Source organism: Pseudarthrobacter sp. rb (assembly GCF_056389225.1).
In genome coordinates, this window is sequence record NZ_JBWJAR010000004.1 from 263,995 (window position 1) to 311,118 (window position 47,124).

Here is a 47,124-nt window from a genome sequence, read left to right on the forward strand (position 1 = left end):
CGCCTGGCAGGTGATCGGCCGGATCGAAGGCACAGGAGCGGACTTGCTCGAGGGCGCCATGTGGGTGACCTGGTGCGTCTTTGTCCTGGACTACGCGGCAAACCTGTGGCTGGCGGAGAACCGCAGGCAATGGTTCGTCCGGAACCTGCACGAGCTGGTGATCGTGGCCCTGCCGTTCTTCCGCCCCCTGCGGCTGCTGCGCCTGGTGACGTTGCTGTCCGTGCTGCACCGGACCGTGGGCGAAACGCTGCGCGGCCGGGTGGTCACCTACGTGGCGGCGTCCGCGGCGTTGCTGGTTTTCGTGGGGGCCTTGGCCGTGCTGGACGTGGAACAGTGGGCGCCCGATGCCAAGATCACCACGTTCGGTGACGCACTGTGGTGGGCCACCGCCACCATCACCACGGTGGGCTACGGGGACATGTACCCCGTCACGCCCATCGGCCGCCTGGTGGCCACAGCGCTCATGATGAGCGGGATCGCGGTACTCGGTGTGGTGACGGCGTCCGTCGCCTCGTGGCTCGTCCAAAGGGTGGAAGACACAGCCGAAACGGTGGCCGAGGCCGTGGAGGAACCGGTGCGGGCCGAGGTGGCCGAGCTGGTCAGCGAGATCGCCCTGCTGCGGCGGGAGATCGCGGAACTGCGGGAACACCGGCCCCTGTAACGGCAAGTATTCAAGGTTCCGGCGTCGAGTAGCGGCCCCCTTCCGGGCGAGTAGCGGGCCGGCAAAATCGGGTAACCCCTACTGGTGCCCCGGCCTTGCCCCGTTCCTAGACTCGGGATTCCTAGGACCAACACGCACTGGCAGGTCCCCCGGGTGGCTTCCGGGAGCTCCTGCCGTCACGCGGAGTTCCGCATTTTCTGGGTATGCGGACGCCTCCAACCTGCGCCGCTTTCGGTTCCGGCCCCCGCCGGGACCGGCGTCGCAATATCATCTCGCTCCGTCCAGCGTCCTGGTGTGCATGCAGCGCCCCGGCGGGACCGAACACTGATGGGCAACCCATGAACCAGCCTTCCCTCCCCTCCCCCGACGGCACCAGCAGAAGCTTCGCCACCGACGAACCCCGGACCGACCTCACCACCGGCCGGCCGGTCATCAGCAACAAGTTATGGGCCGGCATGGCCACGGCAGCGGTGGTGGCCGCGGTGGGCGTCGGTGCCATGGCGGCGCCGCCCGCGTCCCTCAACGGAAGCACGACGGCGGCGGCGCAGGTAGCAGAGGCCCCCGCGCCGCCGTCGGCAAGCAGCTCCGCCCCCACAGCTCCTGCAGCCGCTCCCGGGGCGGCGGAAGCGGTGGCAGCGCAGGTGGCCGCTCCGGCCGCCGAAGCGCCGGCCCCACCGGCCGACCCGGCTCCGGCTCCGCCGCCCGTGGCACCCGAGCCTGCACCCGCGCCGGTCCCCGAACCCGCCGGCGACCCCAACCTGTACACGGTGGTGCCGGGCGACACCGTCGGGGCAATCGCCGCCGGCCATGGCGTGGACATGAATGCCATGCTCGCGGCCAACGGACTGAGTGCGTACAGCATCATCTACCCGGGCGAAACGCTCCTGTTGACGGGCCCGCCTATCGCAGTTGCCGAGCCTGCTCCTGCTCCGGCTGCCGCGCCCGCCCCCGCCGCGGCACCGGTTGCTGCGCAGGCATCCGCTCCGGCCGCCGTTGCGCCGGCGGCCCCTGCCGTCCGGACCATCTACGTAGCCGGTTCGGGTGGCCAGTCCATGGTGGACGCCTGCATCGGGCCCATCCACTACACACCCAATGACGGCTACTCCCTGTTCATCACCGAACACGATTTCTGCGGTGGATGGGCCCGGTTCTCGGGAATCGGCGTGGGTGAGACCGTGAGCATCCCGGGTTACGGAACGTACACGGTGACCGGGCGCGGCACAGTGCCAAATCCCGGAACCACCAATGACGTCATCTCGGTGTTCGGCGGGTTTCCCCGGGCGATCCTGCAGACCTGCATCCCGGGAACCAGCACGATGCTCCTGATCGCGCTGAACTGAAATTGCGGAATTCGTAAGCTTGTCCGCGGGTCCTGGCCTCCAAGGGCTGGACCCGCGGACAAGTCAATGACGCGCCAACGGCGCGCTATACGCCGTGGCGTTCTGAAATGTGTTCCACCAGTTCGCCCACGCGCTGTTCGGAGTAGTTGCGGGCAATATCGCCCTGGCTGATGATGCCTACCAGCTTGTGGTCCGAGATCACCGGGAGCCTGCGGACCTGGTGCTGCTCCATCATGTCGATCGCTGCATCAACGTTGGCGTCGGCGTCGATGCAGTAGGGCTTGCCGGCAGCCAGCTCGCGGGCCATCATCTGGCCGGGGTCGCGGCCGGCGGCAACGCACTTGAGCACGATGTCGCGGTCAGTGATCATGCCCTTCAATTTGCCGTCGTCACCGCAGATGGGAAGCGCTCCGCAGTCAAGGTCCATCATCATGCGGGCCGCGTCCGTCAGTGACTCTGTTTCCCTGACGCACCTCGCATCAGTGGTCATGAATTCACGTACAGCACTCATTGAATCCTCCTTCATCGATGGATTATCGACGCAGGGCATCGGAGCACATGCGCCGATGCTGCCAGATTACGCCCGCACCCACACAGTGTCGACGGCGGAAGGAGGCCCGTTCTGAAGGGCTGGGAAAGGGCCCGGGGCAACGAAAGAGCCTCCGGAACCTGGTGGTTCCGGAGGCTCTTCCTTGGGTGGCAGATGAGGGATTCGAACCCCCGTAGGCGTTGCCAGCTGATTTACAGTCAGCCCCCTTTGGCCGCTCGGGTAATCTGCCGAACTTCAAAAGAAGTACCCGCCGATGCAGTGTTGGCAAGCATCCGTTTCCGGCGCTTTCCGCTTCAGTAACCGCGGGCAAGACAACTTTACAGAACTTCGGGCGAAGAATCGAATCGGGCCTTCCACGGCCCCTAAAGCCCTGAATCGGCGCCGAAAAATTGGTGCCTAAGCCTCCCCGAGGATGCGCCCGGCCAGCTTTGCTTCGAAGCTGAGTGCCTGCTCCTCGGTGATCTGGTTCAGCTGCACAGCCCGCTGGAGGTCGGCGCGGACCCCGTCCATCCTGGCGGAGGCATCCGCCACGGGACTGAAGACAATGGAGGCCGCCACTGCAGCCGCCGCCACCGACGACGCTGCTGCAGCCACCGCCCCCGCTGCTGTACTGGTGCTCCGGGTGACGTAATGGGCGGCTTTACGGTGCATGGTGTTCCCTTCAACTGCGGTACAACTGCTCCAACTCTCGCCACCCCTCCTTCGTTCCCCCGGTGGATCCGCTGAGAGGGAACTGTGAATCAGGCGCCCCCACCAGCCCGGGCATCCGTACTAGGCTGGATGCCAGTGATCCAGGCCCTGTACCCGCACGGGGCTCCCATCAACAAAGGAGAGTCATGGCAGGCGAGTCAACGTTCGACGTCGTAAGCAAAGTGGACAAGCAGGAAGTGGCCAACGCGCTCAACCAGGCGCAGAAGGAACTCGCCCAGCGCTACGACTTCAAGGGCGTCGGTGCCGAGGTGGACTTCAGCGGCGAAAAGATCCTCATGAAGGCCAACTCGGAAGAACGGGTCCTGGCCGTCCTGGACGTGCTGCAGTCCAAGCTGATCCGCCGCGGCATCTCACTGAAGTCGCTGGACACCGGCGAGCCCTACGCCTCCGGCAAGGAGTTCCGCCTGGAAGCCTCCATCAAGGAGGGCATCGCCCAGGACCTGGCCAAGAAGATCAACAAGCTCATCCGCGACGAAGCACCCAAGTCGGTCAAGTCGCAGATCCAGGGCGACGAACTGCGTGTTTCTTCCAAGTCGCGTGACGACCTGCAGGCCACTATGGCGCTGCTGAAGGACTTCGAGGAAGCTGACCTGCAGTTTGTGAATTTCCGCAGCTAGTCCCCCGCCGCCGTCGTTTTCGACGCGCAAAAAGTTACACGCCACGCATAAAGGCTGGCGCACCCCACATTCGGGGTGCGCCAGCCTTTTTGCGTGTCGCTGCCCGTTTTGCGCAGCGCGGAGCCGCCAGGGCGCGCGCCTCCCGGGAGACGAGGGACCCAGGAAGGTAACCTGGGGACAATTACGGCACGTTTGGTTTGCGTATTCGACGGCGCCGGGTAATCTCTTCCTTAGGCCTGCCTAAGTAAGGGTAGCCTGAGCGAAAGAACACTCCATGACTGCCAACTTCCTGATCGGCCTGCGCGAAGGACTCGAAGCCACCCTGGTGGTGGTCCTCCTCATGGCCTACCTGGCCAAAACGGACCGCCGCCACCTCATTCCCCGGTTGTGGGTGGGCGTGGCAGCAGCAGTTGCAGTGTCCGTTGCCTTCGGCGCCCTGCTGACCTTCGGCCCCAAAGGCCTCACCTTCGAGGCGCAGGAGGCCATCGGCGGCACCTTGTCCATCGCCGCCGTCGGCTTGGTGACGTGGATGGTCTTCTGGATGGCACGCACCGCACGGACCCTGGGAAGCGACCTGAAATCCCGCGTGGACAAGTCAGCGGGCGGAGAAGGTTGGGGCCTGGCCGTGGTGGCTGCGATCGCAGTCGGACGTGAGGGCCTGGAAACAGCCCTCTTCCTCTGGGCTGCGGCCAAGGCAACGGGTGAATCCACCCAGCCGCTCATCGGCGCCCTCCTGGGCCTGGCCGCCGCGGCCGGCTTCGGCTACCTGTTGCACCGGGGCGTCCTGAAAGTGAACCTCTCGCGTTTCTTCACCTGGACCGGGGCGGCCCTGATCATCATCGCCGGCGGCGTCCTGTCCTACGGCATCCATGACCTCCAGGAGGCCGGACTGCTCCCGGGCCTGCATTCCCTGGCCTTTGACATCAGCGGGGCCGTGCCGCCGTCGTCCTGGTATGGCACCCTGCTCAAGGGCACCCTCAACTTCTCCCCCGCAACCACCTGGCTGGAAGCCGGAGCCTGGCTGCTCTACGTGCTGCCCGTGCTGTTCCTGTACCTCCGCATCAACCGCAAAACACCACCCAGCCCCGCCGGCTCCCGCGACAACACTGCCGTCAAGGCCGTGGCCGCCGCCTGAATCCCCCTCACCCGCACCAAAGGAATCCCCCATGCCTGGCTTCACCCTGCCTAAAAACAACCTGCCCAAAACTGCCCCCTGCACCTTCCGCAGCAAGCGTGCCGCCCTGGCCGCCGCCGTCGTCGCCGTGCCCTTGATCCTCACGAGCTGCACGGACAACACCAAGGCCTCTGACACTGCCGGGGGCGCCATTGACGTCGTCAGCTCGAACAGCGAGTGCAAGGTTTCCGCCACCAGCGTGCCCAGCGGCAACCTTACGTTCTCGGTCAAGAATGAAGGCACCGAGGTCACGGAGTTCTACCTGCTGGCCGCGGACGGGCTGCGCATCCTTGGCGAGGTGGAGAACATCGGCCCGGGCCTGAGCCGCAACCTGGTGGTGACCGCACCCGCCGGCACCTACACCACCGCGTGCAAGCCCGGCATGGAAGGCGACGGGATCAGGGCTGCACTGGAGGTCACCCCGTCCGGCAACCAGCAGCCGGCGGACGCGGATTTCCAGCACCTCCTCGACACCGCCACCACGCAGCACGCGTCCTACGTCAAGGACCAGGGCGAACAGCTGCTCACCGGGACCGAGCAGTTCGCCGCGGCCTTCGCGGCCGGTGACGCGGCGAAGGCGCGCGAACTGTACGCCGCGACGCGCCAGCACTGGGAACGGATTGAGCCCGTCGCGGAGTCCTTCGGGGACCTGGACCCGCAGCTTGACGCCCGCGAGGCCGATCTTGAACCGGGCCAGGAGTGGACCGGGTGGCACCGCGCGGAGAAGGACCTGTTCCCGCCCGCCGGCTACACGGCCTTGACCGCTGCCGAGCGCTCAGCCATCGCCGACCGCATGGTGGCCGACACCAAGGACCTCGTGGAGCGCACGCGCACGCTGGAGATCTCCGCGGACATGCTGGGCAATGGCGCCAAGGAGCTCCTGGATGAAGTTGCCACCGGAAAAGTGACCGGTGAAGAGGAAATCTGGTCCCACACGGACCTCTGGGACTTCCAGGCGAACGTCGACGGTGCCCGCATTGCCTTCGAAAACCTGAAACCGGCCCTGCAGCAGAAGGACGCCGCACTGGCCACATCGCTGGACGAGAAGTTCGCCGCGCTTCAGGCCGAGCTCTCCACCCATGCCCAGGGGACCGCCTTCACGTCCTACGACAAGCTGACGCCGGAGCAGGTCCAGCGGCTGGCTTCCCTGGTGGACGCCCTTGGGGAGCCGCTGTCCCGGCTGACGGCGGCGGTGATCCTGTGACCGGCTGCCCGTTCAGCGGCCGGGCGCCGGAAGCTTCTGAGCCGAGCGCGGTCCCGGCTTCCGTCCAGGCACCGTTGGAGCCCCCCGAGCGGGCACGGCCGACGGCGGCCGCGCGCCTTAGCAGGCGCGGCCTGTTTGGCATCGCCGGACTGGGCGGGGCTGCGGCGGGACTTGCGGCCGGCTTCCTTGGCCACGACGCGGTGGCGGCCTCCGCGGCACCTCCCGCCGCCGACAGTCCGGTGGTCCCCTTCCACGGGGACCACCAGGCCGGCATCACCACCCCCGCCCAGGACCGCCTGCACATGGCCGCGTTCGACGTCACCACCACCAGGCGCGAAGAACTCATCCAGCTGCTCAAGGACTGGACACGCGCGGCCGAAGCCCTGACCGAAGGCCGCCCGGCCGGTGCGACCGGCGCGGTGGACGGCCCCTACGGCGCCCCGCCCGAGGACACCGGCGAGGCTTTGGACCTCAACGCGGGCAAGCTGACCCTGACGTTCGGCTTCGGCGCCGGCCTGTTCGAAAAGGACGGCGCGGCCCGGTTTGGGCTGGACGGCCGGCGGCCCGAGGCCCTGATCGACCTGCCGCACTTTCCCGGCGACGACCTGGACCCCGCCCGCAGCGGCGGCGACCTGGTGGTCCAGGCCTGCGCCGACGACCCCCAGGTGGCCGTCCATGCCATCCGGAACCTGGCCAGGATCGGGTTCGGAAAGGTCCGGGTGCGCTGGTCCCAGCTGGGATTCGGGCGAACCTCGTCCACCACCCGCGCCCAGCAGACCCCGCGGAACCTCTTCGGCTTCAAGGACGGCACCAACAACCTCAAGGTCGAGGACGACCAGCTGCTGGACCAGCACGTGTGGGCCACGGCCGGCCGGCCGGAGGATGCCTGGCTGGCGGGCGGCAGCTACCTGGTGGCGCGGCGGATCCGGATGCACATCGAGACCTGGGACCGGACGTCGCTGGGCGAGCAGGAGGGCCTGATCGGCAGGACCAAGGGCACGGGCGCACCCCTGTCCGGCGGCGAGGAGTTCACCGAGCCCGACTTCGCCCGGCAAGGCAGAGGCGGCAAACCCCTGATTCCGCTCGATTCGCACATGCGGATGGCCCACCCCAGCCGGAACAGCGGCGTGAGAATGCTGCGCCGGGGCTACAACTACACCGACGGTTCGGACGGCGTGGGCCATCTCGATGCGGGCCTGTTCTTCATTGCCTTCGTCACCGATCCCCGGAGCCACTACGTCCCGATGCAGATGGCGATGGCCAAGGGCGACACCCTGGCGGTGGAGTACCTGAAGCACACGGGTTCGGGACTGTTCGCCGTTCCCGGCGGGGTGAAGCCCGGCGGATTCATCGGGGACGGCCTGTTCACGTAGGAAGGCTGCCCGGCGTCCGACGGCGGGGTTCCCGGCTACAGTTGCCGGCCCGCCATCCACTCCAGCCGTGCGATCCGGTCCCGCATGGGCGGGTGGGTGGCGAACAGCTTGTTCATGCCGCCGCCGCGGAACGGATTGGCGATCATCAGGTGCGAGGCGTTGACCAGCCGCTGGTCCTGCGGCAGCGGAGCAAGGCTGACGCCGCGCTCAATCTTGGCCAAGGCTGAGGCGAGCGCCAGCGGATCGCCGGTGAGCTGCGAACCGTCCTCGTCGGCGTCGTACTCCCGGGTGCGGGAGATGGCCATCTGGATCAGGGACGCCGCGAAAGGTGCCAGGAGGGCCATGGCGATCATGGCCAGCGGGTTGGCGTTGCGCCGGTCCCCGCCGCCGAAGAACAGCAGCATCTGCCCCACCGAGGTGATCACGCCGGCGACGGCTGCCGCCACGGACGAGGTGAGGATGTCGCGGTTGTAGACGTGCATGAGCTCGTGGCCCAGGACGCCGCGGAGTTCGCGCGGGTCCAGCAGCTGCAGGATGCCCTCGGTGCAGCAGACGGCGGCGTTCTGCGGGTTGCGGCCGGTGGCGAAGGCGTTGGGGTTCATGGTGGGCGAGACGTAGATCCGCGGCATGGGCTGGTTGGCGCGCATGGAGAGCTCGCGGACAATCTGGTACAGCTGCGGCGCCTGGGCTTCGGTCACAGGGACGGCCTGCATGGAGCGGATGGCGATCTTGTCGCTGTTCCAGTAGCCGTAAAACGTGGTGCCGACGCCGATCAGCGCCATGATCCAGATGGGCGCCGAACTGCGCGTGCCCACGCCGATGAGCCCGCCGAGGCCCAGCAGCACCGCCCACAGCACCCCGAAAAGCGCCGCGGTCTTCAGGCCGTTGTGATGGTTGTGCACGTTTCCTCCTTGCTTAAGGAACGGCTTGCTAGGGCACCGGGTTCCGGGCATCGTACTGCCGGAAGCCTGGCTGGAGTTTCGCCGCGAGCCATGCCCCCGCGATGCACAGTGCACCGCCGAGCAGCAGGACCCAGCCCTCATTCAGAAGCTTAGTCGCGCCGCCGGCCAGCAGGTCCCCGACCCGGGGGCCGCCGGCCACCACGACGATGAACACGCCCTGCAGGCGTCCGCGCAGGTGGTCAGGGGCCGCGGCCTGCAGGATGGTGTTGCGAAAGACGCTGCTGATGGAGTCGGCAATCCCGGCCAAGGCGCAGCAGGCGGCGGCGGGCAGCAGCCACAGGGTCACCGCTCCGTCCGGTGCCGGGCCCGCGAGCAGCACCACCAGGCCGAAGGCCCCGATGGAGGCACCCCAGCCCATGACGGAAACCACGACGGCGGTCCCCTGGCGGCGCACGCTGCCCAGCGGACCGGAGAACAGGCCGGCGAGGAAGGCCCCGACGGCGGTGCAGGCCAGCAGGATGCCCACGGTCGCCTCGCCCCCGCCGATCATGAGGGCAGCGACGGCGGGGAGCAGCGCCCGCGGCTGGGCAAGGATCATGGCCACGAGGTCGATGATGAAGGTCATCCGGAGGTTGGGGCGCGTTCCCAGAAAACGGAAACCCTCAACCACGGAACGAAGTCCCACTTTGCTGCGGGTTCCTGCCGGAGGCATCGGCGGAAGCCGGTAGACGGCCCAGAGGACGAACGCGAAGCTGGCGAAGTCGATGGTGTAGGTCCAGCCGAACCCCAGCCACGCCACCAGGAGGCCGGCCAGCAGCGGCCCGGCGGTCATGGCAAGGCCCAGGGACAGCATGCTCAGGGCGTTGGCCGCCGGCAGGAGCTCCTTGCGGATAAGCATCGGGATGATGGCACTGCGGGCCGGCTGGTTGATGGCCTGGGCACCGCTTTGCAGCGCCACCAGCAGGTACAGCACCCACACGTTGCCCAGCTGCAGCCAGGCCTGGAGCGCGATCAGGCCGGTGGTCAGCCAGAGGACCGTGGAGGCCAGCAGGGCGATGCGGCGGCGGTCGTGCGCGTCCGCGATGGAGCCGCCCATCAGGCCGCCGATTATCAGGGGAACCAGCGCGAAAATGCCCAGCAGGCCCACGTAGAAGCTGTCCTGGGTCAGCCGGTACACCTCGAGGCTGACGGCCACCAGCGTGAGCTGGCTGCCGACGGCGGATACCGCCGATCCCAGCACAGCCGGCGGAATGCGGGGCTTTCCTTGAGCGGCGTGACATCGGCAAGTATTTTCCCCACCCCGCAACATTAGCGGGCGACACGGAAAGGTAAGCCGAGCCTTATTGTGAGTTATTAATAATAAGTGCTTCAATGGAGCCATGACGGAGCACTTTGATGGCCAGGACGCATGGGCTGCGGCCCTGCGCGCCCATGGCCGCAGGGTGACCAAGCAGCGGCTCGCTGTACTCGCCGCCGTCGAACGCCACCCGCATTCCCCAGCCGAAAGCATCCTTGCCGCCGCCCGGACCGAACTGCCGGAACTGACGGCCCAGTCCGTCTATGTGGTCCTCGGCGACCTGACGGACCTGCACATGCTGCGCCGGTTCGAGCCGCCCCACTCCCCCGCCCTGTACGAGACACGGGTGGACGACAACCACCACCACGCCATCTGCATCAGTTGCGGCCGCGTGGAAGACGTGGACTGCGCCGTCGGCCACGCCCCCTGCCTCACGCCGCACTGGAATCCGGACGCCAAGCCGATGACCATCCAGATCGCCGACGTCATGTACCAGGGCATCTGCCAGGAGTGCCAGCAGGCCCAACAACTTCCTCCCCACAGTCCCTCGCAAGAAAAAGAGAAATAGGAGAACAATGACTGCCGTTTCCACAACCCAGTCAGGTGCACCGGTTACGTCCGACGCACACTCAAAGTCAGTTGGTGCCGATGGTGCCATCATCCTGACTGACCACTACCTGGTGGAAAAGCTCGCCCAGTTCAACCGTGAGCGGGTTCCGGAGCGCGTAGTGCACGCCAAGGGCGGCGGTGCATTCGGCACGTTCAAGACCACCGAGGACATCTCCAAGTACACCAAGGCAGCGTTCCTGCAGCCTGGCGTCGAGACCGAGATGCTGATCCGCTTCTCCTCCGTGGCGGGCGAGAACGGTTCCCCGGACACCTGGCGCGACCCCCGCGGTTTCGCCGTGAAGTTCTACACCACCGAGGGCAACTACGACCTCGTGGGCAACAACACCCCCGTCTTCTTCATCCGTGACGGCATCAAGTTCCCGGACTTCATCCACTCCCAGAAGCGACTGCCGGGCACCCACCTGCGCGACGCCGACATGCAGTGGGACTTCTGGACCCTGTCCCCCGAGTCCGCCCACCAGGTCACCTGGCTGATGGGTGACCGCGGCCTGCCCGCCTCCTGGCGTGAAATGCAGGGCTACGGCTCGCACACCTACCAGTGGATCAACGCCGAGGGCGAGCGGTTCTGGGTCAAGTACCACTTCAAGTCCAACCAGGGCGTGAACTCCATGAGCTCCGAGCAGGCGGAACAGCTTGCCGGTTCCGACGCGGACTTCTACATCCGCGACCTGTCCGAGAACATCGAAGCCGGCAACTTCCCGTCCTGGGACCTGCACGTGCAGGTCATGCCGTACGAGGACGCCAAGACCTACCGCTTCAACCCGTTCGACCTCACCAAGGTGTGGCCGCACGCGGACTACCCGCTGACCAAGGTGGGCACGATGGAGCTGAACAAGAACCCGGAGAACTACTTCGCGCAGATCGAGCAGGCCACCTTCGCGCCGTCGAACTTCGTGCCCGGTATCGCCGCCAGCCCGGACAAGATGCTGCAGGCCCGCATCTTCTCCTACGCGGACGCACACCGCTACCGCGTGGGCACCAACCACGCCCAGATCCCGGTGAACCAGCCCAAGAACCAGGTCAACAACTACAGCCAGGACGGCCAGGGACGTTTCCTCTTCAACGCCCCCTCGGTTCCGGTCTACGCCCCCAACACGTTTGGCGGCCCGGCTGCCGTTGAGCCGCAGAACGCTGCGGGCGGCTGGGAGAACGACGGCGAGCTCACCCTCGCCGCGCACTCCCTCCACGCCGAGGACGGCGACTTCGTCCAGGCCGGCGCGCTGTACCGCGAGGTCTACAACGAGGGCGAAAAGGCCCGCTTCCTGGAGACCATCACCGGCGCCGTTGGCGGCGTGAAGCGCTCCGACATCAAGGAACGCGCCATCCAGTACTGGACCAACGTCGACGCCGAGCTGGGCGCCAAGCTGCGCGCCAACCTCGGTGCCGGTGCGGCCCCGTCGGCTCCGGCTTCGGACGCTGAGTCCGCCAACAAGATCGGCTGACCAGGCCTCCTGCCGGCTGAACCGAAGAACACCCCGTCACGGGCTTCCGTGGCGGGGTGTTCTGCTGCCTGGCCCGGTTGTGCACATACGGCGCCTGGGAGGTGGCCGGTCGCGGACGGCGGTTCTAGGCTCCTTAGATGAACACTTTCGCAGGCATTCCCCCGGAAGCCTTCCGCTTCTACGCCGAGCTGGAGGACAACAACAACCGCGAATGGTGGCTGGAACACAAAGCCACGTACGACGCAGCGGTCAAGGAGCCGCTCACGCTCCTGCTCTCCGAGCTGGAGCCCGAGTTCGGACCTGCCAAGCTTTTCCGCCCCAACCGGGACATCCGTTTCTCGCTGGACAAGTCACCATACAAGACTGCCCAGGGAGCATTCGCCGCACGGCAGGAAGGCGTGGGTTTCTACCTCCAAATCAACGCAGACGGGCTGTTGATCGGTGGCGGCTACCACTCCCACACGCCCGCGCAGCTGGCCCGGTTCCGCGCGGCCGCTGACGCCTCCGCCAGCGGCGCAGCCCTGCAGGACATCGTGGATGCCGTGGCCGGGGCCGGTTTTGCCATCGAAGGCGAGAAGCTGAAAACCGTCCCGCGGGGTTTCGACAAGGACCATCCCCGCGCCGAACTGCTTAAGCACAAATCACTGTCCGCGGGTGTCGAGATGGGCCAGCCGGAGTGGGTGTCCACACCGGCCGCAAAGGAGCAGATCGCGGAACGCTGGCGACAGCTGCGGCCGCTCGTGGAATGGGTGGGACGGTACGCGGCGCCGTGACCGGCCCGAAGCATGGCCCGACCGGAAACGCGGCTGCCCGCCCGGCGCAGGCCGGGCGGGCAGTTCAACAGCTGGTACGGTGGGCCGTCAGGTCCGGCTCAGCTCGTCCTCGTCATCAGACTCGGTGGCTGTCCGTGACGCCATGCCGGGCGCGCCATTGACGGACGCGTTGGCTTCGGCGAAACGCTCATTGAGCCGCGAGTGGCGCTGGCCGTAGGCGAAGTAGATCGCCAGGCCCAGCACCAGCCAGAAGGCGAAGAAGATCCAGGTCTCCACGGCGAGGTTGGTCATCAGGTAGAGGCACAGCACCGCAGACACGATGGGCAGCACCTTGCCGAGCGGAACCCGGAAGGCCGGCTTCAGGTCCGGGCGCTTCTTGCGGAGCACCAGGATGCCCAGGCTGACCACCACGAACGCGGACAGCGTGCCGATGTTGATCATTTCCTCGAGCAGGTCCACGTTGGTGAGGCCTGCAACCAGCGCCACCGCGGCACCACAGATGACCTGGAGGCGCACCGGAGTGGACCGCTTGTCGCTGGTCTTGGACAGCGCCCGGGGCAGCAGCCCGTCGCGGCTCATGGCCAGCACCACGCGGGACAGGCCCATGAGGAGCACCATGATCACGGTGGTCAGGCCCACCAGGGAACCGAAGGCGATAACCTTGGCCGCGGAGGTGTCTCCCACTGCCTCGAAGGCCGTGGTGAGGGTGGGGCTCTTGGCTTCGGCCAGCTGGGTGTAGGACACCATGCCGGTCAAGGCCAGGGACACGAGGATGTAGAGCAGCGTGACCAGGGCCAGGCCGCCGAAAATGCCGCGGGGCAGGGTCTTCTGCGGGTTCTTCACTTCCTCGGCGGAGGTGGCCACCACGTCGAAGCCGATGAAGGCGAAGAACACCAGGGCGGCACCGGCGAAGATGCCCATGGTGCCATATTGGGCGGGGGCAGCTCCGGTCAGGAAACCAAAGAAGGACTGCTTCAGGACGTCTGCGGCGCCGGTGCCGGCCGTGGGCTCGGCTGCCGGAACGAAGGGGGTGTAGTTCTCGAACTTCACGTAGGTGAAGCCCACCACGATCACAAAGAGCACCACGGCGATCTTGATCAGCGTGAAGATGTTGCCCACGCGGGCGGAGAGCTTGGTGCCCAGCACCAGCAGCACGGTGAAGATGGCCACGATGAGGAATGCGCCCCAGTAGAGGTCCACGCCCCCCAGCGAGATGGCCGGCGGGATGTCCAGGCCGGTGAGGGCGAACACCTTGCTGAGGTAGATGCCCCAGTACTTGGCGATCACGGCGGCGGCGGTGAACAGTTCCAGGATCAGGTTCCAGCCGATGATCCAGGCAAGGAGCTCACCCATGGTGGCGTACGTGAAGACGTAGGCGGATCCCGCTACGGGAATGGCGGTGGCGAACTCGGCGTAGCACATGATGGCCAGCGCGCACGTGACGGCGGCGATCGCGAAGGAGAGGGTAACGGCGGGACCTGCAAAGTTGGCGGCGGCCTTTGCGCCGACCGAGAAGATGCCGGCGCCGACAGCAACGGCGACGCCCATGATCATGAGGTCCCAGGTGCTGAGGGAACGCTTAAGCTTGCGTCCCGGCTCATCGGCGTCGGCAATCGACTGCTCGATGGATTTTGTCCGCAGAAGGTTCATTGGGGGTCACAATCCTGGTTTTGTGAGGGAAACAGACCTATCAACGATACTGTCCATCCACTGGACGGTCCCAATCGTCCCGAATAATGAGACGGCCCCGATGCCGAACATTCTTCTGCCAAAACACTCGGGGCCCTCCGAATGGAGAGCCCCGAGTGGCAGTTGGTCGAACTTCCTAGGACGGCCAGTCCACCAGTGTTGACCGGATCAGGAAGCGTTTACCTTCAGGCGCTTCAACGGAAAAGCCGCTCCCGCGTCCGGGTACGACGTCGATGGTCAGATGGGTGTGGCTCCAGTAGTTGAACTGCTCCCGGGACATCCAGAACTCCAGCGGCAGGGGCTGCAGACCGTCCGAAAGGTCGAACAGCCCCAGCAGGACATCCGCGTCCCCCGTGATGAAGTCCCCGGCCGGGTAGCACATGGGCGAGGACCCATCGCAGCAGCCGCCGGACTGGTGGAACATGAGCGGCCCATGCTTGTCCCAGAGCATCCGGAGCAGGTCCACGGCAGCCGGCGTGAGCGCCACCCGGGAGAAATCCTCCCCGGGCAGCGTCACGGCGGCAGCGAGCTCTTCAGCCGGCATCAGAACCTCAGCACCACGCGGCCGTCGATCTTGGCGTGCTTCATCTCATCAAGCACGGCATTGACCTCCGACAGTTCCCGCACGGACACGGTGGGGTGGATCTTCCCCCGGGCATAGAAGTCCAGGGCTTCCTCCATGTCCTGCCGGGTGCCGACGATCGAGCCGCGGACAGTCAGTCCCTTGAGCACAATCTCGAAGATCGGCGCCGGGAAATCCCCCGGCGGCAGTCCGTTGAACACGATGGTGCCGCCGCGGCGGGCCATCCCGATGGCCTGTCCGAACGCTGACGGGTGCACCGCAGTGACCAGAACTCCATGGCAGCCTCCTGTCTCCCGCTGGATTACCTCCGCCGGGTCCTCATGCAGGGCGTTCACCGTGAGTTCAGCGCCGTGGGCCTTGGCCAGGGCCAGCTTGTCGTCGGCGATGTCCACGGCCGCAACCCGGAGTCCCATGGCCACGGCGTACTGGACTGCGATGTGCCCCAGGCCGCCGATGCCGGAAATGGTGACCCACTGGCCCGGCCGGGCCTCGGTCATCTTCAGCCCCTTGTAGACGGTGACGCCGGCGCAAAGCACCGGCGCCACCTCGACGGGGTCGGATCCCGCCGGTATGCGCGCCGCGAACCGGGAGTCCACCAGCATGTACTCCCCGAAGGAGCCGTCCACGCTGTACCCGCCGTTCTGCTGCGCCTCGCACAGGGTTTCCCACCCGGTTCGGCAATACTGGCAGTCGCCGCAGGCCGACCACAGCCAGGCGTTGCCCACCATGTCACCGATGGCGAGGTTGGAAACCCCCTCACCCAGGGCCACTATTTCACCCACCCCTTCGTGCCCGGGGACGAACGGAGGGGAGGGTTTGACGGGCCAGTCGCCTTCCGCGGCATGGAGGTCGGTGTGGCAGACGCCGGTGGTCAGGACCTTGACCAGGGCCTGTCCCGGCCCCGCCGTGGGAATGGCGATGTTTTGGATCGACAGGTCCGTGCCGAATTCGGTTACTACTGCTGCTTGCATTGTCGTCGTCATTGGCGAAATCCTTGCGTCGTTGTAGTGGTGCGGGCTTCGGCCTAGAAGAAGCCCAGCTTGTTTTCGTCGTAGCTGACCAGGAGGTTCTTGGTCTGCTGGTAGTGGTCCAGCATCATGGCGTGGTTCTCGCGCCCGATGCCGGAGGACTTGTAGCCGCCGAAAGCGGCACCTGCCGGGTAGGCGTGGTAGTTGTTCACCCAGACGCGGCCGGCCTGGATCTCGCGGCCGGCGCGGTAGGCCACATTGCCGTTGCGGGACCAGACGCCGGCGCCCAGGCCGTACAGGGTGTCATTGGCGATGCCCATGGCGTCGTTGTAGTCACTGAACCGGGTCACCGCCACAACGGGGCCGAAGATCTCCTCCTGGAAGATCCGCATCCGGTTGTGGCCCTCGAACACGGTGGGCTGGACGTAGAAGCCGCCGGCGAGGTCCCCCGGGAGTTCGGCGCGGGCGCCGCCGGTGAGCACCTTGGCGCCTTCCTGCTTTCCGATGTCGATGTAGGACAGGATCTTCTCCAGCTGGTCGTTGGAGGCCTGCGCGCCAACCTGCGTTTCGGTGTCCAGCGGGTTGCCCTGGATCATCTTCTCCACCCGGGCCACGGCGTCGGCCATGAAGGACTCGTAGATGTCCTCCTGCACGAGGGCCCGCGAGGGGCAGGTGCAGACTTCGCCCTGGTTGAAGGCGAAGAGTGCGAAGCCTTCCTGGGCCTTGTCGTAGAAGGCGTCGTTTTCCTGGGCAACGTCGTTGAAGAAGATGTTGGGGCTCTTGCCGCCCAGTTCCAGGGTGACGGGGATGAGGTTCTGGCTGGCGTACTGGCTGATGAGCCGGCCGGTGGTGGTTTCACCGGTGAAGGCGATCTTCCGGATCCGGGGGCTGGATGCCAGCGGCTTGCCGGCCTCCACGCCGAAGCCGTTGACCACATTCAGCACGCCGGCGGGCAGCAGGTCCCCGATAAGTTCCATCAGCACCAGGATGGAACTTGGCGTCTGTTCCGCGGGCTTGAGCACCACGGTGTTGCCGGCGGCGAGCGCGGGCGCCAGCTTCCAGACGGCCATCAGGATGGGGAAGTTCCAGGGGATGATCTGGCCCACCACGCCGAGCGGTTCGTGGAAGTGGTACGCGGTGGTGTTGTCATCGAGCTGGGACAGGCTGCCCTCCTGGGCGCGCACCGCGGAGGCGAAGTAGCGGAAGTGGTCCGAGGCCAGCGGCAGGTCGGCGTTGAGGGTTTCCCGGATGGGCTTGCCGTTGTCCCAGGTTTCGGCCACGGCGAGCATCTCGAGGTTCTCGTCGATGCGGTCGGCGATCTTGTTCAGGATGGCGGCGCGTTCCGCCACGGAGGTCTTGCCCCAAGAGGGTGCGGCCTTGTGTGCCGCGTCCAGGGCGAGCTCGATGTCCTCCGCGGTACCGCGGGCCACCTGGCAGAACGCCTTGCCCGTCACCGGGGTGATGTTTTCGAAGTACTGGCCCTTGACCGGGGGCACCCATTCGCCGCCAATCCAGTTCTCGTAGCGGTCCTTGAAGGTGACCTTCGAACCGTCGGTTCCCGGCTGTGCGTAAACGGTCATGTGCTTAGCTCCTTTGCTGTGCAGAAGGCTGGCCCGTAGGGGCGCTCGCCGATGAACCCAGCGTAGGAGGAGCAACGTTGCAGCAAGGTTGCGAGGGTGAGATCCAGATCACAGAGCCGTGGTCCGGCCCGAATCGAGCGTCAGGCGCCCAGTTCGGCTTCCAGCCGTTCCAGGTCGGCTACGACGGCGGCCCGCTTGGGTGAGCGCGGCGGCAGGAGGCGGAGCGCGGCGCGGCGGATGACGACGTCGTCCCTTGCTTCGGGAAGCGCAGCGTACTTGAGCAGGGACTCGGCGCTGCCGTCCGTGAGGACCGCTTCCCGGAGCAGGGACGAAACCCTGTTCCTGAGGTCGACAACGCCTGGCGCCTCCGAGCGCGGGAGTACCTCGCCGCGGTAGATCTCCAAGGCAATCCGGTGTGCGCCGCGCTGCAGGCAGCTGAGCACCTGGCCGGTATCCGGCACCAGGTCCAGCGGGAGCCGGTACGGGCGGGAGCCGGGGACAGCGTCGGGACTCAGCTGCTGGATGACCTTGCGCAGGCGGACCATCTCGGCCCGCAGCGTGATGGTGGAGCCCTCCCCGGGGTACAGCAGCAAGCCCAGTTCCTCGGCAGTGAGCCCGTCCGGGTGAGAGCTCAGCAGGGCGAGGATCTCGCTGTGCCGTGCTGACAGGGAAACGGTCCTGCCACCCAGGCTGAGCAGTGCCTGGTCGCGGCCCAGCAGCTGCAGGCTGTTCCGGTAGAGGCTGCCTTCGCTGGCACCCGGGCCTTGCCTGCCGGCGGCAGCCGGGGACCGTCGTCGTACTGGCTTCCTGGCGAGCTCCGCCGCAAGCTGCAGGCGCTCCACCCGCAGCTGCGCCTGGGCGGCAGCAACGGTGGCCTCCACCAGCGACAGCGTGTGCGGCGCCACCGCGGTGTCCGTCCCGGTGATGTCCACGACGCCGAGTACAGCGCCGGAGTCGGGGTCATGGAAGGGGACGGCGGTGCAGCTCCAGGGGTGCACTGCCCGCTGGTAGTGCTCGGCGCCCGCGATCTGGATCCCCCGGCCCAGGGCAAGGGCGGTGCCCGGCGCGCTGGTGCCGACGCTGGCCTCGGACCAGTCGGCACCGGGGACGAACATCATGCCTTCGGCCCGGCGTTGGAGGGTGGGGTCGCCATCCACCCACAGCAGCCTGCCCACCTCGTCGCCCACCGCAACCAGGAGCCCGCTGTCGTGGCTGGGCTGGACCAGGAGTTTGTTGATGACCGGCATGATCGCGGCCAGGGGGTGCTGCCGCCGGTAGTCCTCCAGCTGGTCCCAGTCGAATGCCAGCGGCGCGGCAACGTTGTCCGGATTGGCCTTGAAGCTTGCCGACCGCTGCCAGGACTCCTTGATGAGGTTGCGCAGCCCGGGGATCTCGGGGGTGAGGTTGCCGGGGTCCGACCCCAGGCGCTCGTGGCCGGCCAGTGCGGCACGCTGGCGCGGTTCAGGATGGAGCAGGTTCGTCATCGAACTCCCGTTCCGGAGTCTTGTCCGGCTGTGCAGGGCTGGAGGGTGGCCAAGTCAGCATAGCTGGACAACAACCTCGTGTCACCGGCCTGCCCTGACCAGCTCTTCCAGGGCGTCCGCCCCCGCCGCTGCTCCCCCGGCGGCCGCGTAGCCATCCGCCACCCGGCGCGCCCCCGGCGCCTTGCCCAGGGCTTGGTGGACGGCTTCCCGGAGCCGCTCCGGCGTGAGGTGCTTCCGGCTGAGCCGCACTCCGGCGTCGGCCGCCACTACCCGTGCGGCCACCTCGTGCTGGTCGCGGCCGAACGGGACCACCACCACGGGCACTCCCTTTGACAGGGCCTTCTGTGTTGCCCCCATGCCGCCGTGAGTGATGGCAACGGCGGCGCGGTCAAGGACAGGGCCGTGCGGCACGAAATGTTCCAGCCTGGCATTGGACGGAACGGGCTGGAAACGGTCGAGGCCGGCGGCCCTGGCGGCACCCGCAGAGCCGGCTTCGGCTGCAGGCAACGTGGCGACGACGGTATAGGGCTCCCCGGCCAGGGCCGCCAGGGCGGTCCGGACGATGGCGTCATCCGCCTGGTACTCGGAGGACGTGGTCACCAGGACGACCGGAGCGGTGGCCTCCCCGAGCCACGAGGGAGTTTCGGCCGGCGGCTCCCATTCCAGGGCGCCGATCATGCGCACATCCGGAGCCCAGTCCGGGTGCGGATATTCGAACGGCCCGGCGGTGGCCACGAGCATCAGCGGGGCGGTGCGGAACATGGAGTTGGCGCCGGTGACCGGGGGAAGCATGCCGCCGGAGATGTCGGCCCGCAGGGCGTTGATCCGGGGCAGCATCAGCTTCTCGACGGCGCCAATCACCAGGCGCCGCACCACCGCATCCCGGGCCATGCCGAGCGGACCCGGCAAAGGAGCCAGCCCCGGCCCGAACGGGGGCGTACCCCTTGAGGGCAGCGGCGGGGTGTAGGGGCTGAAGGTTGCCCACGGCAGCCCTGAGTGTTCTGCCAGGATGCGCGCGCCCCAGGCGTTGATGTCGACCAGGAGCAGGTCCGGCCTTATCCCCTCAATGGCGCGCTGCAGGTCCGGCGCATCGAACCGGGCGCGGGCGGCGAAGGTCTCAACGCTGGAGGCCAGGGCAGCCTTCGGGTTTGTGGCGCGGTAGTCCGTGGCCTCGATCGCAAGAATCCTGCCGTCCACCGGCCCGGCGTGGAACCCTGACTCCGTGAGCTGTGGAACCTGCCGTGGCAGGGTGCGGATGTGGACATCATGGCCGCGGGCCTTGAGTTCCGCGAGCAGCGGAACCATGGGGAAAAGGTGGCCTATGGCAGGTGAAGTGTAGGCAAGGACGGTGGACATCAGGGCCTCCGCGTGAACGGTTCCAGCATTTCGAGCAGGGAGTCGGCCACCTGGCCGCGGCTGAGCCCGGCATCGAGGCGGAGCAGCTTCCAGGTGTAGACGTCGCAGAGGGCGACGAACTGGGCCAGCCGGCGGTCGTGGTCCGGGCTGCCCTTCAGGGGGTCAAGGAAGGGGCCGAAAACGCGGCGGCACCATTCGCGGTGCAGGTGGCGCGCTCCCCCGGTGATTTCCGCCAGGACGGGGGAGGTTTGTTCCTCGGCGAGCAGCTTCAGTGCCAGCGCGCCGGTGGTTTCGTAGTGTTCCAGGAGGTTGTCGACGGCGGCGGGCACGTCGCCGGGAGGAACAGCGCTGCGCTGGCTGTCCACCCTGGCCGTGGCAGCCTTGGCGCTGGCGTCGATGAGGGCGGCGCGGTCCCCGAACCTGCGGATGACGGTCTGGACGGTGACGCCGGCGCGGGCAGCCACCGCACCCAGCGTGACGTCGGCGAGCGGCCCCTCCATGAACAGGTCTTCGGTGGCCTGCAGGATCCGGCGACCGGTTTCCTCGGCAGAGGTGGCGCGCTTCGGGGAGCTGTAGGGACGGGTTCCGGCCCCGACCGTATTCATGTTAACCAGATTAACTCGAATACTCCGCCGGGGGTAGGGGTCAGCCGCGGGAAATGCGGATCATCTCCTCGCGCGGCACCACCTTGATACGCTCGCGGACCACGTGGTCCAGGCCCTCGGGTCCGGTCCAGGCGGCACCCAGGCCCGCCTCGTGGGCGTCGAGCTTGTTCCACCCTTCCCAGGTGGTGTATTCGATGCCGCGCTCTTCCAGCAGGTCGATGATGGCCTGGGGATCCGGGTTCCTGGCCGCCGGGAGGGTGAGCCGGTCCTCCAGCAGGAAGCCGATGGTCTCCAGCGCATCGCCCTTGGTGTGGCCGATCAGCCCCACAGGTCCGCGCTTGATCCAGCCCGTGGTGTAGATGCCCGGAACGGGGTTACCCCCGGCATCGAGGACCCGGCCGCCTTCGTTCGGGATGACGCCCCGCTTGGCGTCGTACTCCAGTTCGTCCAGCGCGGAGCCGTGGTAGCCGATGGCCCGGTAGACAGCCTGGACAGGGTATTCAACGTACTCTCCCGTGCCCTTGGCATTGCCGGTCCCGTCCAGCTGCATGCGCTCGAACTTGACGCCGCCCACCTTGCCCGTGCCGTCGTCGAGCACTTCAACGGGGCTGTGCAGGAAGTGCAGGTGCAGCCTGCGGGACGAGGGGTTCTCCGACTCCGCATGCTCCTCCACCAGCCAGTTGGTGAGGGTGTTCACCATGGTCTTGACCTGGTTGTTGCTGCGGATGGCCTCGTCCGAGGCGTCGTCGAATTCAAAATCCTCGGGGTAGAGGACGATGTCGACGTCGTCCATGTGGCTCAGTTCCCGCAGCTCCAGCGGGGTGAACTTGACCTGGGCGGGGCCGCGGCGGCCAAAGACGTGGACGTCCGTCACCGGGGACGCCTTAAGGCCGGCGTACACGTTGTCCGGGATCTCGGTGGTGAGCAGCTCCTCGGGGTGCTTGACCAGCATGCGGGCCACGTCCAGGGCCACGTTGCCGTTGCCGATCACCGCGATTTCCCTGGCCTCCAGCGGCCACTCGCGGGGCACGTCCGGGTGGCCGTCGTACCAGGACACAAAGTCGGCGCCGCCAAAGGAGCCGCGCAGGTTGATGCCCGGAATGTCCAGGTCCGCGTCCTTGATGGCGCCCGTGGAGAAGATGACGGCGTCGTAGAAGGCCCGGAAATCGTGCAGCGTGAGGTCCCGGCCGTAGGTCACGTTGCCCAGGAACCGGATGTCGCCCCGGTCCAGGACCTTGTGCAGGGCGTTGACGATGCCCTTGATGCGGGGGTGGTCCGGGGCTACGCCGTACCGGATCAGGCCGTAGGGTGCCGGGTAGGCCTCGAAGAGGTCGATGCTGACCTGGAAGTCGCCGTCCTTGACCCCGCTGGACTTGGTGAGGATGTCCGCAGCATAGACTCCTGCCGGTCCCGCGCCGATAATGGCGACGCGGAGGGGACGGTTGGCGGCGGTTTCGCTGTGATTGGACACCGGGAACCCTTCTGAACTGGTCCTGCTCATGTTTCATGAGGGTGCGCCGCATGGTGCAGCGCATAGTCCCCCATTCTAGTTGGCGCCCAGGGCCACTACCTTGCCCTCGCGGTACAACAGCGCCCTGAGCTCAGCTTCCGCCGAGTCCAGCCGTTTCGGATCGATGGTTTCGCCGTCATGGTAGTGGTCCAGCACCCGCGGGTCCACGTAGCTCTTGCGTGCAATGGAGGGAGTGTTTCCCAGCGTCTCCGCCGCGTCGTACATGGCGCGGCTGATGGCCCGCTTCCGCTTTGCCGCCGTCCGCTGGACTCCGGTCCTCGCCAGGCTTTCCGCGGCCGCCACGGTCCCGCGCAGGGTCCGGAAGTCCTTGGCGGTGAAGTCTGAGCCGGTCCGCTCCTTCACGTAGGCGTTGATATCCGCACTGGTGACCGGACGCCAGGTCCTGCCCTCCTTGTAAGCCAGCAGCCTCGCGTTCGGTCCCCGCCGCTTGAGCAGGCGCAGGAGGGCGGCGAGGTCGGCGTCGCGGATTTCCGATTCCCAGTCCTTGCCGCTCTTGGCCGGGAAGCGCAGGAGGATCCGGTCCTTGCGCACCTGGACGTGGGCGCACAGCAGCGTGGCCAGCCCACGGCTTCCGTTCTCGTTGGTGTACCTCTCCGAGCCCACCCGCAGCGAGCCGGTGTCCAGCATCCGGAACGCCGCCGCCAGGACGCGGTCGCGGGTGAAGCCTTCACTGCGCAGGTCCATGGTCACCCGCCGCCGGGCCGCGGGCAGTGATTCGGCCAACTGGAGGGACCGGTCAAACTTCACCCGGTCGTTACGCTCGCGCCACTCCGGATGGTAGATGTACTGGCGGCGGCCCACGGCATCCACGCCGGTCGCCTGGATGTGCCCGTTCTCGAAGGGGGCGATCCAGACGTCGGTCCAGGCCGGCGGGATGCCGATACTTTCCAGGCGGTCGCGGATAGGGCCGGGCGGCAGCGTGGAGCCGTCCAGGTCCCGGTAACTGAAGCCCTTGCCGGCGGGCACCCTGCGGTAGCCGCGGCCCGAGGCGTTGCTGCGCCGGAGCCTCATGGGCTGGGCTCCGGGGAAGGCGCACGTGTCATGAAAGCAAGCCTACTGATTATTTTCCGGAATACCGCCTGTCTGCTGGAATACCTGCCCACCGGATGCTGTTATGGACTTCGTGCCTACGCCAGAAGGAACCTCCCCCGCCACGCCCGTTGCTACCCCCGCAGCCGCGCCGCCGGCCGGTGAGGGGCCCCGGGCTGTCGCCAAGGATTCGACGACCGGCATGCTGTTCGGCATCGGCGCCTACGTTCTGTGGGGGCTGCTCCCGCTGTACTTCTTCATCCTGATGCCGGCGGGCGCCGTCGAAATCGTGGCCAACCGGGTGGTGTGGTCCCTGCTGTTCTGTGCTCTCCTGATCACGGTGACCAGGGCGTGGGGTGTGCTCGCGGTGGCGCTGAAGGACCGACGGGTCTTTGGTTCCCTGGCCCTGGCGGCATTCCTGATTGCCATCAACTGGCTGACCTACACGTACGGCGTCACCACGGGGCAGGCCGTGGAAACGTCACTGGGCTACTTCATCAACCCGCTCGTCTCTGTGCTGCTGGGTGTGCTGGTCCTGAAGGAAAGGCTGCGGCCGCTCCAGTGGGCCGCCGTCGGCGTCGGCTTCGTAGCGGTGGGCGTGCTCACCTACTCCTACGGGAAGCTGCCATGGATTGCCCTGACCCTGGCGTTCAGCTTTGGCCTGTACGGCTTCGTCAAGAACCGGGTGGGATCGAGGGTGGACGCCATCACCAGCCTCAGCGTGGAGACGATGGTGCTCGCCCCTCTGGCCGCCGTGGCCATGGTGGTCCTGGCCGCAGGCGGCAGCTCCACGTTGACGTCCGAGGGACCAGGACACTTCTGGCTGCTGCTGGCATCGGGCGTGATCACCGCCGTCCCGCTGCTTTTCTTCGGTGCGTCCGCACGGCGGCTGCCCATGACCACCATCGGACTGCTCCAGTACTTTGCCCCGGTCCTGCAGTTCGTGGTGGCGCTGCTGGTCTTCCGGGAGGCCATGACGGTTGAGCGCTGGATTGGTTTCGGGGTGGTGTGGCTGGCCCTGCTGCTGCTGACCCTGGACATGCTGCGGACGGCTCGCAGGAACTCGGTGGCCCGCAGGGCGCTCCGCAAGGCGGCCTGATCAGCCGCCCCTCAAGCGAAGTAAACCTCCGCAGCTACCGGAATTCTTGCGGACGGAAACATTGCATTAACCTGGGTTTTGTACCGGTTTACCCATTGTTGCTTGGCCTCGAGGCCTTGCGTCCACTCCCACTGCATGAGCTTCCTGGACTGGAGGAAGCCTTCGTCCGGCTGATGATGCTGGTTGTAAGGGAAATCTGAGTAAAACACCACCGGTCGCCCTAGTTGGCAACCCACAATTCTGGTAAGTAGATGATCGACGTGCTTGCCCACGGCCAGCGGGCTGAACACCAGCCCCGGGCTATCCTCCTCAACAATCCCCGAGAGAGCTGACAGCAGTTCCTTGACCAGGTTGGCGTCCCCTCTCGAGATCCTTCCTAGCGCGATGTCAAACCTGTAAGTGGGGTAGCGGTGTACCAACTCCGGCAGCGTTTTGGAAAGGACAGAACTACCGATTCTCCGGTTATCCCTGCGCCGGAACAGTGCATCCTGGGCGCCAAGATGATGGAAGCTGGCTCCAAGGTCTGCAAGCGCATCCGCATCTTCCTGCCGCCGCGCCGCAAAGAGGGATGGGGCATCCGGCGCGGAGCACTGCCGCAGGTAGGACTTAGCCGCCCTCGTATGCGGACCTGGGCTGCATTCCGTAAACAGGGTGGCCACAATCAACTTGCGGTTGCCGGCTTGTGCCTCCAGCAGTGCAGCGCAGGAAAGAATGGCGTCGTCCAGGTGTGGTGAAAGCACCAGCCATGGCTCCGAGGTGGACAGGGAACGTTCAAGGGCGAACGGGATGGCTTGGCTCATGAGTCTGACCTTTCTTTCCGGCGCGCTTCACCGCTGGAGGTGGCGCTGACGGCTCGGCGAGCACTGCCCGGTAGACATTCAATTGAAGGGAAGCCAGGTCGTCCCAATTCAGGGTTGCGGCGAAAGTCCGGCCTGCAAGACCCGCCGCAGCGAGGTCCGCGTCTGCCGAATAGCGCTTGACGAGTTCCGCGGCCAGGGCACCGACATCAAAAGGCTCTACAAGCCAGCCGCAACCGGGTGCAATCACTTCGCGCAACCCGGGAATGTTGAAGGCTAGTACGGGTGTTCCGCAAGCCAGAGACTCAAGGGCGACCATTCCGAACGTCTCCGCCCGCGAAGGGACCACGGCCAGTCTTGCTGCCCCCAGTAACGCAAACTTCTCCCTACCGGTTATCCAACCGCTCAACCGAACGCGATTGGAGAGGCCGGCGGCAATGACGGCGTCGCGAATGCAGCGTTCGTCCGGTCCTGTCCCAGCGATGATGAGAGTCCCGTCAATCTGCTTTGCCGCCTCAGCCCAGGCCTGCAATAGCAAGTCCAGGCCCTTCCCGACGAGTTCCAAGCGTCCGAGATAAACGACATCGTGGCCAACCACCAAGGGAACTTCCAGGGCAGCCCTGTCGACCCCATTCGCGATAACAGTCACCTGCGCACTCGGGTTCATCCTCAGTAACTGCCCGGCCGTTGCCTGGGAGACTGCGACCATGCGCCGGTGCTGCCGAACCCCGGCGTATTCGATCCAATGCAACGGAACCTTATACTGACGCGCTTTTTCGCGTGCGTGCAGCCACTGCACCACTCCGACTGTGGGTTTGCCGGTCCACAGCGGTGCAGCCATCGTCGAAAAAGGCGCAAAAAAGTCTTCAACTACCAAATCAGTTGCGGCTCGTCGTTTTCTAACTTCGGCGGGTAACCGCAGGCAGTATCCCAAAAGTCTGCTTAGCCTGGTCCTCCCCGATCCAAAACCAATAGGTATATATCGCACTCTGTCCTGTGTCCTGGCCGTCCACCCGCGATATCTAGTCGTCAAAACGGTCACGTCTGTCCCTTGTGCGACGATGCGCTTGTTCATCTCGTGTGTTCGGATAGAGCCTCCCCCTGCTCCGGGCATTTGCGGATCTTCAAAGCCAAGATGAAGTACTCTGATTCGCTCGCCCGGTTCACGCAAGGTTCCGCTATTGGCTGCCTTCCTTGCCTTCATGGACGAAATCCGCTCGGTGGCCCGGCCAGGAGGTCGCTACCGGTCGCAGGCCACAGCACAGCGTCATAAACACCCAGCGTTTCGAGGGCTGCGGAGATTTCAAACTCGTCGCAACCCTTGAACACCACCACCATTGTTGCCCCGTCCTGGGCTACCTCATCGGTTGCTTTGAGAATGGCGGATACGTCTGCACCTGTAGGAAGGTTGAAGCGCGCCACTGTGGAAATATCCCTGCTGACTGCCTTTCGTGTAGACCGTCCCCGGGATAAAGCGACCTGTGTCTCCTCTGCCAACACCCCCGCGAGTAAGAGGGCGCTCCGGTCCCAGGTGAAGCAGCGAGCCCACTCTTGACAGGCTTGAGCGTAAGCACTTCTGACCGTGGCGTTGGATAGCTCAGACAGTCTCTTCGTCAGGGCGCCTTCCAAATCCTTGGCGGAGTCGACAAGCCAGCCAGTGACGCCATCAATTACGCTGTCCCGGATCCCGGGCACCCTCAGTGCAAGGCAGGGCACCCCCCAAGCGGCGGCATCTATGACGGAACACCCCCAGCCCTCGGCGTCCGAGGCATTCATGGTGAGCCAGGCCCGGTTCAGCAGCGCGTTCCTGACATGGTCCGGCTGGTAACCGTGGAACGTGAAGTGTGAATGCATACCGAGGTCCAGGACCACCTGCTCCAATCGCCTGCGCTCCGGCCCGTCTCCTACAATTTCAGCCCGGAGGTTTGGGATATCTGACGCTGCTGCAGCGATTTGGCCGAGCATGATGTCGACCCTCTTGTGCGGCACAAGACGGCTGACGATGGTGATGGTAGGGTCCTGATCCCGGGGTCCAACTGTTTCGGGCACCGTATCCGTGCCGTTGGGAACAATGTGGACGGGCCCTTGGTACCCCAACTTGCGAAGTTCCATCCGGGTGGAGGGGGAAACGGCTGCTGTGGCATGCGGACCGTAGACTGCCCTCGCCACGGTGCCCTCTAAATACCTGCCAACGGCAGCGACGGGAGCCGGGAACCGCGTACGGAATTGTTTCTGGTGCACGTGGTGAACCACCTGCACCACTGGCGTTCGTTTCCGTGCAAAAAGCGGGGAAAAGAATGGAATGCCGTTTTGGCAGTCTACGATGACGTCAGTCTTTCGCCTTGCCCATAGAATCCTCATCGCAGCGTGCGCATACAGCGTCAGCGGACCGCCTCGACGAAGGACGCGAACGCCATCGATCGTGGCCTCGCGGGCCTGGTGGGCGTCTTTGCTGGTAAACCAGGTTACGTCGGCCCCCGACTCAACCCACCGTTTCGAGATGTTGTGCATGTATTGTTCTGCACCACCTGCCTGGGAATGGTCGATATCCCGCCAGTTCAGTACGAGCACGCGTTTTCCCACCAACGCCCTCAGTGGCGCGCCCTGCAGCGCAGGCATCACAGCATCCGATGCAAATGCGCGAGGGAAGCGAAACTGGCTATTCCATCACGTACCGGATGGAAAGTAGACCCGGGCCCGTCCGTCCATGCCACAGGAATTTCGACTATGCGCCCACCTTCCTGCTGCAGGCGGCGAAGTAGTTCGACGTCAAAGGCAAAGCTGTTGGTTCTGCACTGGACCATGGCCTGGGTAACGGCGCGGCGTTCGAAAAACTTGAAGCCGCACTGCGTGTCGCAGATACCGTGGACCATAGAGTTTGTGACAACACGGAAGGCAGCCCCGCCTAGCCTCCGTCCGAACTGCTGGGGCCGGACAAAAGTTGAGCCGGGAGAGTGACGTGACGCTATAACGGCCGCGGCCCCAAGTTGAAGGTGCTTCATCGCGGCAATCAACGCGTCCAAGGGCGTGGCCAAGTCGGCGTCAAAGAACCCCGTATATACGGACGTTCCACTAAGCATTCCTCTTCGGACAGCCGCCCCTTTTCCAGCGTGGGAACACCCGATCAGAACAATGGGAACACCGCTCTTTGCAGCGTGCATTCGCCGCGTAACGTACGCCGTTTCGTCCGCGCTTCCGTTGTCAACGACAACTATGCGAGAACTCCAAGGCTGGGCCGCCAGGAAATCAACTGTGCTGCCAAGTGTGAATGGCAGCCGGCCCGCCTCGTTATAGGCGGGAATCACAACTTCCAGGTCTACCGGTGTCCGTCGCCCGAAGTTGAACGGGTCGCGCCCATAAAGCGCCTCCTCGATTCCGGGGGTTCCTGCAAAACCAGAAGTGTCGAAGTTCTTCATTCGAGTCTCCCCAATCTGGCGTCAACTGTCCTGATGTCCCCGTAGATCCAAGCTACGTTTCGTCATTGAGCCCAAACAGAGGTATGCGGTACGCAAAAACAATTCGGGGGGTACTAAGAAGATGCTTTGGGGGCACCGCTGCTTTGCCGCCGGCGGTGGCCTGTTGTTAGGTAGTTGACGTCGTGCGGCAAGGGGGCGTAGGTACCCCCCCAAGCGAGGTTTTCCCGGCAGCACAAAAGGGCAGCACCCCCGGGGGTGCTGCCCTTTTCTGGAGCGGGTTTTAGGCCTCTAGGCGTTGGCCTTAATGGCTGCGGCGAGGACTTCCAGGCCGTCCGCGAGCAGTTCATCGGTGATGACCAGCGGGGGCAGCAGGCGGATGACGTTGCCGTAGGTGCCGCAGGTGAGGATGATGACGCCTTCCTTCAGGCAGGCGGCTGCGACAGCCTTGGTCAGCTCCGGGTTGGGTTCCTTGGTACCGGCCTGGACGAGCTCGATGGCGAGCATGGCACCGCGGCCGCGGACGTCGCCGATTACGGCGGTCCCGGCGCCGGCCAGTTCGGACTGCAGCTCACGCAGGCGCGCCGTGGCGATGGATTCGATGTGGCGGGCACGGCCGTTCAGGTCGTACTCCTCCATGGATCCGATCGAGGCCAGGGCTGCTGCACAGGCCACGGGGTTGCCGCCGTAGGTGCCGCCCAGGCCGCCGGGGTGCACGGCGTCCAGGAGGTCGGCGCGGCCGGTGATGGCGGACAGCGGCATGCCGCCGGCGATGCCCTTGGCCATGGTCATGATGTCCGGGACGATGCCTTCGTGGTTGACGGCGAACCATTCGCCCGTGCGGCAGAAGCCGGACTGGACCTCATCGGCGATGAAGACGATGCCCTTCTCCTTGGCCCATGCGGCCAGCGCGGGCAGGAAGCCCTCGGCCGGGACAATGAAGCCGCCCTCGCCCTGGATGGGCTCGATGATGATCGCGGCAACCTGGTCGCCGCCGATCTGCTTCTCGATCATGGTGATGGCGCGCTTTGCTGCCTCTGCGCCGGTGATCGAGGGGTTTTCCTCGCGGTACGGGTAGCTCATGGGCATGCGGTAGACCTCGGGCGCGAACGGGCCGAAGTTGGTCTTGTACGGCATGGCCTTGGCGGTCAGTGCCATGGTCAGGTTGGTGCGGCCGTGGTAGGCGTGGTCGAAGGCGACGACGGCGTCCCGGCCGGTTGCCAGGCGGGCCACCTTGACGGCGTTTTCCACTGCCTCGGCACCGGAGTTGAACAGGACGGTGCGCTTTTCGTGGTCGCCCGGGGTGAGGCGGTTCAGCTGCTCGGCAACGGCCACGTAGCCCTCGTAGGGGGTGACCATGAAGCACGTGTGGGTGAAGTGCTCCACGGCTTCCTTGACGGCGCCCACGACGGCGGGGTCGGAGGCACCCACGCTGGTCACGGCGATGCCTGAGCCCAGGTCGATGAAGGAGTTGCCGTCGACGTCGTGGATGATGCCGCCGTCGGCGTCTGCAACGTAGACCGGGACGCTGGAGGCGACGCCGGCGGCCACCACGGACTTGCGGCGTTCGGTCAGTGCCACGGACTTGGGGCCCGGGAAGTCGGCCTGGACGTTGCGCTTCTGCTCCAGGCGGTAGGTGATGTCTGCTGCGGTGGTGGTCATGGTTCTTTTCTTTCTACGATTCCGGGTTTCGGCAAGCTCAACCAGCGGGAAATGGTCAGGCGTCGAGGGCGGACATCACGTGCTTGATGCGCGTGTAGTCCTCCACGCCGTACATGGAGAGGTCCTTGCCGTAGCCGGACTGCTTGAAGCCGCCGTGCGGCATTTCGGCGGTAAGGAGGATGTGGGTGTTGATCCAGACAGCGCCGAAGTCCAGGTCACGGCTCAACCGCATGGCCGTGCCGTGGTTGGTGGTCCAGACGCTGGAGGCCAGCGCGTAGTCCACATCGTTGGCCAGGGCCACGGCTTCTTCCTCGGTGCTGAATTTCTGGACGGTGATGACGGGGCCGAACGTTTCCTTCTGCACCACGTCGTCGGTCTGCTTGGCGCCGGTGATGATGGTGGGTTCGAAGAAGTAGCCCTTCTCCCCTGCCCGGTGTCCACCCGTTTCGATCCGGCAGTTGGCCGGCAGGTTCTCCACCACGGAGGTGACGGCGTTGAAGTGGTTCACGTTGTTCAGCGGGCCAAAGTAGTTGTCTTCGTCGTTCTGCGAACCGGTGTGCAGGGTCCGGGTGTGTTCCACCATGGCTGCCACGACGTCGTCGTGCACGGAATCCTGTACCAGCACCCGGGTGATGGCCGTGCAGTCCTGGCCGGCGTTGAAGAACGCGAACTCGGCGATGGCCGCCGCGCTCTTCTTAATGTCCGCGTCCGCGAAGACGATGGCCGGGGCCTTGCCGCCGAGCTCCAGGTGGGCGCGCTTGAGACCCTTGGCGGCGCCGGAAGCCACTGCGATTCCCGCGCGGACGGATCCCGTGATGGACACCAGGCCAGGGACCTTGTGCTCCACCATCATGGCACCGGTTTCGCCGGTGCCCAGGACCACGTTCAGGACGCCCGCGGGCAGGATGTCGCTGGCCAGGCGGGCCAGGACCAGGGTGGACTCGGGGGTGGTGTCGGAGGGCTTGAGGACCACGGTGTTGCCGGCGGCGAGCGCGGGACCGATCTTCCAGATGGCCATCAGGAAGGGGTAGTTCCACGGGGCGACCTGGGCCACGACGCCGATGGGTTCGCGGCGGACGTAGGAGGTGTGGCCTTCGAAGTACTCGCCGGCGGACTTCCCCTCCAGGATGCGGGCGGCACCGGCGAAGAAGCGCAGCTGGTCGGCGCCGGCAGCCACTTCCTCGGAGGCGATGAGGGAGCGGACCTGGCCGGTGTTGCGGTGCTGGGCTTCGACGAGTTCGTCGCTGTTTGCCTCGATGGCGTCGGCAAGCTTGAGCAGCATCAGCTGGCGTTGGCCCGGGGTGACGTGCTTCCAGGTCCTGAAGGCGTCCTTGGCTGCCGTCATGGCCGCATCCACATCCGCCTGCACGGAAACGGGGGCCTGCGCCACGACTTCCCCGTTGGTGGGGTTGACCACGTCCAGCAGGGTGGTGCCGGCGGGGGTGACGAACTTCCCGTTGATGAAGTTCTGCAAGGTTTGGACCACGGTGTGCAACCTCTTTCGTAAGGGCCATCGGCGGCCGGGCGGAGACCAGGACGGATGGATGGAACTGCCTTGAGCCTATGCCAGCGCCCAAGCAGGGTGAATAGCCACCTGCACACCCTTGCCGAAGGGGTTTAGTGCGGTTGCCCAGCTCACGTTTATCCTTGCTTCATGGCCATTTCCCTTGCCGCCCTGGTGGGCGTGACCTCCTTGAAGCTGTCCAAGGCGGGCGTGGCGGAGACTACCTGGAACCAGGACATCAACTGGGTGGCGGTGACGGAACTCGAGGATCCGCAGCGGTTCCTCAACGGCGGGGAACTGGTGCTCACCACCGGCCTGCGGCTGCGGTCCGCGCCGGAGCAGCGCCGCTTTGTGCGGCAGGTCCAGCGGGCCGGCGCAGTGGGCATCGGGTTCGGTGTGGGGTTGTCACATGAGGCGGTGCCGCCGGCCCTGCTGGCGGAGGCCAACCGGTGGGGCCTGCCGGTGGTGGAAGTGCCTTACGAAACCCCGTTCATCGCCATCACCAAGCTGGTGGCGGACGCCCAGTCGGCTGACCACTACGCCAAGCTGGAACGGCTCATTGCCGGGCACCAGGTGCTGGCCCGCGCGCTGCTGACCGGCGGCGGGCTCGCAGAGCTGCTGAAGAACCTGGGCGGCATGCTGCGCACCGACGTAGCGCTGACCCAGTTCACGGCGCAGTTGTACAACAGCGGCAGCACCCACCCGTCGGCCGATACCTGGTCCAGCTACCCCGTGCCCACGGGCCGGCGCGATGCCTGCACGCTGTGGGTCCGCCAGCCCTTCGAGGACACCGGCATCATCGGTTACGCGCAGAACCTGATCAGCGTGGAGCTGAACAACATGGTCAAGCAGCGCCAGGCCCAGCGCGCCCTGTGCGGCCAGGTACTGGAGGACGTGATCCACGGGGCACTGGAGACCAGCGAGGCCCAGCGCCGCCTGGCCGGGGTGGGCGTGAACAGCACCCGCAAGAACGTGGTGCTGCTGGCCGTATCGGCCGCCCACGGGAAGGCGTTGGGAAGCACCTCAGTGCCGCAGGAACTGGAGAAGGCGGTTGCCGCCGTCGTGGGCAAGGACCTGGTGCTGGTGGTCAATGACGACGGCGGGACGGCGCCGGCGCTGGCACGGAAGCTGAGCGACCACCTCGCCGAGGCCGGGATCCACGCCACGATCGGCATCGGCGGGGCGTACACCAAGCCCAACGGCCTGCGCTGGAGCTACTTCGAAGCCCGCGACGCCGCCAGCCATGGGCTGCCGGTCAACGAACCGGAACGGCTCAGCCTGACATCGCTGCTGCTGGCCAGCGAGGATGTCCCGCTGGCGGACATGGCGCACGAGTCCCTGAACCCGCTGCGGGCCTTCGATGCCGCGCACGGCTCGGAGCTGATGTCCACGCTGGAGAGCTACCTGAACAACAACGGCTCGGTGGCTGCGGTGGCGGAAGAGCTCACGCTGCACCGCAACACGGTCCGGTACCGGCTGGCACAGATCACCGAGCTCACCGGCTATGACCCCTCCGTCACCGCGGACCGGGTGCAGCTGTGGCTGGCCCTGGCCGTGGCCCGGTTGTCCGCCCGGCAGGGCAAGTAGGCCGGCACCCGCGGTCCGACTCAGAGGACGCCGTGGCCCAACAGGTCGCGCGACTTCTTCCTGGCCTTCCGGTACCCGGCCCGGGCCGCGAGCATCCGTTCTTCCTGCTGGCTGAGCAGCTCCGCGTAGATGCCTGCCGTGGCGGGCTCGCTGTACTCCGCGGCGATGGCTGCCAGCAGGTCGCGGGCCACCACGGCGTCCTGGAACTGGCCCAGGACCTTCTGCTGCCGGCGGGCGGCCTTGGCCACCTTGCCCGCACGTTTGCCGTGCACCAGGGCCGCTGATTCAGCCACGTGGCGCAGCCGCTTGGCATCCTTGCGTACCCGGTGGAGGGCAAGTTCCTGGTCCCTCCCGCGCCGCGCGCGCTTGGCCGCTTTGCGGGAGCGCTCCAGCCGCCTGGCGGCCTTGTCCACGGCTTTCGCAGCCGCCCGACGTCCCGGGGCCACCGCGTCGGCGCGCACCGGCGGGTTGTCGCGGAAATCCTCGAGCTTGTCCAGGAGCCGGAAGTAGCGCCCCGAGCCCAGGGCTTCCAGCAGGAGCCGGTACGCGGCGTCATAGTCCCCGCCCGTGCGCTGCTCCACCCTTGCCGTGGCCCCGGCGGTACCATTCCCCGGCTGCAGCCCGCCCAGCTGGTCACGGAGCCGGGACCGCAGGACCTCGGCGTCGCGCGGCTGGCCGAGCAGCTGGCCCAGCCACTTCAGCTCGCTCCGCAGTTTGCGCACCGGCGATGCCCGGTAGAGCTTGGCGTAGGCTGCCAGGACCGAGCGGATCCGGCGCGTGGCGGACCGCATGTTGTGGATGGCCTCGGGTTCCTCCCCCCGGACGGCGGCGTCGCTGGCGAGGATCTGGTCGATCTGTGCGGCCACATATACGGTGACGACGGCGGCGGCCGGCGCGCGCTTCCCGGCCAGCAGGGCAGGGGTGCCTTCGGGTCCGGCGGCGCCGGCGGGCGCCTCGCCGGCGGCGGCACGCTTGCCCGCTTTGGTGTCAGCGCCCAGGGCACGGACCAGCTTCGAGGCATGGCCGGCGGGCCGGGCGCCGGCGGCTGCGAGCAGCTCCTCCACCGGGTCAAAGAGGTCGGGCCCACCGTGGACCAGCTCCAGCTCCCATTCGCGCCACTCCTGCCTGGTGGCGTTGTCCCCGTCGCCCAGGCGTTCGGCGGTGACCTGGTCGTCCGCGAGGTCGGCGAGGTGGGCGCCGTCGGCCCCGTACAGGGGGTAGGTGGTGCGCCGGGTGTCCAGGCGCACCACCGGCACGGGGACGGCACCCCTGAGGTAGGCGTAAAGGTGGGTGAGCAGGGCGTCCGGGACGACGTCGGGCCGGCCGAGGGGTGCGTGCAGTTCCGTCCGCTCCTGCGGTCCTTCGCCGCTGGCCGCCGCCTGGGGAGGCAGCTTCAGGTGCCAGCCCGCGTCCTTCCCGCCGGTGCGGCGGCGGAGGGTGATGCGGCGTCCGGCCAAGGCATGGGTGGGGGTGTCAAAGTACACCGCCTCCAGCAGGTCGGTGTGCGGCTTCCCTGTTCGGGCCACTCCCGCGGCCTGCTCCAGGGTCGGCACCACGGCGCCGGTATCGACGTCGTACTTCTTCTCAATCTCGAGTCCCCTGGAAGCCTCCACAGCCGCCCTTCCGCACCGCCTGGTCCGCGCCAGGCCCTCCGACAGTCCGTTGGCAGTCTATTGCAGGCACCGAAAACCGGGAGAGGTTGACCAAAAGCACAAACATCAAACGTCTAACCTTTAGGATGGTTCGTATGCCCCCCACTCCCCCCGTTTTTGTTCCCACCGCCATCCAGGCACCCGTTGCGGTACCCGGCACCCCGCCCGGCGCCGCCCCGGCGAAGCCGCGCTCCGCTGTCGTCTTCGGCGTCATTGCGCTGGTGCTGATCGGGCTGAACCTGCGCGCGGGCATCACCGGTGCATCCGCGCTGCTGCACGACCTGCAGGCGGTGCTGGGCTACGGGGTGCTGGTGGCGGCGATCATCCCCTCCATCCCCACCCTCTGTTTCGCGCTTGCCGGTGCCGCCACGTCCTGGCTCACCGGCAGGCTTGGCGTGGAGAAGACCATCCTCCTGTCCCTGGCGCTGCTGGCCGGCGGGCTGCTGCTGCGCGGCATCCCCGCCACGGGCATGCTGGTGGCCGGCAGCGTGGTGGGTATGTCCGGGCTGGCCATCTGCAACGTGGCAATGCCGTCCTTCATCCGGGAGCACTTCGCGTCCCGGACGTCACTCATGACCGCCGTCTACACGGTGACCATGACCACCGGCGGTACCCTGACCTCGGTCGCGGTGGTCCCGCTGGCACAGGCGCTCGGTTCCCCGTCCGCCGCCGTCGGCGCCGTGGGCATCGCGGCCGTGGCCGCCTTCCTGGGCTTCCTGCCGGTGGCTCTGCACGCCCACCGCCATACGGTGCGGACCACGGCCGGGCATGTGTCGCCCTGGCCGCTGTTGCGGACCCGCAAGGGGCAACTCCTCACCGCGATCTTCACCCTGCAAGCCCTGCTGGCGTACGCCCTGTTGAGCTGGTTCCCGTACATGCTCACCACTATGGGCCTGAGCGCCTCGGACAGCGGGCTGATGTTCGGCCTCATGCAGCTGGTCTCCGTCCCCGCGGGCATGGTGCTGATAGCCATCGGCGCCCGGCCCCGGATGCTGCGTCCGGCGTTCTACCTGGTGAGCATCACCATGGCCGTGGGAATTGCGGCGCTGCTGGTCCTCCCCGTGGCGCTGGCCGCGGTCCCCGCTGTCCTGCTGGGCTTCGGCCTGGGCATCTTCCCGCTGGTGATGGTGATGATCAGCCGCAGCGGCACCAGCACCGCCGAGACCACCGCCCTCTCCACCCTGGCCCAGTCCTCCGGTTACCTGCTGGCCACCGCGGGCCCGTTCGGCATGGGACTGCTGCACAGCGCCACCGGAGGCTGGTCCCTGCCGCTGGTGCTGCTGCTGGCACTGGCCCTGGTCCAGATCGTGGTGTCCCACCTGATCACCGGCCCTGCGATGTCCGTCAAGCCCGCGGAGAGGAAGTAATCCCATGACCCTGAGCCCTTCCGTCCGTCCGCCGCTCGCGGCCGAGGTCACGGCCAAGCTGCGGGGCATGGTCCACTCCGGTGAGTGGCCGCTGAACCAGCGCATCCCGTCCGAACCTGAGCTCATGGCCAGGCTGGGGGTTTCCCGCGGCACCCTCCGCGAAGCGGTCAAGGCCCTTGCCCACGGCGGAATGCTGGAGGTGCGGCGGGGGGACGGCACCTACGTGCGCGCCACGAGCGAAATGTCCGGCGCCGCGCGCCGCATGTACCAGGACCACACCGAGCAGCACATCCTGGAGGTCCGGCTGGGCCTGGACACCCAGGCTGCCCGGCTGGCCGCGCGCAACGCAACGGACGACGACGTCGCCGCCCTGGGGGCCCTCCTCGCCACCCGGGACCAGGCCTGGAACAACGGCGACTTCGAAGCCTGGGCGGACGCGGACTGGAGCTTCCACGAGGGCATCGCCCGGGCGTCCGGCAACCCGCTGCTGCACGAGCTGTACGCCAGCTTCGGAACCGTGTTCCACCAGGACCTGCTCACGCAGCAGCGCCGGCCGGGGTTCAACGGACTCCCCCGCGACGGCCACGAAACACTGCTCGACGCCATCGCCCAGCGGGACGAAGACGCTGCCGTGGCCAGCGTGAACCGGAACCTGAACTCGTGCGCGGAGTGGCTGGCGGAGTAACCCGGCCCTGCGCGCCCCGCCCTATCCACCCCGTGGGCATGCCGACGGCCCCGCCCGGGGGGGGCGGGGCCGCGGCGGCCGCGCAAGGTGGGGGGGGTATCGCGAGTGGCGGCGCAGGCCCGAAAGGACGTTCTTGGGGCGCTGCATCTCGCCGTGCTTGGCGCCGAGGATGATCACCAGGGCAGCGAAGCCGGGGATGGCCCACTGCAGTGCCTTGAGCTGCTGCTGGGCCGACTTCAGCTCGTCCGAGGCTGCACCGTGCGGCTCGGTGGCACCTTCGGCACCCTCACCGGCCAGCTTCTCCACCTTCTTGCCCAGGATGCCCGAGTACAGGGTCACTGCGGCGCCCACCACGGTCACGGCCGTCTTGATGACGGTGTCGCGGGCCACGCCCTCCTGCTTGGCGATGCGGCCCTTGTTCTCCCACGCAATGGCCAGGTCCGCCACCAGGTGGGAAGCGAAGGCTGCGGTCTGGAACGGTGCCCACTTCATCCAGCCGGCGCTGGAAAGCCGGGTGCGCTCTGCGGGGTCCTTGGCCTGGGCCGCTGCCCCGTTGAGTCCGATGGCGCCCATCAGGGATCCACCAAACCATGCTGCTGCCGTCAGGTCGTGAACTGAACGGGCAATGAGATTTCCTGCCATGATGTGCATTCCTAACGTTGTGGACTGGTTCCGTGTTGCCGCTGTGCCGCGGACTCCACCTGCCGTGTTCCTTCGAGGTATGGTCCGCCCATGGTAAGCACACTTACTAATATTACGAAACCCCATCCCCGAGAGGGGCAACCGCGTAATATCGTCGCCATGGGAAATACAGGGACATTGTTCGGCTGGGCCTTCGGGGACCCCGCCCGTGGAAGTGACGGCGGCTACGTGGACGGACTGCAGCGCGAGGCGCTGGGGAACGCCAGGGAAACGGCAAAGGCCAAGGGCGTTGGCGTTGTAGCCGGCTCGGAGGTGTTCACCGTCCTCAGCGCGGACGATTCCCTGGTGGAGCTGGACAACGCCCCCGGCCAGCTGGTGGTCCGCTGCACCGTACACGTGGAGGGACCCGGCGCAGAGAAGCTGCGGGCCGAAGGCCCCATGAACGGCTAAGAGATGTCCGACGGCGAATCCACCCTCAGCCAGGCAGCGGACGCTGTCGAGGACGCGTCCAATGCCAAAGCCCTGGACGTCCTGGCCCGTTCCGGATTCGCCGTCATGGCGCTGCTCCACATCATCGTAGGGGTCATCGCCATCGCCATCGCGTTCGGCCACCCCGGCGATGCCGAGGCCACCGGCGCCATCGCCCGGCTGGCGGACAACCCGTGGGGTCCCCTCGTCATGTGGGGATGCGTGGCCGCCTGCCTGGGCCTTGCGTTGTGGCAGGCCAGTGAAGCGACGCTGCGGGCCAGGAGCCTTCCCCGCAAGGAACGGCTGGCCAAGCTGGTGTCCTCGGGATTCCTGGCCATCGCGTACGGCAGTGTGGGCCTTACGTTCGCGGGCTTCGCGTTGGGGCAGCGCAGCGACTCGGGCGACAATACCCGGGACTTCAGCGCCAGCCTGATGGCCAACCCCGTGGGGCCGTGGGTCCTCGTCGCCCTCGGCCTGACCATCCTCGGCATCGGCATCTACTTCGAGGTCAAGGGAATCCGGCGCGGGTTCAAGGAAGAGCTGTTCCACTTCGAGGGCACCCGCCGCGGCAGGCTCATCGACAGCCTGGGCGTCACCGGCCACGTGGCCAAAGGTGTGGCGCTGAACCTCACCGGGCTCCTGTTTATCATCGCCGCCGCCAGGCACCGGCCCGAGGAATCCACCGGCCTGGACGGCAGCCTCAAGGCCCTGCAGCACCACCCGTTCGGGCCCACCCTCCTGGTGGCCATTGGCGCCGGCTTCATCGCTTACGGGATCTTCGCGCTGATCCGGGCCCGGTTCGGGCGCATGTAGTCCGCCGCTTTATGGGTAGGAAGGAAGTATGACCCATCAGCCGCGCGTTCTTTCCACCGTCACCGGGAGTGCCGGGCAGGCCTTCGCCGGCCTCTTCCGGCTCCTGAAACTCGCCAGGCCGGACCGGCCCATCCACCCACAGGGCCTGGGCCTGGCCGGTCAGCTCACCAGGACCGGCAACCCGTCCGGCCCCAGCGGCATCGACTGGCTGGATGCGCCCGGTACGGACCAGGTTGTGGCCCGCTTCTCCAGGTCAGTAGGGCTGCCGCAGGCGCTGCCGGACATCCTTGGCCTGGCCCTGCGCGTTTCGCCGCCCGGCGCCGGCGGCCCCGCGGACGTGCTGTTTGCCTCCACCGGCTGGGGGCTGCCGGGCCGGTTCCTGCTGGTGCCTCGCCTGGATGTTGCAGGAGCCTCCATGACCACGCTGATGCCCTACCGCGGAAGCCGGGGCCCCGTGCTGTTGGGACTCCAGACGCGGAGCCTCCCGCCGGGTTCGCTGGCGTCCGGTGAATGGGTGCTGGGACTGCACTGGGCCACACCGGGCGGACGCTGGCGGGAATGCGGCGAAGTGCGGCTGCAGGCCGGTGCCAGTCCCACCGACATCCCGCTGCGTTTCGATCCCCTGGAGCACCAGCCGCCCGGGGCGCAGGCCTACAGCTGGACCCGGCGGCTGCGGAAGCCGTCCTACCGGGCCGCACGGCGGCCCGCACCTCCCGCCGTCGGACGTCCGCCTGAGCCCCGCGCACCGCTCGGGAAAAGCACTACCGCAACCGGAAGGAACTCCATGTCCACCGTCTCGCAGCTGTTCAAAACCCCCTCAGCCGACGTTTGGCGGGTCATCGCCGACGGCTGGCTGTATTCCGGCTGGGTAGTGGGCGCGTCCCGGATCAGGGACGTGGACGCCGAATGGCCCCGGCAGGGTTCCCGGCTGCACCACTCCGTGGGCGCCTGGCCGCTGGTGATCGATGACAGCACCAGCGTGGCGGCCGTCGAGCCAGGCCGCTCGCTGGAACTGGTGGCGCGGGGCTGGCCGATGGGCGAGGCCAAGGTGGAGATCACGCTGGAGGACCGGGGCGACCAGTGCCTGGTGACCATCGCCGAGGATGCCATCCGCGGGCCCGGCAAGCTGATGCCGAAATTCCTGCGGGACCCGCTGATTTCGGCGCGGAACCGCGAGACCCTGCGTCGCCTGGAGCTCATGGCCGTTGGCGGCGCTGGTAAGCAACAGGGTTAGGGCATACTAAAGCAGGAACCGCGGGACCAATGGCCCCGCGGTTCCTGTCTGATTGTGCGTTGAATCCGTGCGTTAGACCTGCGCGGCCACACCGTCGCGGGAGATGTCCACCATGTCCTCGCGCGGCACCACCTTGATGCGCTCACGCTTGACCTCCACGCCGTGCGATCCCCCGGCCTCAGTGGCAGCTGCACCCAGTGCGAGTTCGTGCGCGTCCAGCGCCAGCCAGCCTTCCCAGCTGGTGAACTTCACGCCGCGGGCGTCGAGGAGTTCGGTGACTGCGTCCTCCTCCGGTGCCGAAGCGACGGGCAGGTTTTCGCGGTCTTCCAGGAGGTAGGTCACCGTCTCGAGTGCGTCGCCCTTGGTGTGGCCGATCAGGCCCACCGGTCCGCGCTTGATCCAGCCCGTGGCGTAGAGTCCCGGCACATGCTGGCCGGACGCATCCAGGACGCGGCCGCCGTCGTTCGTGACCACGCCCTTCTTGTGGTCGAACTCCACGTCCGGGAGGGCGGAACCGAAGTAGCCGATGGCGCGGTAGACGGCCTGGACCGGGTAGTCCACGTACTCGCCGGTGCCGCGGGCGTTGCCGGTGCCGTCCAGCTCGGTGCGCTCGAACTTGATGCCTGCCACCTTGCCGGGGGTCTCGGCGTCGTCGTAGATCTCCACCGGGCTGTGCAGGAAGTGCAGGTGCAGGCGGCGGGAGGCCTGGAGCTCGGAGACGTCCTCGGGCTGCTCGGCGATCCAGTTGGTGAGCGTGCCCACCATGGTCTTGGTCTGGTTGTTCGTCTGGATCTGGCGGTCCGATTCCTCGTCGAACTCGAAGTCCTCGGGGTACAGGATGATGTCCACGTCCTTGGAGTGGGACAGCTCGCGCAGCTCCAGCGGGGTGAACTTGACCTGGGCGGGGCCGCGGCGGCCGAAGACGTGCACGTCGGTGACGGGCGAGGCCTTCAGGCCGGCGTAGACGTTGTCCGGGATTTCGGTGACCAGCAGGTCATCGGCGTGCTTGGACAGGATGCGGGCCACGTCCAGTGCCACGTTGCCGTTGCCGATCACGGCGATTTCCTTGGCCTCCAGCGGCCATTCGCGCGGCACGTCCGGGTGGCCGTCGTACCAGGAGACGAAGTCGGCGCCGCCGAAGGAGCCCTCCAGCTCGACGCCCGGGATGTTCAGGTCCGCGTCCTTGATGGCGCCGGTGGCGAAGATGACGGCGTCGTAGTGGGTGCGGAGGTCCTCGATGGTGAGGTCGGTGCCGTAGTCCACGTTGCCGAAGAAGCGGATGTCGCGGCGGTCCAGCACCTTGTGCAGGGCGTTGACGATGCCCTTGATGCGGGGGTGGTCCGGGGCCACGCCGTAGCGGATCAGGCCGTAGGGTGCCGGGTAGCGGTCGAAGAGGTCGATGCTGACGGTCAGCTCACCGCTCTTGACGGCTTCGCTCTTGGTGAGGATGTCCGCGGCGTAGACGCCGGCCGGGCCGGAGCCCACGACGGCGACGCGCAGGGGACGCGCAGCAGATCCTACGGTTGTGCTGGATGACACGGCTGTGTTCCTTTTCTTCTGCATCGATTGCTGAGTAACTGCCGTTTTGAAGGCTCATAACGGCAGTTGCGGAGCAATCGATGGGTTTCAGGTGGTGAGGACGGTCTTGCGGGGGCTGTTCGGGGTGGTGGTGCTGTAGTCAGCGGTTTTGAAGTGCGACGGCGCGAACGGGCTCACGCGCACCACGTCACCGATGACAATCACGGCAGGATTTGCGACGCCGGCCGCCTGGGCCTGGTCGGCGATGGAACCGAGCGTGCCGATGGTGACGCGCTGGTCCGGCAAATAGCCGTTTTCCACGATACCAACAGGGGTGTCTGCAGGCAGTCCGGCTTCGCCCAGCGCGGACGCGGATTCTCGGAGCTGGCCCACGCCCATGAGCAGGATAATGGTGTGGTCTGCGCGGGCAGGAACCTCGGAGAGTTCTTCGTGGCCGGTGACCACGCTGAAGCCCTTGGCCAGGCCGCGGTGGGTGACGGGAATGCCTGCGGCTGCGGGTACCGAGATGGCGGACGTAACGCCGGAGACCACCTCAACCTCGACTCCGTGCTGGCGGCAGTATTCGGCTTCCTCGCCGCCGCGTCCCAACACGTACGGGTCGCCGCCCTTGAGCCGGACCACCCGGTTTCCCTTGAGCGCTTCCTGCACCAGGATGCGGTTGATTTCCGCCTGCGGCACCGGGTGGTGGCCTGGGGTCTTGCCCACTTCGATGACGCGGACGTCCGGGGCGAGTTCATTCAGCAGTTCGCGGGGGCCGAGGCGGTCGGCGACCACGACGTCGGCCTGGCCCAGGAGCCGGCGGCCGCGGACGGTGATGAGGCCGGTATCGCCGGGGCCGCCACCAACGAGGGCCACGCTTCCCTGGTGTGCACGGCGGCGGCGCAGCGGAAGATCGCCGGTCTCCAGGGCGGTGGCGACGGCGTCGCGGACGGCCATGGCACGGCGCGGGTCTCCCCCGGCGTTGATGGCAATCTTGACGTCGTCCACCTCAGCGACCGCGGGGGTCCAGGCGGCAGAAGCTTCATGGTTGGAGGCGTTGACGCACCAAACCCGCTGCGCCTCGGCGTCGGCCGATACCTGGGCGTCCACCTCAGGAGCGCCTGTTGCGGTCTGGACGAACCAGACGCCGTCGACGTCGCTGGAAAGGTAAGGCCGTGCTTCCCAGGTGAGCAGGCCGGCGTCGGCCATCTCCTGGAGCGCGGGCGAGGCAACGGGGGCCACGACGGTGACCAGGGCACCGGCGTCGAGCAGTCCCTTGGCGCGGCGGGCCGCAACGGGGCCGCCGCCCACCACCAGCACGGGGCGGCCGAGCAGCCGCAGCGCCGTGGGGTATATGTCCTGAATTGCCATGAATCAACGGTAGGGCGGCGTCACATTGGCCCACAAAGGGTCAGCAACACCAGTTCACGTAAGGTAACGCTGCGTCACAAAGAATCTTTCATACTGCCGGCGAGGAAGCTGCCGCGGTCCCGGATCAGCCGTTCCAGGTACCGGGCCAGGAAGAGGCGCTCGACGGCGCGGCCCAGGACTCCCAGCGGGGCGGTGAACTCCACCTTGTCTGTCATAGTGCTCCCCGTGGCGGTTGGTGCGAACTCATGGACGTGCCGGAATGACGTGAACGGCCCCTTGACCTGTTCGTCGGTGAAGCTGCGGGGGAAGTCCACGTGGGTGATCCGGCTGGTCATGGTCAGTGGAATGCCGAAGTGTTTTGCCCGCCAGGTCACCTCCTGGCCTTCTCCGATCAGCCCGCTGGTGACGCCGCCGATCGCCCGCTCCCCTGATTTCTGCTGGGAGTCCACATGCAGGTCGATGCTGCGCGCCAGGTCGAACAGCTGCTCCGCGGGCAGCGGCGACTCGGTGCGGCATACGAAGCTGACGGTCATGGCGCCAGTCTGCCATGCGCCAGGGAACAGCAGAGCCCGACGGCGGGAGGTCGCCGTCGGGCTCTGAGGGTGCGTTGGGGAGGGGCTGGGTCAGCGGGTACTGCCGGCCAGGAGGCCCCGGCGCCGCAGGAGGCGCTTCTCGATGGGTCCGAAGACCAGCAGCTCGATGAGGATGCCGACGCCGAGGATCAGCAGGATGGCAGCCATCACGATGGTCATGTCGGACAGGTCGCGGCCCTGGTCCAGCATGGATCCCAGGCCGAAGCCGATGGTGCCGCCCACCGCGATGATCTCCGCCGCCATGAGTGAGCGCCAGGAGAAGGCCCACCCCTGCTTGAGGCCGCTGAGGTAGCCGGGCAGTGCGGCGGGAAGGATCACCTGCAGAGCCATCTGCAGCCGGGACGCGCCCAGGACGGTCCCCACGCGCCGGTACTGCGGCGGGATCTGGTCCACGCCGGAGATGAGGCCGTTGATGATGGACGGGATGGCGCCCATGAACACCACGAAATAAACAGTGGCGTCCGTGAGGCCGAACCAGATGATGGCCGCGGGAACCCAGGCCACGGATGGCAGCACCTGCAGGCCGGAGATCAGCGGTCCGAATGCGCGTCGAAGCGGGGCAACCTGGGCCAGCAGCAGGCCTACGGGAGTGGCAATGGCCACCGAAATCAGGAAGCCCACCACCCCGCGCTGCAGCGAGGTCCAGATCGCTTCCTGGAACTTGCCGTCGCCCCACAGGACGCCCATCTGCGTCACCACATCCAGCGGCCCCGGAACCAGGTCGCGCCGCTTCACGCCGAGCGAGACGTAGAACTGCCAGATGAGCACCAGGACCACCAGCGCGGCCACGGGCAGGAGGATCCGGCTCCAGTCGACGCGGTGCTTGCGGTCGGCGTCGGACTGCAGGGAGTCCAGCCCGGATTCGAGCTCGCGCAGGTCCTCATTGCCCGTGGACGTCCGCGTCAAGGCGGCGTGCACGTGGGCTGCAGGCGCAGCGCCGGATGCCGCCCAGGGAGTGGCATCGGGCCTGTCGGAGCGGGACGCTTCGTCCGAAGGACGAAAGCCGTCCCGCGAAGGGGCGGGGGCGGCATCCGGCGCGGAGCCGGACAGGGACTTACTTGGCATGGCGGCGAATCTCCTCACGCAGCCGGGCGGTGATGACCCCGGTCAGCTGGCCGGCGAGCCCGGCGTCGGTTCGGTGTTCCTCGGTGACGTCCCATTCCTGGACCACGCGGCCGGGGCGGGAGGAGAGCAGCAGGACGCGCTGGCCCAGCCGGACGGCTTCGCGGACGTTGTGGGTGACGAAGACGATGGTGCGCCCGGTTTCCTTCCAGATGCGCTCGAGTTCGTCGTGCAGCAGGTCGCGGGTGATGGCGTCCAGTGCGGCGAACGGTTCATCCATGAGCAGCAGCTGCCGGTCCTGGGCCAGGGAGCGGGCCAGGGATACGCGCTGGCGCATGCCGCCGGACAGTTCGTGCGGGCGCTTGTCCCCCGCGGATCCCAGGTGCACCAGTTCGAGGAGTTCCTGGGCCTTGGTGCGGCGTTCGGCCTTGCCCACTCCACGCAGTTTCAGGGCCAGCTCGATGTTCTCCCGGGCGGTGAGCCACGGGAAGAGTGCCGCGTCCTGGAACATGAAGGCGGCGCCGTCGCTGGGCACTTCCAGGGCGCCCGACGTCGGCGCTTCCAGTCCCGCGATGATGTTCAGGAGGGTGGATTTGCCGCAGCCGGAGGCACCAAGGAGGGCAACGAACTCGCCCTGCTTGATGTTGGCGTTGACGTCGTCCAGTACCGGGGCGCCGTCGCCGAAGCGCTTGCCCAGGTGTTCCAGTACGACTGGCATGGTGGCGTCCTTAGGTAGTGGTGGGGGTCAGTCCTGGCCGAGGCCGGCTGCCGAAATCCTGCCGGCGCCGGTGACCTGGTTAAGCGCGGTGAGGTCGAAGAGGCCGTTGATGTCAGCCTTCTTGGTGGTGCCGGCGTCCACCCCGTCCTGCAGCAGTTTGGGGTAGCTCCCGGCCAGCGGGTCGAGAGTGAAGGTGATGTTGGCGAGGGAACGGTTCAGCACATCAGCCGGCAGTGCGGCCCCGGCGGATTCCTGCAGGGCTTCATTGACCAGTGCAGCCTTCTCGTCGGCCGGTGCCGAGTTGAGCCATGCGACCGACTTGGCATGCCCGGCCAGCAGCGCCTTGACGGTGTCCGGGTGGTCGGCGGCGAACGTCTGGTTCACGATCAGGATGGTGGTGGGGAACTCTCCGGGCTTGCCGGTGCCTGCCCCGTCCCACAGGTCCTTTTCGTCCACGAGGACCTTGGCTCCGGCCTGGAGCACCAGGCGTGACGCCCAGGGCTCAGGCAGCCACGCGCCGTCGAGCTTTCCGTCCTGGAACAGCTTGAGGGTCTGGGCGTTGTCCGTGGGGTTGATGGCGACGTCGCCGCTGCCGTCCACGTTGGTCTTGTAGCCCTGCTTGGTGAGCCACGCGCGCAGGGCCACGTCCTGGGTGCCTCCCAGCTGCGGCGTTGCCAAGGTCTTTCCCTTCAGGTCCGCGGCGGAGGTGATGCCGGGCTTGACCACCAGCTGGGCACCGCCTGCCGCGGCTCCGGCGATCACGCGCACTGACTGGCCCTGGCTCTTGGCGAAGGAGTTGATGGCGGGGTTCGGGCCGATGTAGGCGGCGTCGATGGCCCCTGCGTTGAGGGCTTCGATGGCTGCGGGTCCGGCGTTGAACGTCTCGGTGCTGAGCTTGGTGCCGCCCAGGGCCTCAGCCAGGAACCCTTTTTTGACCCCGACCAGGGCGGGGGCGTGCGTGACGTTGCCGAAGTACCCCAGTTTCAGCTCTGCGGCCGGGGTGGGCTCGGCGGCCTGCGCCTCGGTGTTGCGGGAGATGTTGGAGGCAACAATTGCCCCGACAGCGATCAGCAGGACCAGCCCTATGGCCAGGGCAGCCTCGACGGCGCGCCTGCGCGTGGGGACCGCGCTCTCGCCTGCCACGATGCGGGTCATCCCGGGCTTGGAACTAGTCATTGTTTCACCATAGGGAGCGGCCCCAACCCGTTCAATGAGGCGGAAACGGGGGGTCACGCACGTTCATTTAGCGTCACATTCCGCCGTCTTCTCTGCCGCCGGTTTCTCGGGCCAGAAAAGACAGTTCACCTGCATGCCTAGGAGACTGCTGAACTAAGTGCTTTGTAGGGCTGGTCCGTGGCGTTCGCTGTCGGGCCAGCCCTTCCTTTTGTGGGTTGGGGTTTCTGGGGTTGAAGTGTTTTGGGGTGGTTCCGGGCTTTTGGT

Annotated in this window: 41 protein-coding genes, 1 tRNA gene and 2 pseudogenes (1 of these 44 only partly in view); 16 read left to right on the plus strand and 28 right to left on the minus strand. The window is 66.9% G+C overall.

Going from position 1 to position 47,124, the window contains the following annotated elements:
- Together ACWRN3_RS08055 and ACWRN3_RS08060 are read left to right on the plus strand one after the other, a co-directional pair.
- On the plus strand, window positions 1-661 hold the 3' portion of the coding sequence (locus tag ACWRN3_RS08055; RefSeq protein ID WP_476740308.1) for a potassium channel family protein. The gene continues 74 nt to the left of window position 1, outside the view; only the last 661 of its 735 coding nucleotides appear in the window; its start codon lies beyond the left edge, outside the window; the stop codon is at window positions 659-661.
- A gap of 338 nt (window positions 662-999) precedes the next feature.
- Complete coding sequence (locus ACWRN3_RS08060; RefSeq protein ID WP_476740309.1) at window positions 1,000-2,001, plus strand: LysM peptidoglycan-binding domain-containing protein; 1,002 nt, start codon at window positions 1,000-1,002, stop codon at window positions 1,999-2,001.
- 85 nt (window positions 2,002-2,086) lie between these two features.
- Here the strand turns inward: ACWRN3_RS08060 and ACWRN3_RS08065 are convergent, their stop codons facing one another.
- From ACWRN3_RS08065 to ACWRN3_RS08075, 3 genes are all read right to left on the minus strand, one after another.
- Window positions 2,087-2,512, minus strand: a complete 426-nt coding sequence (locus tag ACWRN3_RS08065) for a CBS domain-containing protein (RefSeq protein ID WP_255172922.1) — start codon at window positions 2,510-2,512, stop codon at window positions 2,087-2,089.
- Window positions 2,513-2,698: 186 nt separating this feature from the next.
- Window positions 2,699-2,780: transfer RNA gene (locus tag ACWRN3_RS08070), tRNA-Tyr, on the minus strand.
- A 167-nt stretch (window positions 2,781-2,947) separates the two neighbouring features.
- Window positions 2,948-3,202 (minus strand): hypothetical protein, encoded by a 255-nt coding sequence (locus ACWRN3_RS08075; protein ID WP_255172923.1) that lies wholly within the window; start codon window positions 3,200-3,202, stop codon window positions 2,948-2,950.
- A 185-nt stretch (window positions 3,203-3,387) separates the two neighbouring features.
- Here ACWRN3_RS08075 and ACWRN3_RS08080 point away from each other — a divergent pair, with 185 nt between their 5' ends.
- The 4 genes from ACWRN3_RS08080 to efeB all read left to right on the plus strand — a co-directional run bounded on the left by ACWRN3_RS08080 (window position 3,388) and on the right by efeB (window position 7,630).
- Entirely contained in the window at window positions 3,388-3,879 is a 492-nt protein-coding gene (locus tag ACWRN3_RS08080) for a YajQ family cyclic di-GMP-binding protein (protein WP_018769043.1), read from the plus strand.
- A 274-nt stretch (window positions 3,880-4,153) separates the two neighbouring features.
- The gene (gene efeU, locus ACWRN3_RS08085; protein ID WP_476740310.1) at window positions 4,154-5,014 is read left to right on the plus strand and encodes an iron uptake transporter permease EfeU; all 861 of its coding nucleotides are present in this window, start codon (window positions 4,154-4,156) and stop codon (window positions 5,012-5,014) included.
- Window positions 5,015-5,045: 31 nt separating this feature from the next.
- Window positions 5,046-6,257 carry an iron uptake system protein EfeO gene (gene efeO, locus ACWRN3_RS08090; RefSeq protein ID WP_476740311.1) on the plus strand — a complete coding sequence of 404 codons (1,212 nt, stop codon included), beginning with the start codon at window positions 5,046-5,048 and terminating at the stop codon, window positions 6,255-6,257.
- Between the two features lie 74 nt (window positions 6,258-6,331).
- A complete protein-coding gene (gene efeB, locus ACWRN3_RS08095; protein WP_476740312.1) occupies window positions 6,332-7,630 on the plus strand; it encodes an iron uptake transporter deferrochelatase/peroxidase subunit in 1,299 nt (432 codons plus the stop codon).
- Between the two features lie 35 nt (window positions 7,631-7,665).
- Here the strand turns inward: efeB and htpX are convergent, their stop codons facing one another.
- Both htpX and ACWRN3_RS08105 read right to left on the minus strand, forming a co-directional pair.
- Window positions 7,666-8,532 carry a zinc metalloprotease HtpX gene (gene htpX, locus ACWRN3_RS08100; protein ID WP_476740313.1) on the minus strand — a complete coding sequence of 289 codons (867 nt, stop codon included), beginning with the start codon at window positions 8,530-8,532 and terminating at the stop codon, window positions 7,666-7,668.
- Between the two features lie 28 nt (window positions 8,533-8,560).
- Window positions 8,561-9,831 (minus strand): annotated as a pseudogene (locus tag ACWRN3_RS08105) (MFS transporter).
- 80 nt (window positions 9,832-9,911) lie between these two features.
- Between ACWRN3_RS08105 and ACWRN3_RS08110 the strand changes: the two are divergent.
- The 3 genes from ACWRN3_RS08110 to ACWRN3_RS08120 all read left to right on the plus strand — a co-directional run bounded on the left by ACWRN3_RS08110 (window position 9,912) and on the right by ACWRN3_RS08120 (window position 12,674).
- A complete protein-coding gene (locus ACWRN3_RS08110; RefSeq protein WP_255172929.1) occupies window positions 9,912-10,397 on the plus strand; it encodes a Fur family transcriptional regulator in 486 nt (161 codons plus the stop codon).
- Window positions 10,398-10,404: 7 nt separating this feature from the next.
- Window positions 10,405-11,901, plus strand: a complete 1,497-nt coding sequence (locus ACWRN3_RS08115) for a catalase (protein ID WP_476740314.1) — start codon at window positions 10,405-10,407, stop codon at window positions 11,899-11,901.
- Window positions 11,902-12,038: 137 nt separating this feature from the next.
- Window positions 12,039-12,674: a DUF2461 domain-containing protein gene (locus ACWRN3_RS08120; RefSeq protein WP_476740315.1), complete on the plus strand. Its 636-nt coding sequence runs from the start codon at window positions 12,039-12,041 to the stop codon at window positions 12,672-12,674.
- A gap of 87 nt (window positions 12,675-12,761) precedes the next feature.
- Here ACWRN3_RS08120 and ACWRN3_RS08125 read toward each other — a convergent pair whose 3' ends face one another.
- The 9 genes from ACWRN3_RS08125 to ACWRN3_RS08165 all read right to left on the minus strand — a co-directional run bounded on the left by ACWRN3_RS08125 (window position 12,762) and on the right by ACWRN3_RS08165 (window position 23,481).
- A complete protein-coding gene (locus ACWRN3_RS08125) occupies window positions 12,762-14,324 on the minus strand; it encodes an amino acid permease (protein WP_476740316.1) in 1,563 nt (520 codons plus the stop codon).
- A 175-nt stretch (window positions 14,325-14,499) separates the two neighbouring features.
- A complete protein-coding gene (locus ACWRN3_RS08130) occupies window positions 14,500-14,907 on the minus strand; it encodes a DUF779 domain-containing protein (protein ID WP_476740317.1) in 408 nt (135 codons plus the stop codon).
- A complete protein-coding gene (adhP, locus tag ACWRN3_RS08135) occupies window positions 14,907-15,929 on the minus strand; it encodes an alcohol dehydrogenase AdhP (RefSeq protein WP_476740318.1) in 1,023 nt (340 codons plus the stop codon). Before adhP ends, ACWRN3_RS08130 begins: the two co-directional genes overlap by 1 nt.
- Before the next feature lie 41 nt (window positions 15,930-15,970).
- Entirely contained in the window at window positions 15,971-17,494 is a 1,524-nt protein-coding gene (gene exaC, locus ACWRN3_RS08140) for an acetaldehyde dehydrogenase ExaC (RefSeq protein WP_476740319.1), read from the minus strand.
- A 140-nt stretch (window positions 17,495-17,634) separates the two neighbouring features.
- Entirely contained in the window at window positions 17,635-18,978 is a 1,344-nt protein-coding gene (locus ACWRN3_RS08145) for a helix-turn-helix domain-containing protein (protein WP_476740320.1), read from the minus strand.
- Between the two features lie 81 nt (window positions 18,979-19,059).
- Complete coding sequence (locus ACWRN3_RS08150) at window positions 19,060-20,334, minus strand: glycosyltransferase (RefSeq protein ID WP_476740321.1); 1,275 nt, start codon at window positions 20,332-20,334, stop codon at window positions 19,060-19,062.
- Entirely contained in the window at window positions 20,334-20,939 is a 606-nt protein-coding gene (locus ACWRN3_RS08155; protein WP_476740322.1) for a TetR/AcrR family transcriptional regulator, read from the minus strand. The genes ACWRN3_RS08150 and ACWRN3_RS08155 overlap by 1 nt, the downstream gene beginning before the upstream one ends.
- Window positions 20,940-20,979: 40 nt before the next feature.
- Window positions 20,980-22,440 (minus strand): FAD-dependent oxidoreductase, encoded by a 1,461-nt coding sequence (locus ACWRN3_RS08160; protein ID WP_476740323.1) that lies wholly within the window; start codon window positions 22,438-22,440, stop codon window positions 20,980-20,982.
- Between the two features lie 45 nt (window positions 22,441-22,485).
- Window positions 22,486-23,481, minus strand: a complete 996-nt coding sequence (locus ACWRN3_RS08165) for a DNA topoisomerase IB (protein ID WP_476740324.1) — start codon at window positions 23,479-23,481, stop codon at window positions 22,486-22,488.
- A gap of 103 nt (window positions 23,482-23,584) precedes the next feature.
- Here ACWRN3_RS08165 and rarD point away from each other — a divergent pair, with 103 nt between their 5' ends.
- Complete coding sequence (rarD, locus tag ACWRN3_RS08170) at window positions 23,585-24,598, plus strand: EamA family transporter RarD (protein ID WP_476740325.1); 1,014 nt, start codon at window positions 23,585-23,587, stop codon at window positions 24,596-24,598.
- Window positions 24,599-24,609: 11 nt separating this feature from the next.
- On the opposite strand, the gene ACWRN3_RS08175 is transcribed toward rarD, so the two are convergent.
- The 6 genes from ACWRN3_RS08175 to ACWRN3_RS08200 form a co-directional block, all read right to left on the minus strand.
- Complete coding sequence (locus ACWRN3_RS08175; RefSeq protein WP_476740326.1) at window positions 24,610-25,398, minus strand: PIG-L deacetylase family protein; 789 nt, start codon at window positions 25,396-25,398, stop codon at window positions 24,610-24,612.
- Window positions 25,370-26,599: a glycosyltransferase family 4 protein gene (locus tag ACWRN3_RS08180; protein WP_476740327.1), complete on the minus strand. Its 1,230-nt coding sequence runs from the start codon at window positions 26,597-26,599 to the stop codon at window positions 25,370-25,372. The genes ACWRN3_RS08175 and ACWRN3_RS08180 overlap by 29 nt, the downstream gene beginning before the upstream one ends.
- A complete protein-coding gene (locus ACWRN3_RS08185) occupies window positions 26,596-27,966 on the minus strand; it encodes a glycosyltransferase family 4 protein (RefSeq protein WP_476740328.1) in 1,371 nt (456 codons plus the stop codon). Before ACWRN3_RS08185 ends, ACWRN3_RS08180 begins: the two co-directional genes overlap by 4 nt.
- Window positions 27,967-28,013: 47 nt before the next feature.
- Entirely contained in the window at window positions 28,014-28,811 is a 798-nt protein-coding gene (locus tag ACWRN3_RS08190) for a glycosyltransferase (protein ID WP_476740329.1), read from the minus strand.
- Window positions 28,812-29,099: 288 nt separating this feature from the next.
- Window positions 29,100-30,470: a 4-aminobutyrate--2-oxoglutarate transaminase gene (gene gabT, locus ACWRN3_RS08195; protein WP_255172947.1), complete on the minus strand. Its 1,371-nt coding sequence runs from the start codon at window positions 30,468-30,470 to the stop codon at window positions 29,100-29,102.
- Window positions 30,471-30,525: 55 nt separating this feature from the next.
- Window positions 30,526-31,956, minus strand: coding sequence for a gamma-aminobutyraldehyde dehydrogenase (locus tag ACWRN3_RS08200; RefSeq protein WP_476740330.1), 1,431 nt, complete (start codon window positions 31,954-31,956; stop codon window positions 30,526-30,528).
- A gap of 168 nt (window positions 31,957-32,124) precedes the next feature.
- On the opposite strand from ACWRN3_RS08200, the gene ACWRN3_RS08205 reads away from it, so the two are divergent.
- On the plus strand, window positions 32,125-33,561 hold the full coding sequence (locus ACWRN3_RS08205; protein WP_159631190.1) for a PucR family transcriptional regulator: 1,437 nt from the start codon (window positions 32,125-32,127) through the stop codon (window positions 33,559-33,561).
- Window positions 33,562-33,581: 20 nt separating this feature from the next.
- On the opposite strand, the gene ACWRN3_RS08210 is transcribed toward ACWRN3_RS08205, so the two are convergent.
- On the minus strand, window positions 33,582-35,174 hold the full coding sequence (locus ACWRN3_RS08210) for a CYTH and CHAD domain-containing protein (protein WP_476740331.1): 1,593 nt from the start codon (window positions 35,172-35,174) through the stop codon (window positions 33,582-33,584).
- A gap of 134 nt (window positions 35,175-35,308) precedes the next feature.
- Here ACWRN3_RS08210 and ACWRN3_RS08215 point away from each other — a divergent pair, with 134 nt between their 5' ends.
- Both ACWRN3_RS08215 and ACWRN3_RS08220 read left to right on the plus strand, forming a co-directional pair.
- The gene (locus tag ACWRN3_RS08215) at window positions 35,309-36,580 is read left to right on the plus strand and encodes an MFS transporter (RefSeq protein ID WP_476740332.1); all 1,272 of its coding nucleotides are present in this window, start codon (window positions 35,309-35,311) and stop codon (window positions 36,578-36,580) included.
- A 4-nt stretch (window positions 36,581-36,584) separates the two neighbouring features.
- Window positions 36,585-37,265 carry a FadR/GntR family transcriptional regulator gene (locus ACWRN3_RS08220; protein WP_324642749.1) on the plus strand — a complete coding sequence of 227 codons (681 nt, stop codon included), beginning with the start codon at window positions 36,585-36,587 and terminating at the stop codon, window positions 37,263-37,265.
- A 111-nt stretch (window positions 37,266-37,376) separates the two neighbouring features.
- Here the strand turns inward: ACWRN3_RS08220 and ACWRN3_RS08225 are convergent.
- A pseudogene (locus ACWRN3_RS08225) lies at window positions 37,377-37,907 on the minus strand (hypothetical protein); the annotation flags it as partial.
- A gap of 159 nt (window positions 37,908-38,066) precedes the next feature.
- On the opposite strand from ACWRN3_RS08225, the gene ACWRN3_RS08230 reads away from it, so the two are divergent.
- From ACWRN3_RS08230 to ACWRN3_RS08240, 3 genes are read left to right on the plus strand one after another with little or no spacing between them, the layout of a single operon-like run.
- Entirely contained in the window at window positions 38,067-38,357 is a 291-nt protein-coding gene (locus ACWRN3_RS08230) for a hypothetical protein (protein WP_159631180.1), read from the plus strand.
- A 3-nt stretch (window positions 38,358-38,360) separates the two neighbouring features.
- Window positions 38,361-39,188 (plus strand): DUF1206 domain-containing protein, encoded by an 828-nt coding sequence (locus ACWRN3_RS08235; protein ID WP_476740333.1) that lies wholly within the window; start codon window positions 38,361-38,363, stop codon window positions 39,186-39,188.
- Between the two features lie 28 nt (window positions 39,189-39,216).
- Entirely contained in the window at window positions 39,217-40,422 is a 1,206-nt protein-coding gene (locus ACWRN3_RS08240; RefSeq protein ID WP_476740334.1) for an SRPBCC family protein, read from the plus strand.
- A gap of 72 nt (window positions 40,423-40,494) precedes the next feature.
- Here ACWRN3_RS08240 and ACWRN3_RS08245 read toward each other — a convergent pair whose 3' ends face one another.
- From ACWRN3_RS08245 to ACWRN3_RS08270, 6 genes are all read right to left on the minus strand, one after another.
- Window positions 40,495-41,961: an FAD-dependent oxidoreductase gene (locus ACWRN3_RS08245; RefSeq protein ID WP_476740335.1), complete on the minus strand. Its 1,467-nt coding sequence runs from the start codon at window positions 41,959-41,961 to the stop codon at window positions 40,495-40,497.
- Between the two features lie 87 nt (window positions 41,962-42,048).
- Entirely contained in the window at window positions 42,049-43,311 is a 1,263-nt protein-coding gene (cobA, locus tag ACWRN3_RS08250; RefSeq protein WP_476740336.1) for a uroporphyrinogen-III C-methyltransferase, read from the minus strand.
- Between the two features lie 74 nt (window positions 43,312-43,385).
- On the minus strand, window positions 43,386-43,844 hold the full coding sequence (locus ACWRN3_RS08255) for an SRPBCC family protein (protein WP_476740337.1): 459 nt from the start codon (window positions 43,842-43,844) through the stop codon (window positions 43,386-43,388).
- 90 nt (window positions 43,845-43,934) lie between these two features.
- Window positions 43,935-44,969, minus strand: a complete 1,035-nt coding sequence (locus ACWRN3_RS08260) for an ABC transporter permease (protein ID WP_476740338.1) — start codon at window positions 44,967-44,969, stop codon at window positions 43,935-43,937.
- A complete protein-coding gene (locus tag ACWRN3_RS08265) occupies window positions 44,959-45,684 on the minus strand; it encodes an ABC transporter ATP-binding protein (RefSeq protein ID WP_159631168.1) in 726 nt (241 codons plus the stop codon). Before ACWRN3_RS08265 ends, ACWRN3_RS08260 begins: the two co-directional genes overlap by 11 nt.
- A gap of 27 nt (window positions 45,685-45,711) precedes the next feature.
- On the minus strand, window positions 45,712-46,839 hold the full coding sequence (locus tag ACWRN3_RS08270) for an ABC transporter substrate-binding protein (RefSeq protein WP_324645301.1): 1,128 nt from the start codon (window positions 46,837-46,839) through the stop codon (window positions 45,712-45,714).
- Window positions 46,840-47,124 lie beyond the last annotated feature (285 nt).

Excerpts from the sequence above, each read along its gene's own strand:
- ACWRN3_RS08060 (WP_476740309.1), top strand. The coding sequence starts at position 1,000 with ATGAACCAGCCTTCCCTCCCCTCCCCCGACGGCACCAGCAGAAGCTTC.
- ACWRN3_RS08065 (WP_255172922.1), bottom strand. The coding sequence starts at position 2,512 with ATGAGTGCTGTACGTGAATTCATGACCACTGATGCGAGGTGCGTCAGG.
- ACWRN3_RS08075 (WP_255172923.1), bottom strand. The coding sequence starts at position 3,202 with ATGCACCGTAAAGCCGCCCATTACGTCACCCGGAGCACCAGTACAGCA.
- ACWRN3_RS08080 (WP_018769043.1), top strand. The coding sequence starts at position 3,388 with ATGGCAGGCGAGTCAACGTTCGACGTCGTAAGCAAAGTGGACAAGCAG.
- efeU (WP_476740310.1), top strand. The coding sequence starts at position 4,154 with ATGACTGCCAACTTCCTGATCGGCCTGCGCGAAGGACTCGAAGCCACC.
- efeO (WP_476740311.1), top strand. The coding sequence starts at position 5,046 with ATGCCTGGCTTCACCCTGCCTAAAAACAACCTGCCCAAAACTGCCCCC.
- ACWRN3_RS08110 (WP_255172929.1), top strand. The coding sequence starts at position 9,912 with ATGACGGAGCACTTTGATGGCCAGGACGCATGGGCTGCGGCCCTGCGC.
- ACWRN3_RS08115 (WP_476740314.1), top strand. The coding sequence starts at position 10,405 with ATGACTGCCGTTTCCACAACCCAGTCAGGTGCACCGGTTACGTCCGAC.
- ACWRN3_RS08120 (WP_476740315.1), top strand. The coding sequence starts at position 12,039 with ATGAACACTTTCGCAGGCATTCCCCCGGAAGCCTTCCGCTTCTACGCC.
- ACWRN3_RS08125 (WP_476740316.1), bottom strand. The coding sequence starts at position 14,324 with ATGAACCTTCTGCGGACAAAATCCATCGAGCAGTCGATTGCCGACGCC.
- ACWRN3_RS08130 (WP_476740317.1), bottom strand. The coding sequence starts at position 14,907 with ATGCCGGCTGAAGAGCTCGCTGCCGCCGTGACGCTGCCCGGGGAGGAT.
- adhP (WP_476740318.1), bottom strand. The coding sequence starts at position 15,929 with ATGACGACGACAATGCAAGCAGCAGTAGTAACCGAATTCGGCACGGAC.
- exaC (WP_476740319.1), bottom strand. The coding sequence starts at position 17,494 with ATGACCGTTTACGCACAGCCGGGAACCGACGGTTCGAAGGTCACCTTC.
- ACWRN3_RS08145 (WP_476740320.1), bottom strand. The coding sequence starts at position 18,978 with ATGACGAACCTGCTCCATCCTGAACCGCGCCAGCGTGCCGCACTGGCC.
- ACWRN3_RS08150 (WP_476740321.1), bottom strand. The coding sequence starts at position 20,334 with ATGTCCACCGTCCTTGCCTACACTTCACCTGCCATAGGCCACCTTTTC.
- ACWRN3_RS08155 (WP_476740322.1), bottom strand. The coding sequence starts at position 20,939 with ATGAATACGGTCGGGGCCGGAACCCGTCCCTACAGCTCCCCGAAGCGC.
- ACWRN3_RS08160 (WP_476740323.1), bottom strand. The coding sequence starts at position 22,440 with ATGAGCAGGACCAGTTCAGAAGGGTTCCCGGTGTCCAATCACAGCGAA.
- ACWRN3_RS08165 (WP_476740324.1), bottom strand. The coding sequence starts at position 23,481 with ATGAGGCTCCGGCGCAGCAACGCCTCGGGCCGCGGCTACCGCAGGGTG.
- rarD (WP_476740325.1), top strand. The coding sequence starts at position 23,585 with ATGGACTTCGTGCCTACGCCAGAAGGAACCTCCCCCGCCACGCCCGTT.
- ACWRN3_RS08175 (WP_476740326.1), bottom strand. The coding sequence starts at position 25,398 with ATGAGCCAAGCCATCCCGTTCGCCCTTGAACGTTCCCTGTCCACCTCG.
- ACWRN3_RS08180 (WP_476740327.1), bottom strand. The coding sequence starts at position 26,599 with ATGAAGGCAAGGAAGGCAGCCAATAGCGGAACCTTGCGTGAACCGGGC.
- ACWRN3_RS08190 (WP_476740329.1), bottom strand. The coding sequence starts at position 28,811 with ATGAAGAACTTCGACACTTCTGGTTTTGCAGGAACCCCCGGAATCGAG.
- gabT (WP_255172947.1), bottom strand. The coding sequence starts at position 30,470 with ATGACCACCACCGCAGCAGACATCACCTACCGCCTGGAGCAGAAGCGC.
- ACWRN3_RS08205 (WP_159631190.1), top strand. The coding sequence starts at position 32,125 with ATGGCCATTTCCCTTGCCGCCCTGGTGGGCGTGACCTCCTTGAAGCTG.
- ACWRN3_RS08215 (WP_476740332.1), top strand. The coding sequence starts at position 35,309 with ATGCCCCCCACTCCCCCCGTTTTTGTTCCCACCGCCATCCAGGCACCC.
- ACWRN3_RS08220 (WP_324642749.1), top strand. The coding sequence starts at position 36,585 with ATGACCCTGAGCCCTTCCGTCCGTCCGCCGCTCGCGGCCGAGGTCACG.
- ACWRN3_RS08230 (WP_159631180.1), top strand. The coding sequence starts at position 38,067 with ATGGGAAATACAGGGACATTGTTCGGCTGGGCCTTCGGGGACCCCGCC.
- ACWRN3_RS08235 (WP_476740333.1), top strand. The coding sequence starts at position 38,361 with ATGTCCGACGGCGAATCCACCCTCAGCCAGGCAGCGGACGCTGTCGAG.
- ACWRN3_RS08240 (WP_476740334.1), top strand. The coding sequence starts at position 39,217 with ATGACCCATCAGCCGCGCGTTCTTTCCACCGTCACCGGGAGTGCCGGG.
- cobA (WP_476740336.1), bottom strand. The coding sequence starts at position 43,311 with ATGGCAATTCAGGACATATACCCCACGGCGCTGCGGCTGCTCGGCCGC.
- ACWRN3_RS08255 (WP_476740337.1), bottom strand. The coding sequence starts at position 43,844 with ATGACCGTCAGCTTCGTATGCCGCACCGAGTCGCCGCTGCCCGCGGAG.
- ACWRN3_RS08260 (WP_476740338.1), bottom strand. The coding sequence starts at position 44,969 with ATGCCAAGTAAGTCCCTGTCCGGCTCCGCGCCGGATGCCGCCCCCGCC.
- ACWRN3_RS08265 (WP_159631168.1), bottom strand. The coding sequence starts at position 45,684 with ATGCCAGTCGTACTGGAACACCTGGGCAAGCGCTTCGGCGACGGCGCC.
- ACWRN3_RS08270 (WP_324645301.1), bottom strand. The coding sequence starts at position 46,839 with ATGACCCGCATCGTGGCAGGCGAGAGCGCGGTCCCCACGCGCAGGCGC.